This is a genomic window from Ochrobactrum sp. BTU1, assembly GCA_018798825.1.
In the GTDB taxonomy this organism is placed as follows: domain Bacteria; phylum Pseudomonadota; class Alphaproteobacteria; order Rhizobiales; family Rhizobiaceae; genus Brucella.
The window spans coordinates 1,203,201-1,260,871 of sequence record CP076355.1; the positions used below are offsets into that span (position 1 = coordinate 1,203,201).

Here is a 57,671-nt window from a genome sequence, read left to right on the forward strand (position 1 = left end):
TTGATGCCACCATTACCGCCGCCGCCGCCAATCGACTGCACCAATACCCCGGTTGCGTCATTGCCCTGCGTGGAGACATTGCCAGTCAGATCGTTGTTCGCAGTAGAGGCGCTGCCTCCTGAACCGCCAAAGCCACCGATACCGACGCCAACAGCACCACTGTTTTGTGCAGCAAGGCTGACGGCGCCTGAAACATTTATGCCACCATTGCCACCGCCGCCGCCGAGCGACTGCACCACAACGCCGCCTGAACGATCGCCCTGAGTAAATACATTACCGTTCATTATGTTTGAAGCACCAGCACCTGTACCACCGGACCCTCCGGAACCACCGATACCGACGCTTGCTGAACCAGAACCGTTTCCAGATATGCTGATGGCTCCTGAAACATTGATCGCTCCATTGCCACCACCGCCACCAGCAGATTGAACAACGACGCCAGCCGCGTCGTTGCCCGCAGTCTGAATGTCTCCATCGATCGTGCTATCGGCAACTCCAGCATTGCCACCATCGCCGCCACTACCACCAATACCGACCGATACGCCTCCCGATCCTGATCCGGCGACTGTCACGGTGCCCGATACATTGAGGCCACCATTACCACCACCTCCACCCAGAGACTGGACCACAACCGCAGAGGAACTATCTCCTTTAGTGGTCACATCACCGGTCAATATCGAGGTTACAGCACCAGAAGCGCCACCCGATCCGCCTGAACCACCGAGACCTACGGCCGCACCACCTGATCCCGTACCCGCAACCGCAACGGTCGCAGAGATATTCATGCCTCCATTGCCGCCGCCGCCGCCAAGCGACTGCACAAGCAGGCCTGTAGATTGATCACTATTGGTGCCAAGGTTACCAGTAACTTGGCTATTGACCACACCACCCGAACCACCTGCGCCACTGCTCCCGCCAAGTCCGACGCTGACCGCGCCGGAACCAGTGCCAGCACCGCTTCCAGCAGCCGACACATTGAATCCGCCGTTGCCACCGCCGCCGCCAATGGACTGGGCAACGATTGCGGAGGACTGTGAGCCTTGCGTCAGGACGTCATTTTTAACCGTTAAGTCGACTTGACCGCCATTACCACCACCAGAGCCGCTACCGCCAAGGCCAACTGATATCGCACCTGATCCAGTTCCAGCCCCCGATAGCGATGGCGCGATATTGAAGCCACCATTGCCACCGCCGCCGCCGATCGACTGCGCAACTATACCGCTTGAAGCATCGCCGCGCGTCTCGATATTGGCGTTGGTCTGCGCAATAACCGCCGCACCATCGCCACCGCCTGCGCCGCTGCCTCCTAGCCCGACAGTTACTGAGCCCGCCCCGACACCCGCCGCCGACACGCCCGCACTGACATTAAAGCCGCCATTACCACCGCCGCCGCCAATCGATTGGGCGACAAAACCTGTTGAAGCAAAGCCTTTCGTCAAAATTGTTCCGTTCGAGGTTGCATTCACCGAGCCGGCATTGCCACCCCCAGCACCTGATCCGCCAAGTCCAACACTAACGGTTCCTGCGCCGGTACCGGACCCTGCGATCGAACCGGACACGTTGAAGCCGCCATTGCCACCGCCACCGCCAATCGATTGAGCAACGAAGCCCGAAGAACGATCGCTTTGGGTCTGGATATATCCATTGGTGGTGAGAGTTACCGCACCACCCGTTGCTCCAGCACCGCCTCCGCCACCAAGGCCGACACTCACAGCACCACTGCCGACACCAGATCCGCTAATCGCACCTGAAACATTGAAGCCGCCATTGCCGCCACCGCCGCCAATCGACTGAGCAAGGACAGCCGTAGAGTCCGTGCCTTCTGTCGTGACGTTACCAGTGACAGTTGCAGTAACCGTAGAACCGTTACCACCACTGCCCCCGGACCCGCCAAGTCCAACTGAAACCGACCCGCTTCCTACACCCGCACCCGAAACAGTGCCTGAAACAGAAAAGCCGCCATTCCCGCCGCCGCCGCCTATCGATTGAGCGACAACACCTGCCGCGCGATCGCCCTGCGTTCCGACGTTATTATTCACTTTCGCAACGACAGAGCCACCGGCACCACCTTCGCCTGCGGATCCACCCAGCCCGACCGAAACAGCACCAGCGCCGGCGCCCCCACCCGCAGCGCCAGCTGCGATCGCGAAGCCACCGTTACCACCACCACCGCCAATTGACTGAATGAGGATAGCACCCGCATCGTCATTTTCCGTGACAACGACAGCATCGACCTGAGCGCTGACTGAACCGCCAGATCCACCCTTTGAAGCAGAACCACCCACGCCCACATTAATAGAACCCGCGCCGGCACCGGCGCCAGCAGCACCCGCAGCAACAGTATAACCGCCGTTGCCACCGCCACCGCCAACGGATTGGGCGACAATTGCCGTCGAAAACTGACCCGTTGTCCGAATGACATCACCGCCAGCGATAAGATTAACATCGCCACCGGCACCGCCGCCCGAGCCACTGCCACCAACGCCCGCACTGATCGTCCCGGAGCCTCCACCGCTTGCGGCTACGCCAGCAGCAATACTGCCGCCACCATTGCCGCCGCCACCGCCGACAGATTGTGCCAACAAGGCGGATGAGCTGTTGCCACGCGTGGTAATGTCCGCATTCGTATAAACGCGAACCAGACCGCCCTGGCCGCCATCCCCACCCGAACCGCCGACACCAACAGATACACTACCCGAGAATATCAGTGAGCCACTTCCAGCTGCAGCGACGGCGAGACCCCCGTTACCGCCGCCGCCGCCAATTGACTGAAAAATCATACCGGCAGAACGCTCACCCGTGGTGACAACGCTACCCGAAAAACCAGGCGCTGTAAGGTTACCGCTCCCATCAACAACGCCGACACGCACTTCTCCGCCTGCGCCGCCCGATCCGGCCGACCCGCCAACTCCAACAGCCAATGAGCCAGAAACCGGACCCGCAGAGGCTGCTGCCGAAATCGCATAACCGCCGTTGCCGCCACCGCCGCCAACCGACTGGAGCAACACACCGGTTGCGTCCGCGCCTTCAGTTTGGACGCTTGCCTCACCACTGCCGGTCAAAATTGCCGTGCCACCTGCACCGCCGCTACCGCCAGAACCGCCGACAGACACGGAGGCTGCGCCGAACGCACCGACTGCAACGCTGACCGCACCGCCGCCGTTACCGCCACCGCCGCCAATCGACTGGACGAAAACACCAGTCGAACGATTGCCTGTAGTGAATATCTGTGAAGGCTGGTTCGAGTCCGTGTTGGACAGGGTCACATCGACATCACCGCCCGCACCGCCCGCACCACCTTTACCACCGATCCCGACGCCAGCAAAAAGCCCAACAGCGCCCGAAGATCCACCGTTACCGCCGCCGCCGCCAATCGATTGGGCAAGAATGCCCATGGCGTCATTACCCTTGGTAGTAATCACACCATCATTTGTCACACTGACCGTGGCGCCAGCGCCACCACCGGAACCGCTGCCACCGACCGCGACCATGCCACCGCTAGAGCCCCCATCACCACCACCGCCTCCAATCGACTGCGCAATAATCCCGCGCGCGCCTTCACCTTCAGTCGCTATACGGCCGTAATTGGTAACTGTAACTGCTGAACCATGACCACCTTTGGAACCATTGCCACCGATGCTTACCAGGCCAAAGGCATCCGCCCCTTGGCCGCCAGAACCACCAATGGATTGCGCCATAATACCATCTGAAAGATCACCCTTCGTCAGGATTGACCCACTTTCACCGTTCATCACAGTAACTGCGCTTCCATCGCCGCCGTTCGATCCGACGCCGCCCAAAGCCAGCGCGACTAGACCTGCAGCTGTCCCACCTGCTCCACCGCCGCCGCCGATTGATTGGGCCATGATGCCGCGTGATGCGAAGCCATTAGTCTGTATCTGACCGCGATTATCAACATGGACCTCACCGCCATCACCACCATTATCAGCGCTACCAATAAGTGAGACCAGCAAATTGCCGCTCGTCCCCGCAGATCCGCCAGATCCGCCGATCGACTGTGCAAATATGCCGTGAGAATAATTTTGCTCGGTCAGAATTTGCGCGCCGGCAAATGTATTAACGTCGACGCGTCCACCGCTGCCACCGTAACCACCGCTACCCGCTTCGCCCACAAGGCCCCATTGATCGCCGCCATTCCCCCCATTATTGCTGACACTCAAAGCATAGATGCCGTGCGCACCTTCCCCATTCGTTGCAATCACGCCATATTGATTGACTGTGACGTAACCGCCATTTGATGAATGCCCGCCTGTACCGCCGCCAGGCGCAGCAAAACCGCCACCCCCATCACCGGCCTCACCGCTACGGCTGTAAGCAAAAATTCCGTGGTTGCCCGAACCAGTTGTCTTGATTGTACTGGAGGAGGCCTGTGTTGCGTTAACTTGCCCGCCAGCACCACCGTCACCACCGTCACGTCCGCTCCAGAAGCTGGCGTAAGAGTTACCCCCTTTTCCACCATTTCCGCCGACACTGCCAATCTCCCAACCAATATTAGAGGTTGCATTAACATTGCCACTGAGCGTCTGGACGTTCGTCGGGCCAGCCGCTCCGTTTCCGCCAGAAGATGGCGGCACAAACAACGCGCCAGCGCGACCGTTGCTCCCGTTCTTGCCGTAGAAAACCTGTTTAACACCGTTGGGCCCGCTCACATCGACGGGTGGGGTCAACGTTCCTTCAGAACCAGAGCTATTAAAATTCGTATTGAAGGATGTGGTCGTTTGGCCAATATCAAATGAGGCACTGCCACTCGCCTCAGCACTGGTCACCACAGCGGAGTTTCCACTCAACGACGTAATAGCGAAAGCAGTCGGGGGCGTATCTGCGTTATAAAACTGTTCTCCCACCGTCTTTACGAGAAATGTGTAACCATCCGCCGTTTGAACAAATGCTGTCGTGCCAGCAGTTGCAGTACCTGCCGGATCAACCCGCAGCGCACTGACCGTTGTAGTGGCGCCCGTTATGGGATTTGTAACGGTTTTCCCCAGTGAGGACGTCTTCGAGGGTTGAGGCGGTGGCGGATCTTCGGCAAAGGCGGTCGGAATACCAATTGCAACCTGAATGCTTAATAATGCAGCCAGTCGCGCCGATTTGCGCACAGGTTTTCTCGATGCTTGCTCGCGCTTGCGATCCGTCATGACGCCGCCCCGTCCTGTTTCCTAATATCCATGCAAGTGCAGACACAAAGGTCTGGTGCACAGGATGCATCTAAACTCTATAGACTTGAATCATTTGTATGGAATTCCCCCCGAGCGCGCCCCGCATTTTCAATTGAAGAGGAAAATGCAGAAACGCCCGTTATTTTTAATGTAACAAGATCATAAGTTGTTAGCAAGTAATAGAGAGTTAATTATCAAATTCAATTATATCAAATAAATAATAATAATAGATTTCTATTTAAAATAAGCTTGATCATCGTATGAATATACATTATCTAATGAATAATATTTCGTGTGAGCTTAGAAATAAATCATGCCTATCGCGATGTATTTCCTCTAATATATCATTCAGCTAAAATAGATGTATTAAGACGCAACGCGCGCAAATTGTGGCGGAAACTCAGTACTGCAACTCTATACTGTATATGGAGCTCGAGGAATTCCATTATACGAAACTGATTTTTCTTATATGTGGAATGAGATCTCAGGCGGAATTCCGAATGCACTGCCATACGTCGCCATGCGTCCGCGGCGCCCGATATCCGGAGCAGTCAGCATGACAACGCCTTCCCATTCACTTTTTTTCATCTAGCAATTGAACCAATGATAGCTACGGGACGTCGTTCTAGGTGCATTCTCAGTGAAGGAAGGGCACACTTGTCAAGAATGACTCTTTTGCTGCGCGAAGGTGAGCGAATGATATGCTTCAAATTCAAGTAAATATGGTCCCTTAAAGAAACGGTCTTCTTTCCCAGCCGCCCACTTAAAGCGAACGCTTACACTCCAAGGCATGGCGCAGAGAAGCGGGCACCCGTTTTCCGACAAGGACATGCGCGAAGCCAATGAGAGAGCGCACCTGTTGAGCTGACAGGCGCATTGAGCGATGCAATTTCGGCTTCGCCTTCAGTTCCTAAAGTAATGGAGGCAGCAAAGGCCCATCCGTGTTGAAGGCCATTACGGATGGGCTGTCGTCAAAGCGCTCCAAGGCGTCGACCCGATTGCCGGTTCTTACGTAATCAGGGGGCCGGGTTCAGTTCTGCGATTCTCTCTTAATAATACGCATACCGTTCGAATATTCAGTATAGCCTCCCTGGTTTCCTCGGGGAGCAACAATACGAGGCTGCTCTGGCCTGCTGGCCTGCTCGGGTCGCTGCACTGGTCTTTGAACGGGAGGCCTTGCATAAGCATCATTTCGCTCGCGCCGTGGGCGGCGTGAATCATTCCGCCATCTGTCCGAACGATACTCACGACGATCGCGATAATAGCGGGAATCATATCTCGGGCCGTTGCGATAACTAATACCAGACCCCGAATAGTATCCGCCATATGAAGGGCCGTAATCCCTATAGCCATCGTAAGAGTACGATTCACTGACGCAACCAGACAACGTGAATGATAGAACTATGACCGTGCCGATCGACGTCAATGCTTTGAAAATGGTCATAATTTGCTACCTCGCTTGGTGAACATTTCGATTGGGATAATCGACCCTCGGGCGTTAAAGCGCAAGTCACGAAGTTCATGGTTCTTGTTATTGTCCGAGATCGCAAAACTCGGCGTAGCAATTGATCGCCAAGCCGCTGCCCTGTTATGGCTCGCTTCTAAGAGTTTTGGCGCATTCGAATTGCAAGAAGCCTGACACCGTCGGCAATGCGATTTATGGGAATGGATGAATAAGCAATGCGAAAGTAACGACACGGCCTGTCGTCGCTCCAGAAGAATGGCGCACCAGATTCGATAAGCACACCGTCCTCACGCAGATCCCGCGCAAGTTCGTCCGCATCCATACCTTCAGGACCTTCTATCCAGAAGGAAGTACCGCCAAAACCTGACTTGCCGGCGATCTTCAATCCTTCCTGTTGCAGCGCGTTGATCATAACAATATGGCGCTTGTGGTATTCGATACGCATTCTATGAATAACCGCGTCGTAGTGGCCAAGCGCAAGAAAATACGCAGCAGTTCGCTGCAGATGACCAGGGGGATGGCGTAACATCAGTGCGCGTAGCGCTCGCGCTTCTCGAATGACCGTTGCTGGCGCGACGAGATAGCCAAGCCTCAAGCCTGGAAAAAGCGACTTCGAAAAGCTACCCACATAAAGAACACGACCATATTGGTCGAGGGATTTCAGGGCCGGGGTTGGCGGCTGGAGAAAACTCATCTCAAACTCATAGTCATCCTCAACAATGACGAAATCGCGCTCAGCTGCTGCTTCAAGAAGTGCAATGCGTCTTGCACGTGACATCGTTGCAGCTGTGGGCGACTGATGGCTTGGCGTAACGAACACCGCATCGATCCCGCGGGGAAGCAGTTCAGGTGGCAAGCCACCCTCATCAACATCAAGTGCCGACACACGAGCACCAGTAAGATGAAGCGTGGCGCTGATATCGGGATGCCCGGGGTTTTCGCAGACGACATGCGAATGATTTGACAAAAGCAAGTGGCTGATAATCCAAAGCGCATTTTGCGCACCAACCGTTACCAATATTTCATCGGGTTCTGCGCGAATACCTCGGCTCGGCAGCGTTCGTGACCGTATGTAGTTCACAAGTTCAACATCGTCCGCAGCAGCGAAGTCGCCAGCCATGAGAACGAAATCTTCTCGCGCCAAAGCACGTCTGGCGCAATCGCGCCATGCAGAAAGATCAAATAAGCTTTGATCCATTTGCCCGTAAAGAAATGGGTAACGATACCGGCGCCAATCGAGTGGCTTACGAATGGTCTTGGCGATATTGAAACCCGGCCGCAGCTTGGAAGACCAGTCCACCGCTATGTCGGGCACCTGTAGGAAATTCTCGTCCGGTCGACTGATCGGAGGCGCTACAGAGACATGATAAGCACTTCGCGAATGCACTTCGAGATAGCCCTGCGAGACAAGTTCCTGATATGCCAATGTCACGGTCAGTCGCGATATTTTCAAATAATCCGCCAGCCCTCGTGTCGACGGCATGCGCGCACCCGGCAAAATAGCACCGGACAGAATGGCAGATACGGTTGTCTCACGAATTTGCGCCTGCAATCCTGTATTTCGATTGCAGTCTATGAAGAAAATAGTTGGTGAGACTGCCCTCAAATCTTGCTCCTAGAGTCAGCAACGATGCAGAACCTCCTGTTCCATTGCAGTTGCTTACAATTGATGGTCGCGTTTTTCTTTCAGATTCTCCAACTCCAAAATTTTGCCGCTAAGGGAATTTTTTAGACTGGCCCTCCCGGCAAAACCACCTTCTCCGAAGAACTGGACTTATTGTCTGTTCTAACTGGCTATAAGCCAAATCTATGGAGATGGCTATCGTTCGTGATCGGAACTGAAGATTGGCGGAAAACGTCAACGGGCATGCCGAAGTCAGCCATGGTTCATAAATGGAAGGGGAACTCCATGAACTATTTTACAAGCACGAAACGGGTGATTTTATTTTCAGCGCTCGCAGCTGTTTCAACATCAGCGGCTAACGCGGAGACGACCGTCGTCGTCGGTTACCAGCAAATCGTTGGTCCATTTCTCACGGCTATCGCGGACGGAAGATTCGATGCGGCAGCCAAAGAAGCCGGATATAAGATTGACTGGCGACAATTTGCATCGGGCGGCGATATTTCGACCGCACTCGCATCCGGCAATGTGCCAATCGGCGTGATCGGATCGACAGGTATCGCGGCAGCATCCACACGTGGTGTCGAACTCGAGCTGTTCTGGATACTGGACAATATCGGCAAATCAGAAGCACTCATCGCACGCGAAGGCTCCGGCATCGAAAAACCTGAGGATTTGAAGGGTAAGAAGATCGGTGTACCATTCGTCTCCACAGCGCACTTTCATCTTCTTGTAGGGATGAGTGACATCTGGAAGATCAATCCACGCGACGCAGAAATTCTGAACATGACCCCGCCGCAGATCGTTGCTGCGTGGCAGCGCGGTGATATCGATGCCGCCTATGTCTGGCCACCGGCGCTCTCTGAAATTCTTAAAACCGGCACGGAAATCGCTAATTCCGAAGAGATCGGCAAAAAAAGCGTACCAACGTTTGACGGACTTGTTGTGGACAAGAGCTTTGCGGCTGACAACCCGAAATTCATGGCCGCTTTCACGACAGTGCTTAAGAATGCCTATGCCGACTACAAGGCAAACGGCGTCCAATGGACAGCAGATTCCGACCAAGTTAAAGCAATGGTGAAACTAATCGGTGGCAATGCGACTGATATACCGGACGCGCTAAAACTGCTGTCTTTCCCATCCGCCGAGGAGCAAGCGTCTCCAACATGGCTCGGTGGAGGCAAAGAAAGCGGCGCGCTAAAGTCCATCACTCAGAGCGCAAAATTTCTCGTCGACCAAAAACAGCTCGACAAGGCTCTGGATGATTACAGCGGCTATGTAAATGGCAGCTTTGCCGAAGCCGCAGCAAAGTAATTACGCGAAATAAATCAAGCGACTCTGCCAACGTAGGCTCGTTGAGCCCAGTTGTACTGAGATGGTTCCGCGCATTCCTTGTGAATGCAACTTTGCAAGCGAGCGAAATGGCCGGAACCACTCCTTCGTTCCCGAAAGGCGACGCTATGGAAACCTTGAACATATCAAATGTCAGTCTGACCTATCCAGGCCTCTATGTCGAAGAAGCCGTCATCGCACTCAAAGGTGTCAATCTGCGGATCGACAGCGGCGACTTCGTCGTAGCACTTGGCGCATCTGGTTGCGGAAAAACAACCCTCCTCAATCTGATGGCAGGCTTCATGATCCCCTCAGCCGGTGAGATAACCCTGGGCGGACGGCTTGTGCGAGGGCCAGGCGCAGACAGAGGCGTCGTTTTTCAAAAACATGCGCTGCTTCCATGGCTGAATGTGGTCGAAAACACGGAGTTTGGACTTAAACTTCAGGGCATACCCAAAGCCCAACGCCGCGAACGTGCCACTCAAAATCTGGCATTGGTCGGCTTGCAAGACTTTCACAATCATAAGGTTTATCAGCTTTCAGGAGGCATGCAGCAACGTGTTGGCATTGCCCGCGCTCTCACCTGCGATCCTGCAATGCTGCTTATGGATGAACCTATGGCAGCACTCGATGCCCTAACCCGTGAGACCATTCAGGAATTGCTTCTGCGTGTGTGGCAACTCACCAACAAAATGTTCTTCTTTATCACTCACAGCGTCGAAGAAGCTCTGTTTCTTGGTTCACGGCTCATTGTGATGTCGCCGCGTCCAGGACGGATCACTCACACCTACGATCTGGACTTCAATCGGCGTTTTCTGGAAAGCGGTGACGCGCGCGCCGTCAAATCCAGTCCCGACTTCATCAAGATGCGTGAGACAATTCTGGGGATTATCTATGGCGATGAACGTGCATCAGGAAACCCGGAACTGGCCCATGCTTGAGTTCATTACTCGGGCACGGCCAGTCAAACCCGGGAAGATCTATGGCGCTCCCGGCGACGGAAATAGCGGCTTTATCAGTCTGGTCACAGCACTGCTATTGCTTGGAATTTGGTTCCTTGTGACAGGCTTGGGCTGGGTGAGGCCACTGTTTCTGCCTTCTCCCTACGCGGTCTATGATAAATTCATACTCGCCATGACCGATGGCGTCGCCAATTCGACATTGATTGAGCACACGCTCGCCAGTCTTGGCCGCGTTCTTGGTGCCTTCGCGATTGCCTGCGTTACAGCAGTCCCCATCGGTATCATGATGGGTATGAGCAGATTCTGCCGTGGCGTTCTCGACCCAATTATCGAATTCTATCGCCCGCTGCCGCCGCTTGCTTACCTGCCACTGATCATCATCTGGCTCGGTATCGGCGAATTCCCGAAAGTGTTCCTCATTTTCCTGGCGATCTTCGCTCCATTAGCGATAGCAGCCAGAGCAGGCGTCCGCTCGGTTTCCACTGAACAGGTCCATGCTGCATACGCAATGGGTGCTTCACGAACCCAGGTTATAACCCAGGTCATAATGAAAGCGGCCCTTCCGGAAATTTTCACAGGCATGCGGATCGGTATTGGTGTCGGCTGGACGACACTGGTTGCTGCAGAGATGGTGGCGGCACATCGCGGGCTGGGCTTCATGGTGCTGAACGCCGCGCAGTTCTTGGCCAGTGACACGGTCATCATGGGCATTATCGTCATCGGAGTATTTGCTTTCGCCTTTGACCTTTTAATTCGTCATCTGGAAAAAGTGCTGATCCCCTGGAAGGGTAAAATCTGAGGGCAGCGAATATCGGGTAGCCCCACCAACAAGGTCCAAGTTTTTGAAGGAACGACGCGGCAGAATTACCGCGTCACAGGAAAGCTTTGCCCTGTTTCTGGGCAGGTTGGAATTTATCAAGGAGCACTGAAATGTCTGCCGGAAACCTTACGGAGAAGCAATTTTCCAACCTGTTTGATGCTTTCAATCGCCATGACATTGAAGCGATCATGGAATTTTTTGACGAGGATTGCGTGTTCTACACCGTGGCCGGCGAGGAGGTTTACGGCACACGCCTCCAAGGCAAAAAAGCAATCGCCAGTGCATTCTCAGCAGTATGGGGCGCCATGCCCGATGCCCGCTGGGACGGACACAGGCATTTTGTGTGTGGAAATCGCGCAGTATCGGAGTGGACGTTTTTCGGAACGGATGCAACCGGCGCACGTGTCGAAGCAGAAGGTTGCGATCTCTTTACTCAGAGAGGCGGCAAGATCACCCGTAAACAGGCATTTCGCAAGAACCGGCCTTTGCTGACGGCATAAGCCTCGCTTGCGCCCGTCGGTGATTTGGAGGACCGACCGATGAACACTCACACGACTAACACATATTCCGCCAGACAACCCTTCGATCCTGCTTATGATCCAGTGGTTGCGAAGACGCCCGGACAAGGACGTGATTACGCGCCAACATACTGGATCGGGACAGCTGGCACGGCACCCGAAGATGATGGTCCTGTTACTTCAGACATCGATGCCGATGTTGTGATTGTCGGTTCCGGATATACAGGACTGTCAGCCGCTATCCACCTTGCTCGTGATCATGGCATTAAAGCAATGATACTTGAGGCCAATGCAGTTGCATGGGGATGCAGCACACGCAATGGCGGTCAAGCCCAGATTTCTGCCGGCCGGCTTAAACGGTCGCAATGGATTGAGCGTTGGGGCGTGGATGTCGCAAAGAAACTGCATAGGGAAATTTCAGAAGGGTTCGATCTATTTCGTGCGCTTATAGCCGAACCAGAAATTGAATGTGAACCGCAGGATGGCGGTCATCTTTATATTGCTCACCGCGAGAAGGTGGTCCCTTCGCTGGTCAAGGAATCCCGCTTACTCAATGAAGTGTTCGGCTATCGAACTCAGATGATGAGCCGTGATGAAATCCACGACCGCTTTATCCGGGATCAGGAAGCCTGTGGGGCGATGTACGAACCCGATGGCATCGGAGTTCATGCCGCCAAGCTTGCCTTCGGCTATCTCCGACTGGCCCGTAAGCTCGGCGCAAAGGTCCATACTGCAAGCCCTGTTCTCAGCTGCCGAAAGGATGGAGATTTCTATCACCTCCTAACGCCAAACGGCACAGTAAAAGCCCGGCAGGTTTGCTTCGCGACAGCGGGCTATACTTCACCTGCTCTTCACTCGCTCACACGCCATCGATTGATGCCGATACTGTCTAATTCCGTAGTAACCCGACCACTGACCGCAGATGAGAGAGAAGCATGTGGTTTAAGGACTGGAATCCCACTAACCGACACCCGAACGCTTCGCCACTACTATCGTTTTCTGCCAGATGGACGAATGCAGATCGGCAGTCGCAGTGCCATAACCGGGGCGGACGCACCCAACTCCAAACACTACGACTTGTTGCTTGCAGGTCTTTACCGAAAATTCCCGGCTTTGACCGATATTAAGATCGACTATTCCTGGTGGGGCTGGGTGGACGTCAGTCATGACATGATGCCCCGCATCGTTCGCCCAGATCCGAAGCAGGAAATCTACTATGCCATGGGCTATGGCGGGAATGGCGTTATGTATTCCGCACAGGCGGGACGCCGGGTTGCCCAATTGATGGTCGGTCGCGGGCAAGAACTGGACCTGCCAATATTCACATCAGAACTGCCAAGCTACGGCATGTTGACGCCATTTCGGCGCATAGGTCAGCGTGCCATGTACCGCTGGTATGCGCTGAAAGACGAGATCCTTTGAATTATAACGAAAGGTATGCGCCATGAAAATGACGACGGAAGAAGCGTTCGTAAAAGTCTTGCAGATGCATGGGATTGAACATGCATTCGGGATCATCGGCTCTGCAATGATGCCTGTTTCTGACCTATTTCCCAAGGCCGGCATTGCATTCTGGGATTGTGCACATGAGACCAATGCCGCACTGATCTGCGACGGCTATACAAGGGTGACCGGTAAAATGGGCATGGCGATCGCCCAGAACGGCCCGGGCGTGACCGGCTTCGTCACAGCCATCAAGACTGCCTACTGGAACCACACTCCAATGCTGCTCGTGACACCACAGGCAGCCAACAAGACCATAGGTCAGGGGGGCTTTCAAGAAGTTGAACAGATGGCGCTGTTTGAAGATATGGTTTGCTATCAGGAGGAGGTCCGCGATCCATCACGCATCCCGGAAGTTCTTAATCGTGTTATCGAGAAGGCATGGCGCGGCTGTGCGCCCGCACAAATCAACGTTCCACGTGATTTCTGGACCCAGGTCATTGACGTTGATTTGCCCCAGATCGTGCGGCTTGAGCGGCCAAGTGGTGGACGCGACGCCATCGCTGAAGCCGCAAACCTTCTCACAGGCGCAAAATTCCCAGTTATTCTCAACGGTGCTGGTGTCGTTATCGGCAACGCGATCGCTGAATCCATAGCACTGGCCGAAAAGCTCGATGCGCCGGTTTGTTGTGGTTACCAGCATAACGATGCTTTTCCCGGTAGCCATCCGCTTTCGGTTGGACCACTTGGCTATAATGGTTCCAAAGCGGCTATGGAACTGATTGCCAAGGCTGATGTGGTTCTGGCACTTGGGACCCGGCTCAATCCATTTTCAACGCTACCTGGATACGGAATTGATTATTGGCCCAAGGACGCCAAGATCATTCAGGTCGATATTAATCCAGACCGTATTGGCCTCACCAAAAAAATCACGATCGGCATTTGCGGCGATGCAAAGCAGGTCGCCCAACAGATCTTTGAACAGCTTGGAGCGAATGCTGGAAATGCCGGCCGCGACGAACGCAGGCAAATGATTCACCAGCGCAAATCGGCGTGGCTGCAACAGCTATCGTCGATGGATCATGAAGATGATGATCCAGGCACGCAATGGAATTCGGATGCCCGTGAGCGCGAGAAACAACGAATGTCGCCGCGACAGGCATGGCGCGCAATTCAGGCCGGAATGCCTAAGAATGCAATTATGTCTACAGATATCGGGAACAACTGCGCAATTGGCAATGCCTACCCAACTTTTGAAGAAGGACGCAGATATCTGGCACCGGGAATGTTCGGGCCATGTGGATATGGCTTTCCATCAATCGTTGGTGCCAAAATAGGACAGCCCGATACGCCTGTTGTGGGTTTCGCGGGCGATGGTGCTTTCGGAATCTCTATGAACGAAATGACGTCCATCGGCCGCATTGGGTGGCCGGCAATTACAATGGTTATCTTCCGCAACTATCAATGGGGTGCGGAAAAGCGCAATACAACGCTTTGGTACGACAATAACTTCGTGGGGACTGAGCTCAATCCAAACCTAAGCTACGCGAAGGTTGCAGATGGTTGCGGTCTTAAAGGTGTCATGGTCGATACCCAACATTCATTGACCGAGGCATTGGAAAAAGCAATCGACGAACAGGCCAACGGCATAACGACCTTTATCGAGGTTATTCTAAATCAGGAATTGGGCGAGCCTTTCCGGCGTGACGCTATGAAAAAGCCCGTTATCGTCGCCGGGATTGATAAGTCTGATATGCGAGCACAAATGCCTGTTTAGCGATCTTGCCGGGAGGTCTTCCTCCCGGCTTTTCAATGAGATTTTGCCATGCTTCCTTTGGAAAATATTCTCGAAAAAGCCCGATTAAAGCCTGGTCACATTGTGCTGGCCGAAGGCGAAGACCCGCGTATCATCGAAGCCGCATTGCGTGCTGAACACGAGAGGATTGCGCGTATTACCCTGCTGGGTTCTAAAGATATTATCATCGAAAAGCTCGGTGGCGGACGCATAAATGTCCTTGACCCGGTCACGTCGAATAAAAATGCCTCCTATGCACAGCAACTCTATCAGTTGCGGCAACCCAGAGGGATGACAGAACATCAAGCAGAGGCGATCGTCAGGACGCCGCTGGGTTTCGCCGCTATGATGGTACGTACAGGTGATGCGGATGGAACACTTGCCGGTGCAGTCGCGACGACAGCCGAAGTCGTCCGCCATGCTTTGCAGATTATCGGCAAGGCAGAGGGAGCGAGCCTGGTATCGAGTTTTTTTCTAATGCTGCTCTGCCAATCACATCATCAGAAAAAAGGTGCCTTGATTTTTGCTGATTGTGGTCTTGTCATCGAACCCGATTGTACAGAATTGGCCGAAATCGCAATACAATCCGCAGACTCTTATAAGCAGTTGACTGGAAAGGACTCCGCAGTTGCAATGCTCTCCTTCTCAACAAGCGGGAGCGCTGCGCATGAACGGGTTTCAAAAGTTGTTCAGGCCACAGATCGGGTGCGTGCCAGCAGACCAGATCTTTGCATCGATGGGGAAATACAATTTGACACTGCATTTGTCGAAGCAATAAGCCACACCAAGTCACCGGCTTCGCCGCTAAAAGGCAATGCGAGTGTTTTCGTGTTTCCCAACTTAGAGTCTGCCAACATTGGATATAAGATTGCCCAGCGCATTGGCGGTGCACAAGCCATTGGTCCGGTGCTTCAAGGCCTTGCCAGACCCGCAAACGATCTCTCCCGGGGATGTAGCGCCGATGATATATTTCATATGATCGCAGTCACTGTAAATCAGGCGAGCAAAGTGGTATCCAATAAACCTCAATCATTGATCTGAAAACTAGCTAGTCAGCATTTAGAGCTCAACTATACAACCTTCCCTGTATTGGAGATGTATGAGATCGTCGGTCGGTCGGAGATTGAAATCGATGGTCATTTCGCCAAACATAGCAAGAAACTAAAATCGCACCCTCCCGCTCGACGCCCCCACACTCGGATGAAAGTGCTTTTTGAGCAAGAGCTGCTACTTAGCCCATCGACCTTCATAAATAAAAGCCGGTGCTTTTTCGATTTCCTCTTTGGTAGAATTCATTACCGCTGACCATTTTTTTTCGTCATCAAAATAGGTTATGTCTACTGCATCAGGACGGACGACGACAAATTTCTCACCAACTCCCAAAAACCCTCCTACCGACACTATATATCCTGAAAGTTGACCATCAGAGAGGATGAGATCCTTGATTTGGCCAATGTTCGTATTGTCTCCATTCAAGATGTTGAGACCAATCAGATTATAGCTCAAAACATCTGTTGGCTTTGCCGTGACAAACACTTCGGTATCAGTTTCCTCTGTCATTGTGGCAGTCTGCGCGTTTGCAAATGCAACCATTGCAAGAGCGGCAGTAGCAGACAGGATAATACGACGCATCAACATTCTCCAGAACAGTATTATGGTGTTGTTGTTACTGTCAGAATGCAATCGAAGGGACATTTGTTCCATGAGATGAAGGACGCTCTCGCCATAAACTTATCTGCGCCGCGCCCCCCTCAAGAGCCAGCAGTTCAGGATCGGATGACACCTCCCGTAAAGACACAGGCGGTAACTTTACGTTACTGGAAATAACGATAATTCCCTTCAACGACCCACCAGCACTCCGCTAGATGTTCCTCCCCCCTCCAATAACCAATGATGTTAATTCTATGAATGATAAATACACATTGCCGGATCTGAGCGGCGTTCTCCCTATCCGACCGGTTCAGGTGAAAAGGCATGGCTTTGCGGATAGATGGAAGTTGTTATTCCTTGCCATTACCTTCGCAATCATCTCCCTTGTCGTAACAGTCCTCTGGGGACCAGGACTTTACTCGGATTACCTGATCAAAAAAGACCCGCTTATAATTGAAGATTCCACCATTTTTGATGGAAGCTGCCGTTCCAGGAAAATGATCACTGACTGCAAGGCAACGCTTTCCTATCGCTACGAGGGCGAAACCAAGCTTAAATCCGTCGACTTTTCCTTCGTGAGCCTATCTAGCGGTGATTATGAGACCGAGGTGGTTGTTGAGAAATCGAACCCCAACAATGCCACACTCACATTGGCACTCGACGAATTCTGGAACCGCCTCGGCGTCGGCATCGCCCTTGTCGGCATCATGTTGGGCTGTTCGATACTGTTCATAAATCGTTTTCTGCAGATTTCGAGGGCCATATCTGCAAGTAAGAAGGCCTCAGAGCTAACGCTTGACTGGGCGAAGATCGTGTCGCGCAAAGACAGCATGGGTCGCACTAAAGTTGGCTACATCCCGCAACTCGCAGCCCACAAAAAGCGGACGATACTCTCAAGCTTTGGCAAAGCCGAGACACCTTATCTCTACTATGACGCGAAAAACGACGAAACATATGGTCTTGTGGCGGCTCACCCCTATGACACTTTGCCCATCCTCTTGGACGATCAATTTGCGCGTCTTGAGCTTACTTCAGTTGAGATCGAACAGCTGCAGCAGGCGCTCAACAGTCGTCTGAACAAGCCTGATTAATAATTTTAACGCCAATTCGGAAAACGGGGTTGGCGTTTCAAACACCCCTTGTCGAAACAAGGGTCTGATACATATCAGTCATCATCGTATCAGACACGGAGTACAGACATGGGTGACGCAGGGGTAGGCTGGATTGCTGCAATTATTATTGGCGGCCTTGCCGGGTGGATCGCATCTAGTTTCATGAACAGCGATACCGGAATCTTGATGAATATCATTCTTGGTATTGTCGGCGCCGCTATTGCGAGCTTCATTTTCGGCTTTCTTGGTGTTTCTTTTGGCGGTTGGCTCGGTTATCTCGTTGCAGGATTTGTCGGGGCCTGTATCCTTATATGGGTGGGACGGGCGATCAGTTGACGATTTGAAGGCAATTCGGAAGCCCCACCGCATGGGGCTTTTTCTTATTTAACTTGGCATCCTTCGCAATCCGCCTTTCCGCTTTGATGAATAAGTACAGATCAGACGCCTTTTACGTTGAAACGCGTTAGTCATTCCGTCTATTAAAGATGGCTTAGACCGTTTGCGGAGTGCTGGGGTGATACGGATACTGTTTCTTCTGCTTGGTCGGGAGATCATACAACGGCATTGGAGAACATTGCTTGCGATCTCGATCCTTTGGATCATCGGCGGAGCACTGATCATCATCGATGCACTCGACGGCGAAACAGTTATTTCTGCACGGCTTTTTGGCTATTTTCTGTTGCCCGAAGCCGCACTGTGCCTGTTTGCAGCCTTCGCCAGTTACGGCACTGCGCGCCGAATGCGTATTGTGCAGGGCGTAGCCCTGCTCGGTGTTAGCGTATTGATCATCAGCTCCACTCCTGCGAGCAATTTCGCACTCGCCGTGTTGTTCGGGCTTTGCTTTCTCATAGACGGAATTGTGCGAATTGGCAGTGCTTGGGTCGTTCGTTATCCACGCTGGAAAGTTGGCCTTATCGGCGGTATCGTCGAAGTATTACTGGCAATCGCCACGCTTCAACCCTGGCCGACATGGTATGAAGGCACGGTTGGCACCAATGTCGGAGCAGTGCTGGTCTTAACCGGAATTGGGCTGTTGAACATTGCATTCCGGATCAAGCGTCTAGAGGATGGCGCGTCTCTTACCAGCATATTGAGCAGAAATCCGTTTAATCAGCGTGCAGCTCAGCTCTATCGCAAGCGCAATGCGCGAAATCGTAAGCAACTTACCGTTCATGTCTGGACGCCAACCGGCACCGCAATGACGTCTTTACGACAGCGAGCAATCAACCGATATATCGCCGCTGTCGATAGCAGCGGTGTAATTTCTACCGGCCATGCTGCATTGGAAATGTCGCCTGATCTATATATCAGCCACTATCCAGCCGCCGAGATTGACCGCAACCCCGACGAATTCACCCGTACTTTACGAGCCACTGCAGACAATAACGTACCCGGTCGCTTTCTCCCCAGCTATGCGGTTGAGTCGGGCGAATGGTGCCCCTCGACGGTCCAGGTTGAAATTAAAAACATCGATGCAGCTCGACTTCGCACTTTTTGGAAACACTATCGCGCCAACGACACATATAACCTCACGAACAGAAATTGCTCCAGCGCAGTTGCAGACGCACTTGATGCAGCTCTTGAGGGTGTTTATCGCGAATATAGATGGCCCGTTTTCAGAGCTTTGCAGGCAATTGTATTCCCTGAATTGTGGGCGGCAGGGTTGATGCGCAAACGTGCGGAATCGATGGCCTGGACGCCCGGTCTCGTGCTTGATTACGCGCGAGCGTTATCGGCCTTGGTCGACTCTTCTGGAAGAAGATCGCATAAGCAAAGCTTCCGTCTGGTGAAAAAGTATTCTCGGCGCAAATCCAAAGCATCGATTGGGTGAAACGTAAAGCACTCTAGCAGCGCGTCATGCCACCTCATTTAACTTGAATATTTTACTCATCTTAAATAGGTTTGATTGAACAAAATCGTTGTATCAATCGGGTGAAATCATCGTGTGTTTTTCCATTCGTGTGCCCTCCGGCACCATAAAATTTCTACTCACCTTAATAGCCTTTAGCGCTTTTCAACAACCAACTGCTGTTGCACAAGTCAAAGAAGCCACACGGATCGTTTCACTCGGCCCCGACGTAACCGAAATCATTTATGCGCTGGGTGCAGGAGACAAAATTATAGCCGTTGATCGGAGCAGCAAATATCCGAGCGAAGCAACTGATAAAACAAATGTTGGCTATCGTCGCAGCTTGTCGCCAGAAGGCATCTTGACCCTCAACACCGATCTCATCATTGCATCCGAAGACATTGGTCCGCCGGAAGCGACAGATGTGCTTAACCAATCAGCTGTCGAGATCCTCTATATTCCAGTCGATAACAGTCGTTCAGGCCTGATTAAGAAGATCGGGCTTATTGCGAAACGCCTCAACCTTGTGAAGCAGGGTGAGACTCTGACCCAGAAAGTCATCGACGACTTCGACGCCGCCACAGCTTACGCAAGCGAGCTATCGCAGGAGAAACAAAAGAAAGTCGTCTTCTTTCATGGCCTGGCCCGACTGAGCGGTGCGGGTAGCGACACGGCCGCCGACGCTTTCATTCGATATGCAGGCGGGATCAATCCGCTGTCGGTCTATTCCGGTTATAAACCAGTCTCGGAAGAATGGCTCGTCAAGGCCGAGCCGGACGTCGTTTTGATGCTTTCCGACGGAAACGGCGGTCCATCCCGCCAAGACGTTTTCTCCCATAAAGCGTTGCAGCAAACCCCGGCTGCGAAAAACCAGTCTCTTGTGGTGTTGGAAGGGCCATATATGCTCGGATTTGGACCGCGCACTGCAGAGGCAATCCGAAAACTGGCCGCCGCACTCTACGACTAGGCATCGCTAAAAAATGGTTTATCGTGCGCTCTCCAGAAATCGGAAGCACGTTCGGAAGCAAAAAAGGCCCCTCCTTTGGAGGGGCCCTCTTTATTGATGAAAGTGACTACTCAAAATCGTCTGGCAGTAGTTCCTTCGGAAAATTCTGATAGGAAACTGGACGCAGGAAGCGACGGATCGACATTGTACCAACGCTAGTTGCGCCAAAGTTGGTTGAGGCCGGGTATGGTCCACCGTGTACCATGGAATCGACCACTTCAACACCGGTCGGAAAGCCGTTCACGAGAACCCGGCCTGCCTTGCGCTCCAGAACTGGCAGGAGCCGCTGGGCAGATGAAATATCGCCATCATCCATGTGAATGGTCGTCGTCAATTGACCTTCGAAGCCGCGTGCGAGCTTTTCCATTTCAGCAACCGAACCGACCCGGATGACCAGCCCCAGAGGGCCAAATACTTCTTCGCCCAGAGAATGATCCGACAAGAAGCGTTCACCCGTCGTTTCAAACAGGTTCGGCGAAACCTGACGGCCGGACGACTCAGTTTCATAAAGCGGCTTGACCGCGTTGCGCGTATCAAAGCGCTCTTTACCCTCATGATATGCCTGCGCAATACCATCAGTTAGCATAGTCTGAGGAGCGACCTTCTTGAGACCTTCAACGGCTGCTGATGTAAAGCGATCAGCGTCAGCACCATCCAGAACCACGGCGATGCCGGGATTGGTGCAGAACTGGCCTGCGCCCATGGTCAGCGAACCGGCCCAGCCCTGTCCAAGCGTTTCTGCACGCGCTTTCATGGCTTCTGGCAGCAGGAACATCGGGTTGACCGAACCAAGCTCACCGAAGAATGGAATTGGCTCAGGGCGCGCTGCGCAAAGGTCGAACAGTGCGCGTCCGCCGGCCAGCGAGCCGGTAAAGCCAACAGCCTTGATGTTTGGATTTTGAACCAACGCATGACCTACATCGCGGCGACCGCCTTGAATGAGCGAGAAGACACCGGGGTGAATGCCCGTCTTGTCAATAGCGGCTGCAACAGCCTCAGCCACAATTTCACCCGTTCCAGGATGTGCAGAATGGCCCTTAACAACTACAGGACAACCGGCTGCGAGGGCTGCTGCGGTGTCGCCACCGGCAGTCGAAAACGCCATCGGGAAGTTCGATGCACCAAAAACCGCAACAGGTCCAATCGGACGCTGAACCAGGCGGATCTCTGGGCGCGGTGCAGGCTGGCGATCAGGCAGCGCTGCATCAAAACGGCGATCAAGATAGTCGCCCTTTTCGATGTGGTCAGCAAACAGACGCAGTTGGCCTGTGGTGCGGCCGGTTTCACCCTGTAGACGCGCTTCCGGCAAGCCGGTCTCCTGCGAGCCGATAATGACGATATCAGCAATGCGTGCTTCAATTTCATCGGCAATTGCACGCAGGAACGCGGCGCGCTCAGCGCGAGTCGAATAGCCATAGGACCAGAAAGCGTCTTCGGCTGCTTCGCACGCCCGATTCACCAGATCGACTGTACCGACTGCAAACGAATGCGCAGGCCCACTTGCTGGTGAAGATTGAAAAGTGCCGGCTCCATCGAGCCATTCGCCAGCAACAAGGTGTTTTCCTTTGGGCGTAAATGCCATTCGTTCATCCTCCTGTAGAAATCGACGTACAATTAAGCCAGTATCCGGCTCCATCTAAATTGCACTTGCCTAACGATTGTATACCCCGAATGTTTGTATACAGTGTGTGCGCAAATATCAATTGCCTGTAGGGGCCTCCCGCCAGGCGCAGCCATGAAAGACGCATGATGAGCGAGACCACCATCCTGAGCATTCCCACACTTCACGAACGCGTAGAAGCGATTTTTCGTAAAGCTGGGTTGAACGCTATACAGGCTCAGGCCGTCGCTCGTGTGATTGTTGCGGGTGAACGCGATCACTGCAAATCTCACGGCATATACCGTATCGAGGGTGCGCTGCGCACAGTCAAGGCCGGGAAGGTAAAACCAGACGCAATTCCTGAAATAGTGAAGGACGAAGCATCGAGCATCGTGCGCGTCAATGCGAACTACGGCTTTGCAAATCCTGCTTTCGAATTGGGCCTGCCACTGCTTGCAGAGCGCGCACGCAAAAACGGTATTGCAGCACTTGTCATCAACGATTGCACGCATTTTTCCGCACTCTGGCCGGAAGTCGAAGCGCTGACAAACGAAGGTCTTGCTGCACTTGTCATGTGCCCCAGTTATGCAACCGTTGCCCCTACCGGCGGTAACAAGCCGTTGCTCGGCACCAATCCTTTCGCATTCGGCTGGCCACGGAAGGAAAAATCGCCTTATGTCTTTGATTTTGCGACATCTGTTGCGGCGCGTGGCGAAATCGAACTCCACCGTCGCGCCGGCAAACAATTGCCCGAAGGTTGGGCGCTGGATGCAGAGGGTAACCCAACCACCGATCCTGAAACTGCACTTGCCGGTGCCATGCTACCGTTTGGCGGCCATAAGGGCTCCGCGATCAGCACGATGGTTGAACTGCTTGCGGCCATCATGATCGGCGATCTGACCAGCCCCGAAGTTCTCGATTTCCTTGGCACCACCACATTGTCGCCGGTGCATGGCGAACTCATCATTGCATTCTCACCGGAAGCCTTTGCCAAGGGTCGTCCCGGAGATCCATTTATCCGTGCGGAGGCGTTCTTCGAAGCCATTGTAGGACAAGGCGCACGCCTGCCTTCGCAACGCCGCTTTAAGGCACGCGCGGAATCAGACGCCGAAGGCGTAAAGCTCACCAAATCAGAGATCGATCAGCTCGATCTGTTGTTGGAGAAGGGGTTGGAAGCTATTTCTTAATCCTGAAGGTCGACTTCTAACAGAAATCAGTTGATCAAACTGATTTCTGTTCCCGGAGCAGCAGGAACAGCAACCAAGCTAGTTAAAAACTAAACAAAAGGCCCTCCAGACGGAGGGCCTTTTTTTGTCTACAGCAAGATTCAAGCCGCGTATTTCTGAACCGCTCCAGGAAGCTTACTCCACTCCGCATACCAGCTGTTGAACAGCTTGAACTGTGCTTCCACATAACCGCGCTGGCTATCGGAAAGAGCATCTGTTTCGTTGAAGTGCAGCGTGTATTCCTTGTCGCCCTTCAACACCATCATATGCTTGAAATAAAGCACCAGATCCGGGCCTTCATCGAAGGATGAAAGCACAGCAAGCGCCTGTTCAAGTTCAAGCGCACGCTGGCGTGCATCCGCATCACCCAAAGCTGCAGCCTGCGACAGCTTGCAAAGCTGGATCACTTCCTTCGGCAGAACATTGCCGATGCCGGTGATTGCGCCGGTTGCCCCGCAATTGACGAAACCGTGGAACACGGCCGTATCAACACCGATCATGAGCGTGACGTCATCATCGCGGCTGGTGATGTTTTCGGCTGCATAACGCATGTCGGCAAGGCCACCGAATTCCTTGAAGCCAACGAGATTTGGATGCTCTGCACGCAGTGCGAAGAACAGATCCGCACGAGTGGCAAACCCGTAATAAGGGCTGTTATAGATAACTGCTGGCAGATCAGGTGCAGCCGACAAAATGGCTTTGAAATGTGCCTTCTGCGCTGCAATCACCGAGCCACGCGACAGAACGCGCGGGATGACCATAAGACCCTTGGCGCCAACCTTCTGTGCATGCGCAGCATGAGCTGCAGCAACTGACGTGTTCACAGCCCCCGTTCCAACAATAACAGGAATACCAGCAGCAGTCAGGCGAGCGACGCCTTCCATGCGCTGTTCGTCGGTAAGGAGGGGCCAGTCGCCCATTGAACCACAATAAACAACAGCCGACATACCAGCTGCAATCAGTTCCTTACCCTTGCGCACCAGCGCATCATAATCTGGTGAGCGATCATCCTTGCAAGGCGTCATCAGAGCCGGAATCACGCCGGAAAAGATATTGGCAGCCATCTAAAACTCCTCTCAGAGCATTTCCGTCCTTCGCGAAGCGACATGGAGCAGGAAATGCAGCAAACAAAACCAGGCCGATCGAAGCGCGGCGACGCAATGCCGTCTACCGGCTTCCGCAACTGATATATCAGTCTGTATTTTATTTGTCGACATAAATTATGTTGCGTTACAGATTTATTTCCAGCCGGTCATCGCGCATCACCAGTTTTTGCACCTGTCGCACGATCTGCTCGGCATGTTCATGGGCCAGCTGTTCGGCCAACTTCATGTCCCGTGCAGCAATTGCCGCAATCATTTCTTCATGCTCCTCCACAAAACGGCGAGGCAATTGATCATCATAGGATTGATAGTAGAGCCTCAGAATGCGTCGCCCTTCATCCAGCAAGCGCTTAAAGAGGCTTGTAAAATATGGATTACGCCCCGCTTCTGAGATGGCAAGATGAAGCGCTGCGTTAGTTGCAATCATCAATAGCGCATCCTGAGCATTCACGGCCTTGGTGAACTCGGCCTGATGCAATGCGATGATGTCCATGTCTTCCTGCCGGTGGTTCTTGGCCGCAAGCTGGGTCGTGACACGATACATCAAAGTCAGAGCGTCGAAATAGGTATGCATGTTAAGAAAATCGATATTCGACACCATAGTCGAGCGATTTGGCAGCGTGTCGATGAGCCCCTCGCCTGCCAGTCTCAGCAAAGCCTCACGAATTGGCGTACGTGACATTTTGAACCGCTCTGCAAGCTGGACCTCATCGATCGGGCTGCCGGGAGGCAGCACCAAGTCGAGGATTTCATCTCGCAGCAAGTCATAGACCATTTTCCCGCCTGAACCACGCTTGCGTTCAGGAATGGCGTTATCATCGCTTTCCTTCATCAAAAACTCCTAGTGTATATATCAGGCAAATGGCTCGGTCGGTCCCTTGGCGGGCTTTGTAAACCACTGCGCGCCGTCAGCACTCATGTAAATATGATCTTCCAAACGAACGCCAAACTGTCCCGGCACGACAATCATCGGCTCATTTGAGAAGCACATGCCCGGTTGAAGCAGCAACTGATTGTCGCGGACAATATATGGCGCTTCATGAATTTCCAGTCCCAGACCGTGCCCCGCGCGATGCGGAAGGCCAGGGAGCTGATAATCTGGACCTAACCCATGCTCTACCAGCACCGCGCGGGCAGCATCATCAAGGCTGGAACATACTGCACCAATCTTTGCAGCATCAAAAACGGCCTGCTGCGCCTGCCGTTCAATCGACCAGACACGCTCAAAATCAGCAGACGGCTCATCCAGCGCATAGGTGCGGGTCAGATCGGAATGATAGCCGTCGATGCGACAACCCGTATCCACGAGAATGACATCACCATTCTCATAGAACTGCTCGCCATCCGCACCGTGTGGCAAAGAGGTTGCTACACCAAAAGAGACGATGCAGAAGGTTGAGCCTCCAGCACCGGTCAGTTCACGATGCTGCTCGTCGATAAAGCGTACCACATCGGAGGCCGCAATGCCCGGACGAATGAACTGATGCGCGCGGCGTTGTACTTCCAGCGTCAGCTCCATGGCATATTTGATGATGTCTATTTCGGTTTGAGATTTGACAATTCGCTGTTGGCGAATGATCGGGCCAGCGTCAACAAGACGATCTGCCCCAAGTTGTGCGCGCAATGCATTATAGACAAAAAGCGGGACAGCATCGTCAATGGCGAGCGTTTCCCCGGCTTTCAGCACAGAAGCGACAAGGGCCGCACTGTTTTGTTCTTCCTGCCAGATGCGCATTTCGCCCGCCAGATGCGGAAGGCTTTCCACACGACTCTGCTCAAAACCGGGCACAATATAGACAAGCTCGCTTTGCGTAATGATTGCGCCAAGCAGGCGCTCGCTCGAATGCCAGGCAAGGCCGGTATAGTAAAGCAGGCTTTCCGTCGACCCAAGCAGCAAGGCTGCAATGTTGTTTTCGCTGAGACGGCGACGCAAAACATTAATTCGTTCCAGCCGCTCATCATTGGAAATGCGTGGATGTTGGGTGGTGGTGAGAGACATTGCTTATTCCTTTCAGCCCGCCATAGACTCTTTGACATGCTGAAAGGATAAATATCTGTACGCAATTTGTCGACAGTTGCAGCATTTTCGACAAAACGCCGAAGCGGTTTAAGGTTGGATAACGAGAATCCCGGATCCAATGCAGTCCTGACAATTCCATTTAAACGAGAACCGAGTCAGAGCTTTACCAATCCAGTTCGTTTCAATAGGCCCATAAGCAAGAGCGGCAGTAGTGTCGTCAACACAATCGCAATAAACGCCATTGCCATGCCCAGTCCAATGGATCCCTGTTCAAACTGGCGCCAGATAAAGATGGAGATTGTCTGCATACCGACAGGTGCTACCAGAATGGAGGCGACCAGTTCGCGCGTTGCCACCGCAAAGACCAGCAGCATAGCAGTAATCAGGCTTGGTGCGACCAGCGGCAGCATAATGCGGCGGAAAGTTGTAAAACTGCCAGCTCCACAGACACGTGCAGCAGCTTCAAGATTGTCACCAATCTGATGAAACGCGGCTGTTGCATAGCGGATTGGCTGCGGCAACAGGATGCAGCAATAAGCAAGCAAAAGAATGAGCGGCGTGTTGTAAGGCGAGATGATAAGCGATGGCTGGTTCCAAGCAAGGATAAGGCCGACAGCCACCACGACACCAGGAAGCGAGTTCGGCAGCACCGTTAGGACATCAAGCCAGAAACGTCCACGGAACCGCATTTTCACTACAGCATAGGCTGCAATAGCACCGAGCAACCCCGTAACAAGCGCACTTGCCAAACCCAATGAAAGACTATTGAACAAAGCCCGCATCGCGCCCGCACTGTTATCTGCGATGTCTGCAAAGTTATCAAAGCCCAGATTGGACATCGTTAGCCCGCCAGAAATGGTCTTCGACATCGCGGTTGCAAGAATCGCAAGCAGCGGCACGCCGGTTGCCGCAAAAGCCACAACGCCAAACAAAATTATCACCGGAACCTTGAGCGCTCCGAGATCGCGCTTGTCCTTGTTCTGCGGTTTACCACTGGTTGTCACATACGAACGACGCGTTAAAATCCAACGCTGGAGCATGAAAGCTGCAAGTGACAACATTACTAGAGCCAGCGAAAATACAGCCGCGCCCGAAAGATCAATCGGCCAGTCGGATATGCGCAGGTCAATCTCCGTCACCAGAACGTCGAAGCCCGAACGGCTACCAAGAGCAGCAGGCGTGCCATATTCCTCGATCGCCGAAGCGAACACGAGCAGCAAGCTCGCCGCAAGTCCGGGCGTCGCCAGCGGCAACGTAATTCGCAAAAACGAACGCCACGGCGAGGCACCAAACACCCGACCCACATCGGAGTAGCGCGCGCCGACAGCTTCAATTGTACGGGACACGGCAAAATAGACCAAAGGAAACGTGTTGAGCGCCATCACGAATGTCATGCCGGCAAGTGAAAACAGAAATGATGCAAGATTGAAGCCTGAGAGCTGCTCGAGATAGCCGCGCGGCTGCAAAGTCATGATCCAGCCAAGCGTCGCAATATAAGGCGGGATCATGAACGGCACGAGCATCAGCACATCCCATACCAGCGCGAACGGCACCCTATAGAGCGCCCGAAAAACAGCAAGCGGCACTGCAATAATAGCCGAAAGCACGACGACGCTGATCCCCAGTAAAATGGTATTGGCGGTCATACGCAGGAGCTTCGGATCTTCAAACAATGCCGGCAAATGCACAAAAGGCATGGTTAGCACACCCTGCCCGATCTGCGGAAAAATTGCCTGTAAAACGATGAAAATAAACGGAACAGCAACGACAATGGCAAGGCCAATGACGGCCACAAGCCCAAGCGGATTTGCAGCGGTAGCGGTCTTAGCACTCATAATTGCCTCGCGGTATTCCGGCTGTCTGGGAAAGGACAACATTCTTAAAAAGCAAAAGCGGCTCTCCTCCACATGGGACGAGAGCCGCCAATTCATTATTTCTTAGCGCCAAAGATTGCGTTGAATTCCTTCAACGTTTCATCGCGCTTGCCGTATACGGCTTCTGCATCAATCTTGAGAATTTTCAAATCGCTGATGAGAGGACGGTTTGCAGCAACGTCAGAACGTGCTGGCATCAAGTAGGTGTCAGCAACCAGCTTCTGGCCTTCATCAGAAAGCATGTAATCGATGAACCGCTTTGCTTCGTCCTGATTTTTCGACCAGTTAAGGATCATGGCCGGGCGTGGTGCAATCACAGTTCCCGATGTCGGGAAGACCACTTCAATCGCTTCGCCCTTGGCCTTTCCTGCAAGCGAAATGTAATCGACGGCGCCAAAAACTGCAGCTTTTGCGCCCTGAAGCACGGGGTTCAGCGCTTCAGCGTTGGCACCCCCAGCAATTGCACCGTTTTTATGCAGATGTTTGAATAGATCCCAGCCCTGTTCCGCTTGCAGCGCAGCTATGAGCTCAAAAGTAGCACCCGACTGCGACGGATCTGGCAAGTTCACAAGGTCCTTGTATTCTGGTTTGGCAAGATCAGCCCATTCGGTCGGTTTAGGTGTCTTGCTGTTCGGATTCCATGCGATTCCGAGCGCGGAAACACCCTGTGCAACAGCGGTTTCATTCTTCAGAAAATCAGGAACTTTTTCAGCATTGGGGCTGGTGTAAGCCACAAGCCAATCGCGCTTGGCAAAATCGGTCGCTGTATCCCAAGATGCCGAAATCAGCACGTCGACAACTGGATTGGCAGCCTCAGCCTCAATACGAGCCATGACCTTCCCGGTCGTTGCCTGAAAGACATTGACCTTTGTGCCCGTCTTTGCAGTGAAACCAGCCGCCAAGCCTTCAATCAGCTTGCCGGGGCCTGCCGAATAAACAGTGATATCAGCAAAAGCTGCCGTACTTGTGATTAAAGCAGCGGCAAATGCCATGCCCGCACTGAAAAAGGACTTCTTCATTGATCTCTCCTGAGATGTGTCTGAGATGAAAGAGTTATTAGGAAAACCAGCGGAGCTGTTCCGCATCGATTGCAATGCCCAACGGAACACCTGGCGAATGACGCGCGCTATCGAGATAGGTCAGCTCATGTCCCTCGTGCTGCGAACCGATGCGAACTGTTGTGAGGTGTCCATCACCGCGGAATTGCGTGCGCAGAACGGTGGCAGGAATGGATCCGTTACTCATTTCAACGCTGCGAACTGAGCGTGACGGCAACAACACATGCGTCGCCATTATGGGAGCAGAATGGTGCGCCAGGTGGATTTGCGTCTGCGCTATGCGATAGCCCTCATCATCGCGTTCAACCGGCATCACACAGCCAAGCCGGAGGAAATCGGCAACCGCTGGAGTGGTCGGCTGCGCAACAAGCATTTCTGGTGCCGCCAGTTGTTCGATAATACCTGCCCTCATGATCGCAACCTGATGCGCCAACGAGAAAGCCTCGCTCTGATCATGCGTCACATAAATGGCGGTAAGACCGAGATTGGTAACTAGCTGGCCAATTTCACTGACCATGTTTTCACGTAATTCGCGATCAAGATTAGAAAGCGGCTCGTCGAAAAGCACGATGCTGGGCTCGGCAACAATTGCACGTGCAATCGCCACGCGCTGTTGCTGACCACCCGACATTTCGCTGATCGAGCGATCTCCAAAGCCAGCAAGACCAACGCGATCCAGTGCAGCTGTCACGCGAGTCTCGCGCTCGACACGTCCAACTCCACGCATTTCGAGCGGAAATGAGACATTTCCATAAACAGACATATGCGGCCAGAGTGCGTAATCCTGAAACACCATACCAAGGCGACGCTTTTCAGGCGGTGAAAACCGGCTGCTTTTGGCATCAGCCACGGTTTCACCATTGATCGTGACAGACCCTCTGGTCGGGTGAAGCAATCCAGCAATAAGGCGAAGAAGTGTGGTCTTTCCGCAGCCCGATGGGCCCAAAAGTGCAAGCGTCTGACCTTTCGCGAGCGACAGATCAATGTTCTTGAGGATTGTGTTGCTGCCATAAGCGAGACCTAGGCCCTCTGCCTCTACAGCAACATCCGTGTGGATTTCAGTTTCATGTGACATAAGCGTGCAATCTGAATGGTTTGCGCGCTTTTATTCCGCCTGCGTGACATACAGATGACACCAGCACTCCCGGCTGCGTTCAGCGACCAGAATCACACCGCCCTCGTTTTCAACACAGCGCATAGAGAACCGACCATCAAAGTTAAATCTGCTGCTAGTTTATAGTATAATACTAACTTTTATTGTCTTTTTTCGACATTATTGTCCTAGCAAAATATACAATGAGCCGCAAATTTAACGAAAACTGCACCATTATTCACCAGAATGTTCGGTATATAAATATTTCGAAGTTTTTTATCAAATGAACATTGATATGAATTTCGAATACCCATAGACTCCGAAATCATTGAATTGAAATATATACATATACTTGTAATGCGAACAACATCGAAGGATGGCTGATATCAGCTTGATTTCGGCATACAGGAGGGAATATGTGTTTCAAGTTTAGTCCGCTCTTTGCTTCTCTGGCGGTTGTTGCTTTTTCTCCGCCAGCCGTTTTTGCTCAGACCCCTTCTGCGCAATTCACGGTTCAGATAACAATTGCTGGCGCCTGCCAGATCAACTCAGCAACCAATATGGATTTTGGCTCTCACGGGGTGCTCACAACCAACACCGACGCGACCAGCCTTCTCACGGTTCAATGCACCAATACCACCCCTTTTAACCTTGCGCTGAGTGCTGGTAGTGGAGGCTCTGGCGCGACAGTTATTAATCGCCTCATGACAGGCACAGGTGGCGCAACAGTCACTTACTCTCTTTATCAGACAGCTGCGAGAGACACAGTGTGGGGGACAACAGTGGGGACCAATACCCTTGCGGGAACGGGTACCGGCGCGCCGCAACAATTTACTGTCTATGGCCGCGTCCCTCCTCAGAACACCCCTGCACCGGGTGCCTATACCGATACGGTGACGGCAACCATCTCGTACTGAGCATAAAGGAAGAATATCATGCGTAGTCTAGTGTTAGCGGCGGCATTATTTGCCGGTCTGCACGTAACTCCTGCACTTTCGCAAAGTGTCTCGTTGCGGGTCTCTCCAGTGCTTGTCGATCTTAGCGCGCCAACCGCAGCCTCAAGCGTTCGTATATCAAATGATGCGAAACGCCCAATCAGCGTGCAGGTCAGGATTTTTAAATGGAGCCAGAACAACGGCGTTGACACCTACACCCCAGCCACCGATGTCGCAGTAAGCCCACCAATTTCGCAGCTAAAGCCTGGCGCAGAGAATATGGTCCGGGTGGTGCGTACGTCCAAACGCCCGGTAAAAGCTGAAGAGAGCTACCGACTGATTGTTGACGAACTACCAAGTTCTGCCAGAAAGAAATCTGGTACCGTCACCTTTGTAGTCCGGCATTCCATTCCAGTCTTCTTCTCTCCGGCGGAAAATGCAGGTGCTGAAGTTGCATGGAGCGCGCAGCCAAAATCTGGCGGCTATCAGGTCACTGCACGCAATACCGGCGACAAAAGGATGCGCATTTCTGATCTCGCAGTAAAAAGCAAAGGTGGCGCCTCGGTCGCACAGCAAAAAGGGCTCGTCGGATATGTCCTTGGGAATTCTAGCGCTTCCTGGTTTATTCGCGGAACCGGAGGTAGTCGAGGTGGTGGCTCGCTGATGATCTCAGCACAAAGCGAAGCTGGCCCCATAAATGTCCAAGCGAACAACAGGGGCGGTTGACCTCGCTGTCTTGACGATTGCTTGTCTGTCAATTTTCTCGGACTTTCCGAAGGCTGCGGCTCAAGATTTGCCACCCCCGTTGGCGGAACTCAAACACTCCGACATCGAATTTTTCGAGCTGCAACTTGAAGTCTTCGTGAATGGCTCCTCTACTGAGTTGATTGCGTCCTTTCGTCAAACACCCGACGGGCTCCTCTTGATCGAGCCAGAGCAACTGAAAAATGTTGGCATAAAACCTGCAAAGGAAGCAACCACGGAAGATGGCTGGGTCGATATAGGTCGGCTACCGGGCGTAGTGGCAATTTACGACGAAGAAAAACAAACCGTAAATTTTAATGCTACGGAAGCAAGCCGCGCGGCGCGCGTCATCGATGCACAGCCCGACGACATACCGCTCACGCAGGAGGAGGAAAAGCCCGTCATCACCAGCAACATGGGAGGTTTGGTCAACTACACCGTTTATGGCTCGACCGGTGGCCCGAAATGGGACGACCTCACGTCATTCCAAGGCGTTTCGAGCCTGCTCGAAGGTCGAATATTTGGACGGTATGGCGTTGTCACTTCCTCGCAAATTCTAAGTTCGTCCGACGCCGACAAATTCGGGACCACGCGGCTCGATACGCGCTGGTCCTATTCCGATCCAGATCACCTGATGACATATAATGCGGGCGACATCATCTCTGGCGGCCTTTCTTGGACCCGTCCCACACGTCTGGGCGGCATACAAATCCGCCGCAACTTCAACCTCCGCCCAGATCTGGTAACAATGCCCCTGCCTGAGCTTTCAGGATCCGCCGCCGTTCCCTCCACCGTCGATATCTACGTCGACAATGCCCAACGCGCCTCGCGCTCGGTGCCCTCGGGTCCATTCTCAATCACCAATTTACCGATTGTAACAGGATCAGGGACAGCGCGGTTGGTTGTTCGTGACGCGTTGGGTCGCGAAACAGTCTCCGAAACGCCATTCTACGCATCATCCGATCTTCTATCAAAAGGACTGGCAGATTTCTCAGCCGAGATAGGATTTGCGCGGCGCTATTATGGAGTGGAGTCAAATAATTATGATGAAAGGCCTATTGGTTCGGCGACACTGCGCTATGGACTAACCAATCAACTCACCCTTGAAGCCCATGTCGAAGGGGCCGAAAATTTTTATAACGGCGGCGCTGGTAGCGTCTTCAATATCGGCACTTTCGGCATTGGCTCCATTGCAGCGTCGGCAAGCCAGTTCGGTGGAGAGCGAGGATATCAGGTCGCGGCCAGCCTTGAGGCTGAACTTTGGGGCATCAAGTTTTTCGGCAGAACACAGCGGACCTTTGGCGATTACAACGATATTGCGTCCGTTACTGCCGATGTCGCAAAATACGGACTTCCTTCAACCATCTATAGTGCAAGACCTCCACGCTCACTTGACCAAGCGTCAATATCTCTGCCGCCCCAGTTTGAAAACCTGAACCTCAATTTTTCCTATGCACAGCTTGAAACAGCAGACTTCGACAGATCACGTATCCTCAGCATGACTGCTACAAAGGGGATCGGACAGAATGGGAACGCGTTCCTCTCAGCCTTCACCGATCTTGAACGCAAAGGTTCCTTTGGCGTTTTTGCCGGTCTTTCGTGGATGCTGGATGGTAACATCACCGCGTCGAGCGGTATATCCTCTGACGATAAGGGCACCAGCTTCACAGCCGAACTGATGAAGTCTGAGCAGCCAGTTGTCGGAAGCAGCGGTTGGCGCGTACGCGGTTCTTACGGTCAGAACGACATTGTTGCAGCCAGTGGAAGCTATCGGAGTTCCATAGGGCGCGCTGAAGCAGGCGTTGAAAAGTTCAATGACAACATCCGTGGCAATGCACAGTTTGAAGGCTCGATTATAGCAGCCGGTGGCGGTGTTTTCTTGTCTAATCGCGTAGATGATGCCTTCAGCGTTGTTGATGTTGGCGCGCCAGATGTCGAGGTCTTTTACGAAAATCGTCCCATTGGAAAGACCGACAAGCGCGGAAAGTTCCTTGTTACCGACCTTCGCTCCTATGAAGCCAACGCCATCTCTATCGATCCTTCGAACCTGCCACTCGATGCCAGCGTGGAAACAACCCGCCAGATCGTCCGGCCGAGCGACCGTAGCGGGGCTGTCGTTGATTTCAACGTTTCCGCCCAGAACAATCCGGTCCTTGTGACCATTCGTGACGAAGCAGGCGAATATGTTGAAACAGGCGCTTCGGTGAAGCTCAACGGCGTTGGCGACGCAATCGTCGGTTACGAGGGACAAGTTTACATCGAAAATGCCGCCAGCTCCAATACACTCACCATACAACAATCAAACGGTGAAAATTGCACCGTTACTTTCAATGCTCCCGCCAGTGCGAATAGTCGCACAACAATTCCTGATGCCGTCTGCCGGAAAGACCAATGAAAAAACTTTTTCTGACGATCGTTGTCGTGATATTCCTGAGCCTCACAGGCATCAGCGTTGTGCTCGCGCAAACCTGCACAGCCAGCATCACCAACATGAATTTTGGCACCGTCAATCTTCAGGCAGGGGGTGCCGTGGATACCACTGCTACACTGAGTGTCACCTGCTCGAGTTCACTCAATCTCGCACTTCTGATGCGCCTATGCCCCAATCTTGAAGCCGGCAGCGGTGGAAGCTCTGGGAGCACTAGGCTGATGGTAAGCGGTGCCAACACGTTGTCTTATCAGTTTTACCACGATGCAAATCGCACGCAGCCCTGGGGCTCTTCCACAAATACAACTTTGGGAACTGTGGAGCCAATTGACGTGATTGCCCCTATTTTAGGCTCAGGCACAGCGACCAGAACGATCTATGGTCGTGTTTTGGGAGCGCAGGCATCGAAGCTTGCCGGAACTTACCTATCAACTTTTGGCGCTGGTCAAGCGCGAGTTAACTATGTTCGCTATCTGCTTGGAGCACCCGACTGCGCTGCAGTCGTAGAAAACACCATCCAACCGACCTTCAGCGTGCAAGCCGTCATTAATCGTTCCTGTACAGTCGCAGCGACTGCGATCAATTTTGGTTCCCGAAGCAATTTGACTACCAATGTGGATGCCACTGGCACGCTAACCATTAACTGTACATCGGGACTGCCATACAGTGTCGCTTTGAGCGGCGGACTAAGCAACGCCCCACCAACCCAACGGCGCATGACTCTCGGTTCAAACGCAGTGATTTACGGCCTATATTCCAACAGCGCTCGCACAGTACCTTGGGGTAGTGCGGCAAACCAGATTGTTGCCCGTACAGGAACAGGCGCTACAGAAAGTGTGACCGTCTATGGTCGCGTCGCTCCTCAAACCACACCGACTTCCGGCACTTACACAGACACCGTGATCGTTACGATCAACTATTAAAAGCCCGGCCATCACAGGCCGGGCCAAGTTCACGACAGATGGAGACAATTAATATTATCAGTCGTCTTTATGTTCTGTGTGTTTGTGACCATCATGCTTGTGGCCTTCGTCGCCGTCATGGATCTTCCCGGATCCCCCAACCGCAACAATGTTGAATGGCTTGCCATCAACCTTGATGTCTGCCGCCTTTTCGAGTGAAACAGCATTCACAAATGCGGTTTGCTCCGAAGGGGATAGCTCACAACAACATTTTCTCCCGCAAAAGCAATGGTATGTTATATTATTACGCTTATATTTACAATCGCAAGGGGCAATGTGCAAGAATTCACAGTTGCGTCGAGGTTCAGGAGAAGCGTTAAGCATATACAGAGCGTCGAAATATAAAGGCACACGCAAATCCGTTGGATCATTCAATAAATTGTAGTGCATCCGGATCAGTGCCGGTTAAAATGCCCAGACTTTTAGGGCGGACTCGTTTCGCTTAAGTGCTCTGCTTCTGGCCCAACCTAGGGCCAATTCAGAAAAGCGTCGGAGACGAGGTTGGACCGCATCGTTGAAGCCTATCAAGTATTTTCTGAACGCGATTGTGCGGATGAACCATCCTTGGATTGGTCATATTTCTGCGCTATGAGTCTGCTCAGACATCCCGTTAATGCAGCAATTTCAGAATACTTGGAATTTGTCGGCAATGCCTCCAATGCGGACCGGGCTTGGATGATAGAATATGGGCAGGACCTGCTTCGATTCCGCAATACACATGAATGGTGTCGAGGGAACACGACATCATTTCTTGAGGAATTGCAGGAGGCCCCCACAACTCTTATTGGATGGCTGCATCGGCATCTGGTCGCTGGAAAGGCGGTAGCCGTCAACAACGTCCAGGGTCTGCCGCGTGTGGCTCGCGCGATTCAGGTTGAGTTCACGCGTCAGGGTAACAAGAGCATATTGAGCATTCCGATTTTCTATCAGAGTCGATTGCGGGGCATCATCGGATTTGACACGACACGCGCATGTCATCAATGGTCCGGCGGCGAAATCAAAGCAATGTTTCAATGCGCCAACCTGATTGCTCAGGCAAAATATGGCACAATGGATAACCAGTTTGAAAAGCTTCCCGCAGAAGAATCAGAGCCGTTGGTCTATTTGCGAAAACGCGGCGTTGTACGCGGAGTAGAGCCTGAAACTATCGTCGGCGTCCGTTCTGCTGGCAATTATAGCGAGATTTGGCTCAATGATGGTTCAATGCTGCTCGATGCACGCCCGCTCGGCATTTGGTTGAGCATTTTACCGGAAAGCCATTTCTTTCGTGTTCATCGGACAGCTTTCGTCAACGCACTTCACGTTTCCCACGTCGATCGGAGCAGGCCGGACAAATGGTTGATCAAAATGCGCTCCATCCAGCAATCATGGCCGGTGTCTCGCATTTATCGCAAACCCTTGCGCGAAAGACTTGGTATCTGAAATGCTGATCTTGCGTGGGCAGCATCGATTTCGTTGAGAGCGATGATCTCTTTGCGCATGGCTCAAAGCGCAATCCTCAAGCGTTTCCCGACCAGAACCGAGTAAAACCCCTCTGGAAGCAATGACGTCGACATCCAAGTCGACGCCCTGATATATTTTATGCCGATATTACGCAAAAACAGTTGTGATCGCCTTTATGGTCGCATCGACTATTTTGTCAGCCTCTTCCCGCGTGAGACATAATGGTGGTGCAAAGCCCAGAATGTCACCTTCAGGCATTGCACGGGCGATCACGCCATTGGCGAGGAGTGCGGCTGAAACCTGTGCACCAATTTTTAAAGACGGATCGAAGAATTTCCGATCGTCTCGATCATCGACAAACTCAATTGCCGCCATCAAACCTTCACCACGAACATCCCCTACATGCCGGTGTCCGCCAATTGCGTCTTCCAGCGCTTCACGGAGATATCTGCCCGTCGAGCCCGCATTTTCAACAAGATCGAGCTCATCAATCAATTTTAGATTGGCAACGCCTGCGGCAGAACAAATTGGATGCGCAGAGTAGGTCCAACCATGACCAATTGGCCCCATCTGGTCCGATCCTTGAACGAGCACTTGCCACATACGCTCGGAAACAATCGAGCCCGATAGAGGGGCATAAGCGGAGGTGAGACCTTTGGCGATTGTGATCAGGTCCGGTTTCATACCATAGTGTTCAGATCCGAACATGCTGCCAAGACGGCCAAAACCTGTGACCACTTCATCAGCAACGAGCATGATATCATAACGGTCCAAAACCGCTTGTATCTTCTGCCAGTATCCGGTTGGCGGCGGCACGATACCGCCGGTTCCCAACACTGGCTCACCGATGAAAGCTGCAATGGTATCAGCACCTTCAGAAAGGATCATCTCTTCAAGCTTGTCGGCACAATATTGCGAGAATTGTTCTTCACTCATTGAGCGGTCTGCGCGGCGAAAATAATATGGCGACTCGGTGTGCAGAACCGGGGCACGCGGCAGATCAAATGCATTATGAAAAGTAGCAAGACCGGTCATGCTTCCTGTCATCACGCCCGAACCGTGATAGCCGCGCCAACGCGAAATGATCTTCTTCTTTTCCGGACGACCAAGGATATTGTTGTAATACCAGATGAGCTTCATGTTTGTCTCATTGGCGTCTGAGCCTGAGAGACCGAAGTAAACGCGGCTCATATGTTGAGGAGCTCGGTCGATGATCATCTTAGCCAGCGCGATCGAAACCTCAGTGCCATGTCCGACATATGCATGATAATAGGCAAGATTTCGCGCCTGTTCTGCAATCGCATCCGCGATTTCCGTACGACCATAACCAACATTGACGCAGTAAAGACCAGCAAAGGCATCCAGACTCTTGCGGCCGCTGATATCCTCAATGTAAACGCCCTCGCCACCCTTCAATACGCGCGTCGGCGTTTCCCCACGTGCATGCATCCCCATATGCGTAGAGGGATGAAAAAAGTGATCGCGATCCCAAGCGGTGAGTTCATTGCTGGTATTCAACATGGGTGTATTTCCTTCCTTGTCGCAACGCTTTCACGCAGCGGTATCGATGCAAAGATATTTGAGCTCGGTGAATGCTTCTATGCCCTGATGAGAACCTTCACGGCCCAACCCGGATTGCTTCCAACCACCAAACGGTATCGGCGCTCCGGTAATTTTTGCGCGGTTGATCGCGACCATTCCAAATTCCAACGCGCGTCCCATCCGCAGCTGTCGCGCACCATTGGCTGTCACTACATAGGCGACCAAACCGTACTGTGTCGCATTTGCGCGTAAGATCACCTCGTCTTCGTCATCAAATGCAGAAATCGCTGCGACTGGGCCAAATGTTTCTTCACCCATGATCGCAGCTTCATCGGGTACATTGCTGAGCAGTGTCGGTTCAAAGAAAAGAGTGTGCTCACCAATGCGTTTACCTCCCACTTCAATCCTTGCGCCACGCTTCACAGCGTCGCGAACATGCTCTTCAATCTTATCGATTGCGCGGCTATGCATCATCGGTCCGATTTCGATATCCGCATCAAGACCGTTTCCAATTTTAAGTTTGCTTATCCGCTCTGCGAACGCTTGACTGAAAGCCGGAAGAATAGCGCGCTGAACGAAAATACGGTTTGCCGCCAAACAATCTTGTCCTGAGGTCGCAAACTTTGCAGCCATAGCCACATCGACCGCGCGGCTAACATCAGCATCATCGAAAATGATCAAGGGTGCGTGGCCTCCGAGCTCCATAACCAAGCGCTTGACGCTCGAGGCGCACTTCGCGGCAATCAATTTGCCTATTTCCGTAGATCCGGTGAAGCTTATAGCCTTCACACGTTGATCGCGGCACATTGCATCCACAATTGGCGCTGCCTTGCCAGTCACCACATTAAAAACTCCGGCAGGCATCCCTGCTCGTTCTGCAAGCTCGGCTAATGCCAGCGCCGATAATGGTGTTTCGGACGAGGGATGCACGATAACAGCACAACCAGCCGCAATGGCTGCTGCAGCTTTGCGGGCAATCATCGCGTTAGGAAAATTCCAAGGTGTTATCAGTCCCACGACACCCAATGCTTCACGGCGCACCAGCATTTCCGCATGCGATAAATGGCTCGCGATGGTCTCACCATTCAACCGTTTGCCTTCTTCAGCAAACCATTCAATAAACGCAGCTCCATAGTCGATCTCACCACGCGATTCATCCAAAGGCTTTCCTTGTTCTAGCGTCATAAGCAAAGCAAGGTCTTCGCGGTGTGCCAAAACGAGCTCATACCACTGACGCAAGATCGCCGCCCGTTCCTGTGGCAGCTTGTTGCGCCAGTTTGGAAAGGCTTTTTGAGCTGCCTCTACTGCAACAAATACTTGAGCTTCACTTAAACTCGCCACCCGTGCAAGCTGCTTTCCTGTGGCAGGATCAGACACTGCGAAGCTTTCCGCCTTGTCGCCAGCAACCCAACGTCCGTTGACATAACCAAGCTCGCGAAAGAGATGTTTGTCCCCAAGCCTGCTGAGACTGTCATGTTTTATCGGGTCATCCAGAACGACATTCATTTCGCTTCTCCCACTTCTGGAAGAAACATCGCATAGGTTGACGCGCCATTTGGACCAAAGGCGCAGCGCGCACCAGCAGTGTTGGTCTAAACTTCAGGGGCATACAGAACCTTTGGTCTATTCCGCCTCGCTTGAAACGATAGATAAAGGCGTTCCCATTCGGTCGTCTTTCACCAATTTCGTAACAATGTAAGTGTAATAGCGCTCAATACCAATATTCTGATCAAGAAGCCGATCGATCAAGCGCTGATAAGCGTCAATGTCGTGAACCATAATCATCAGGAAGTAATCAACGCCACCACCCACAGACCAGCACGAGACAATCTCAGGAACTGCTGTTATCGCGCGCTCAAAACGATCAAAATCGGCCTGGCGATGATTACCAAGCGTAATTTGCACCATGACCTGTGCGACGGGAGCAATTTTCCGAAAAGCAATGCGGGCGTGATAGCCTGTTACAATACCGGCTTCTTCTAACTTGCGCAGCCGCAGCCAGCACGGTGTGGGCGAAAGTCCAACTTTTTCTGCAAGCGCCATCTTGGTGATACGCGCATTCGCCTGCACCGCTTCAAGAATACGAAGATCAACAGCATCGAGCTTGAGGGCGGATTTCATTTGACCGATCCAATTTGAGTGCGCGTCTGTCCCTGTTCATTGGCACGGTAGTCCACACCATTCAAGAATAAGTTGTCAAAAGCCATCACACGCCAATATTGTAATGATCCAATATAAGTATTGACATGATCTATTTGGTCTTCCAATCTTAACTCAATAATAAAATCACACATATGGGGAACGGCAATGCGGCCTTAAGGTTTCGCAAAGCGCGCGCAATTGCGCCGCGTTGCAGTTCGTTTAACGCAAGCCAGATGAACGATGCATCGTTTCTCCATTTGTCCAACGCAGTGAGGCAGATAACGTGCCCGATATTATTGGTCTTGGGGAAATTGAAGAAGCGCGCGATCGGCTAAAAAGCCATATCGAACGTACGCCACTCGCTTTTTCCGAGAGCCTCAGTAAGCAATCACGTGTGCCCGTCTATCTAAAACTTGAAAACAGGCAACTGACTGGCAGTTTCAAATTGCGTGGTGCAACCAATGCCGTTCGCAGTATGTCCCCTTCTGAGCGACAGAAAGGCCTTGTTACAGCATCGACCGGCAATCACGGGCGCGCGCTGGCATATGCCGCATCGACTCTCGGTCTGACGGCCACAATATGCCTCTCCGCCCTTGTTCCACGCAACAAGGTTGAAGCGATCCGTGAGCTGGGAGGAGAGATCCGCATTGTTGGCAAATCGCAGGATGACGCCATGGAAGAGGTCACGCGCCTTGTGTCGGAGAAGGGCATGAATGCAGTGCCACCCTTTGATGATCCACGCGTGATCGCAGGTCAAGGCACAATCGGGCTTGAGATTATAGAAGACCTTCCAGATGTAGGAACTGTTCTTGTTCCGCTGTCTGGCGGCGGGCTGGCGGCGGGCGTAGCCGCTGCAGTCAAGGCTAAGCGCCCTCAGACCCGCATCATCGGCATATCAATGCAAAGAGGAGCTGCGATGGCTGCAAGCCTTAAAGCCGGCAAACCGGTAAGTGTCGAAGAACAAGATACTCTCGCAGATTCACTTGGTGGGGGCATAGGCCTCGATAACCGCTGGACTTTTTCCATGTGCAAAGCGTTGCTGGACGAAATTATCCTTCTTGATGAAGCAGAGATTGCTGCAGGCGTGAGACATGCTGCACAGCAGGAGGATCAAATCATCGAGGGAGCGGCAGCGGTCGGTCTCGGGTTCTTACTTGGTCGAAAAGCCACCCCCCCTGGTCCAACTGCCATTATCCTATCTGGAGGTAATATCGATCCCGAACAACACCGCAAGATTATGACTGACAACTATCGGAGGGTCGGCTGATGGTCGAAATGAGAATCCTGACTGAAGCCGACCTGCGTGAGATCATCTCGCTTGATCTCGAAACCATTGCTTGTGTGGAAAATGCGTTTCGCGCACTAGCAGGCGGCGAAGTTCGTATGCCGCCAATCCTACGGCTCGATATTCCTGCTCACAGGGGCGAAGTGGATGTCAAAACAGCCTACATTCCCAATCTCGATAGCTTCGCCATCAAGATTAGCCCCGGCTTTTTCAATAACCCGTCAATTGGTCTCCCTTCCACAAATGGCCTAATGATCCAGTTTTCCGCCAAGACCGGACTGATCGAAGCGCTTTTGCTGGACAACGGGTATTTGACCGATGTGAGAACGGCCGCAGCAGGGGCAGTAGCCGCAAAGTACCTTGCACGCGACGATGCTCATATCGCAACTATCTTTGGTGCAGGAATGCAGGCGAAACTTCAGTTGCAGGCGCTTGCGCTGGTGCGCCCCATAACTCGAGCCCGCATTTGGGCGCGCGAATATGACAAAGCTGAAAATGCTGCTCGTCAGCTTCGGGATATGCTTGGCATACCGGTCCAAGCCATACGAGAGGCAAAGGATGCATGCCGCGGCGCAGATATCATCGTCACAGCGACGCCTTCGGATACACCAATCATCAAGGCAGACTGGTTGGAGGCAGGACAGCATATCACGGCAATGGGCTCGGATGCTGAGCACAAGAACGAACTTGACCCTGCCATTTTCGATCGTCCAGTTACCTACGTCGCAGATAGCATCAAACAGACGAGCAGGCTCGGGGAACTCCATCACGCAATAAAAGCCGGTATCGTCAATGCCGAGGGTAATTTTTCAGAACTCGGTCAGGTGATCATTGCTTCAAGTGCAGCCAAACGTGAGCCCCATGCGATCACTGTTTGTGATCTGACTGGAACCGGCGTGCAGGACACCGCGATAGCCCACCTCGCCACAAAGCGCGCCAGCCTTTTCGATAACGGTGCGAAGATTGATTCAAGCAAAACCGCAGGAGCCAGCCGATGAGTGTGGAACTCAATTTCAGCCGCACGGAATATGATCAGCGAATTGCCAAGACCCGGCGCGCCATGGAAAAAGCGGGCTTTGATGTCATCATTGTCAGCGATCCATCCAACATGCATTGGCTGACAGGATATGATGGCTGGTCCTTCTATGTCCATCAATGTGTTGTTTTGGCGATGGAGGGGGAACCGATCTGGTATGGCCGGGGGCAGGATGGCAATGGCGCAAAGCGTACCGCTTGGATCGATCATGACAATATTATCGGCTATCCCGATCACTATGTGCAGTCGCTGGAACGACATCCAATGGATTTGCTTGCGTCCATTCTTGATGACAAAGGTTGGGGTAATAAAACTTTTGCTGTCGAATTCGATAACTACTGGTATACCGCAGCTGCCCACCATGCGCTGCAAAAGCATTTGCCGAACGCGCAGTTCAAAGATGCCCAAGGGCTCGTGAACTGGCAGCGTGCAATCAAAAGCCCAACCGAACTCGACTACATGCGAAAGGCGGGCCGCATCGTCGAAGTGATGCATAAACGTATCGCTGAAAGCGTCGAGCCAGGAATGCGCAAATGCGACCTGGTCGCTGAAATATATGATGCCGGAACACGCGGCGTCGACGGCTTTGGCGGCGATTATCCCGCAATCGTGCCTCTATTGCCGTCTGGTACCGACGCCTCTGCCCCTCACCTCACCTGGAACGATCTGCCTATGAAAACAGGCGAAGGGACTTTTTTCGAGATCGCGGGCTGCTACAAACGGTATCATTGTCCGCTCTCGCGCACCGTCTTTCTTGGCAAACCAACCCAAGCCTTTCTCGATGCGGAAAAAGCAACGCTGGAGGGGATGGAAGCAGGCCTTGCAGCGGCACGTCCGGGCAACACATGCGAAGATATCGCGAATGGCTTTTTTTCCGTACTGAAAAAACATGGGATCATTAAGGACAATCGTACCGGCTACTCAATCGGGCTCTCGTACCCGCCCGATTGGGGTGAGCGCACGATGAGCTTGCGTCCCGGAGACCGCACGGAACTCAAACCCGGAATGACATTTCACTTCATGACAGGTCTTTGGCTTGAGACGATGGGACTCGAAATAACAGAGAGCATCGTGATCACCGAAACCGGCGTCGAATGTCTTTCCAACGTACCACGCAAGCTTATCGTGAAAGACTAGGACCGGATAATGATGCACGCCTCCTCGCTTTCCCGCCCGTCTCCGATTACACCGACTGTTGATCTCAACCGCGAAGGTGTCCAGCACGGTCATCTGCGTCTGCCGTGGTCACGCGATGACTCCGCATGGGGCTCGTTGATGCTCCCCATTTGTGTGATCAGCAACGGTGACGGCCCTACGGCGCTGTTGACTGGAGGAAACCACGGTGACGAATATGAAGGTCCGGTCGCGCTCTATGATCTTGCAGCCAATCTTAAGCCCGAGCAGATTAATGGGCGTATAATTATTGTGCCGGCAATGAACTATCCTGCCTTCCTGGCGGGCTCGCGGACATCCCCCATAGATAAGGGAAATCTCAATCGCAGTTTTCCGGGACGTCCCGACGGCTCAGTTACCGAAAAGATTGCCGACTATTTTACCCGTTATCTACTGCCCAGCGCGGATATAGTCATGGATTTTCATTCTGGTGGGCGGACGCTGGATTTTCTGCCCTACGCGGCAGCACATTCTTTGCCGGATGCCGCACAGGAAGCCCGCTGCTTCGCCGCCGTCAAAGCCTTCGGTGCACCGTTCTCCATGCGAATGATCGAGATCGACGCCGTCGGTATGTATGACACTACTGCTGAGGAAGCAGGAAAAGTTTTTGTCACCACCGAACTCTGTGGCGGCGGCACGATTTCGGCTTACACGGCAGGAATTGCGAAGCGTGGTCTTCGCAATCTTCTGCGCCACGCAGGGATTCTTGAAGGTGAAGTCGAACTATCACCGACGACATGGCTGGAGATGCCGTCGCAAGATTGTTTTGGCTTTGCAGAAACGGATGGACTGTTGGAGCCTCTGGTCGATTTGGGTGCCGAGCTCCGTAAAGGCGATGTTGTCGCCCGCGTTCATCCGGTGACACGCACGGGTGCTGCGCCACAAGAATATCGCGCGGCACTCGACGGTCTACTCGCCGCCCGCCACTTTCCTGGACTTGTGAAGATGGGGGACTGTCTATCAGTCATTGCGACCACCAGTGGAGAACCCACTTCAGGATAAGTCAGCCATTTCCACCCAATTGCAAGCCGGACCAAAAACCAACCGGCATCTATACAGAGGAGTGAACACTATGCACATGAAATTAGCTTTTTCCGTTTTGCTTTCCGTAGTTACCACGGTTGCATTGACTGTCCCCTCACGGGCAGTCACCATTGATGAACTCAAAAGCGCGGGCTTCGTCCGTGGCGCAACGGCAAACGAAGTCCCCTATGGTTATATGGACGCAAGCGGAGCCGCTAAAGGCATTGGCCCCGATGTTGCTGCTGCGGTTTTCAAGAAACTTGGCATTAATGAAATCGATTGGACGGTAACACCATTTGGATCACTCATTCCTGGCCTAAAAGCCAAGCGCTTTGAATTTGTCGGAGCAGAACAGAACGTACTGCCCGACCGTTGCAAACAGGTTCAGTTTACTGTCGCCAATTCAAGCTATGGCGAAGGCCTGTTGGTCCCCAAGGGTAACCCGAAGAAAATCCATTCCTATGATGACATCAAGAAGGATCCCTCGCTGAAAGTCGCGATTGTTTCGGGTGCAGATCAAATCGACTTTCTACATGGCATGGGTATTGATGAATCTCAGATCGTCATGATCCAGGGTAATGCTGATGCGCCATCGACAGTGCAGACCGGCAGGGCTGACGCCTATGCTGCGACGGAATTGACCGTTGCAAAGCTGGTTGAAAACTCACCTGAACTTGAGCAGGCGCATCCTTTTACTGATCCCGTTGTAGACGGCAAATCCGCACGCAGTTTCGGCGCATTTAGCTTCCGCCCAGAAGACAAGGAATTCTACGAGGCATTCAACAAAGAGCTGATCGAATTCAAGAAGACTGATGATTACAAGAAAATTCTGATGACATATGGCTTGAGCGAAGAAAGCGTCGAAGCAGCGCGGACGGTCGACACGACGGCTCTTTGCAACGCAAAGTAAAACCTTTGGCCGTCTGCCAAGACTGGAAACGGCTTGGCAGACATTGGCCCATCTCAGACGGGAGCGGACCATATGCATTGGACCGAATATCTTCCTGCTCTCTTAAAAGGAGCACAAATAACCGTCTTACTTGCTTTGAGTTCGATGGTTCTCGGTACAGTGCTTGCCTTCGCTGCGGGCATTGCCCGATTTGCAGGCGGGCCAATCCTTTCCATGGTTGCAGTCATCTATATCGAGATTTTTCGTGGAACGTCGCTGCTTGTGCAGTTGTTCTGGCTTTACTACGCGTTACCTTTGGTGGGCATCTCCTTCGATCCTATTACCACTGGTATCGTGGGGCTTGGCCTTAATATTGGCGCTTATGGCGCCGAAGTTGTTCGAGGTGCACTGCAGGCTGTGCCCGAAGCACAACACGAAGCTGCGCGTGCACTCAATTTCGGCAAGTCCCACACGCTATTTCACATCGTTTTGCCACAGGCCATTGTTGAAATGATGCCCGCCTTTGGCAATCTCGCCATACACAATCTCAAAGATACCGCCCTTGCCTCGCTGATCGCGATTAGCGACCTCACCTTCCAGGCCCAGCGGTTGCGCAATCTTACGCTCGACAATGTCACAATCTATTCGCTCACACTTTTGGGTTATTTCGCAATGGCGCTGGTCCTTGCCACCGGTATTCGCTGGCTCGAAAGGCGACTTCGTCGTCGAACAATGGCGGGAGGTTTCGCATGATTTACGGTTACGCCTGGGACACGTCATCCACCCTCTCTTTTGCCATTTCAATCATACCAATTCTCGCGATTGGCCTCACGGTTACGCTCAAGGCAGCCGCCACAGGCTTTGCGATCGCTCTGGTACTGGGACTCGTCTTCGCACTGCTACGCCGAAGCCCATACAAGATCATCTCGTGGCCGACTGCAGTCGTGGTGGAATTTTTACGCGATACACCACTGCTCGTTCAGCTGTTCTTTCTCTATTACGTACTGCCTGTTTACGGGATCGTGTTACCGGCATTCCTCACCGGCGCTCTGGCCCTCGGCTTGCAATACTCAGCATATACATCCGAGGTATATCGCGGCGGCATCGAAGCAATCCCACGCGGTCAATGGGAAGCGGCGCGCGCGCTTAATCTAACATCCTGGCGTACCTATCGGGATATAGTTATTCCACAGGCTATTCCTCGCATCATTCCCGCGATGGGCAACTACCTTGTTTCCATGCTCAAGGAAACACCTGTGCTGTCAGTTGTCAGCATTGTGGACATGCTCAATCTCGCCAATCTGATTGGCGATCGCACCTTTGAATATTTGGTACCATTATCGATGGTTGGTTTGATCTTCCTTGTCCTGACACTCATCTGTTCGACGCTTATACGCCTTCTCGAACGCACACTTCCAAAGAACGGGATTGCTCTTAAATGACCCAGGAAATAATCCGCTTTCAGGACGTAACCAAACGCTTTGGCGCTCTGACCGTACTCGATCGCTTCAATTTCACGGTTAAAACGGGTGAGAAAGTCACGCTGATCGGTCCATCGGGCTCAGGAAAATCGACTGTTCTACGCATTTTGATGACGCTTGAACCATTCCAGGAAGGCGAACTGGAGCTGGCAGGAATCCCCTATCATGAGCCGAATGGAAAAGGGCATTTCCTAGCCAGTGAAAAGCATCTACGCAAAATCCGATCACATGTCGGAATGGTGTTTCAGAGCTTCAATCTCTTCCCTCATATGTCCGTTCTAAGAAATATCATTGAGGCCCCGGTTCATGTACTGGGTATGGAAAGGGCTGAAGCTGAAGTCCGTGCACTCGAACTTCTGTCACTGGTAGGTTTGACCGATAAGAAGGATCATTATCCAGCACAGCTTTCAGGGGGACAGCAACAACGTGTGGCTATCGCGCGTTCACTTGCAATGCGTCCGCGCGTTCTCCTGTTTGACGAACCAACATCAGCACTCGACCCGCAGTTGGTAGGCGAAGTCCTAGCAGTCATTCGCAGTCTGGCGCAGGAGCACGACCTCACCATGCTCCTTGTCACACACGAAATGCGATTTGCTCGCGAAGTTTCCGACAGGGTGTGTTTCTTTGATAAAGGACGAATTTGCGAAGAAGGAACACCGGATCAAATCTTCCAATCGCCACAACAAGCTCGGACCAAGGAGTTTCTGCAATCAGTCCTCTGATCTCAGGCAATTGAACTCACATCATACACCGGAGGCAATTGTGCGAATGTCTCGCGAATGGTCTCCAAAGCAGTCTGTAAGGCGGAACGTGAAAGCCTTCCGCCAAGGCAGATACGAATACCGCCATTGCTACGATCTCCTCCGGCTACAAACGGATCGGATGGTGTGACCGCAACACCTTGGCTGGCCAGCGCTCTGACTAAGCCGTCTTCAGACCAGTTGCGTGGAACTTTCAACCAGGCACAAAGCGATAGCGGGTTACTTCCTGCTACATGTGCGCCAAGAATATCAGTTACCAAGGATTGTCTCAGTCGCAGTTCGTTTCGCTGAATCTCTAGCAACTGCGTCGCAGTGCCATCCTCTATCCAACGGCTAGCCATTTCGGCGACCATATTGACACCGCTCCAGCTGGTCACCCGCAAAATTGACGTCACTCTAATCGAATAGTTGGCTGGAACGACCAGATAGCCGGTGCGTAATCCTGTCATCACTGTCTTAGTGAAACTGGTGACGAAAAAGCCAAGCTCCGGTAACAATTCTGGCATTGAAGGCAATTTCTGTTCAAGGATCGGCTTGTAAACTTCATCCTCGATAACGAAAATGCCATATCGGCGGGCGACTTCAGCGACCGCACAGCGCCGTTCCGCACTCATCAAATGACTGGTTGGATTTCCAAGTGTTGGAATGATTACCAACGCTTTCACATCGCCCGCTTTGCACGCAGCCTCAAGAGCGTCTAGTAATATGCCCTCACTGTCAGTTGGAAGGCCACGCAGCGTAAAGCCAAGGACGTTCGCCAAGCCGATGATACCGTGATCGGTGAGGTTTTCAGTCAACACCACTTCCCCGGGCTGCACCACAGCAGCCACGGCGAGGAACAGCCCATGGGCGGCGCCGTTTGTGATGATCACTCGGCTGGGATCGACGTCAACCGATAAACGACGCAACCAGTCACACGCCACATTACGATGACGATCCAAACCTGCAATGGGTCTACAAGGTCTCATGAAGCTCGCATTGTCTACCTGGCTCATCTCCTCAAACAGCTTTCTTGAAGCATGTTCGTGAGCACCCATGTAGACTGCTCGAATGATGGAAAGATCAGCAATACCGCTCGGATCACGATCAAGCATAAATCGGTCTGCTCGATCCGTCACGCGATTGCAAACATAAGTGCCGCGCCCAACTTCGCCACGCAAATAGCCGCGCCGTTCGGCCTCTTTATAACTGATACTTACTGTCTGAACAGAAAGGCCAAGCTTATGTGCAAGATCGCGATGCGTGGGCATCTGGGTTTCGGGCTTAAGCACACCCTTCTCAATATCTTCTATGATCTTGTCGGTCAGGAGACGATGCTTTGTCGAACCCTTGCGCAACTCAAGAGCAGGCTGCCACACATCGAAAGTCTTTTGATCATTACAAGACATGAATTGTCCTATTAATAGGAATTCTACCCATGACAATTTACCCCTCAATCACTGTGATTTGAAGTCGATAATGTCTACGGATAGAGATTAATCGATATTCTCTCACACCATCCAAACCTACCCGGCTGGGCCTCGGTCTCAACCAAACTCTTTTTTGTCTTTTTATCTGTGGAAATGGCATGCGGAACCGTTCAATCACCCTGGTGGGAGCTGAAAGCCGTAGCCGCACCAACCAAAAGCCATGAATCCGACCTCGCGTTGAAACATTTGGTCCGATAATGGGGATAATGTCGGGCAAACGGCCTTCCAGACCCAGCGCCTTTTTCGGTTCGAACTGCGTATTATGCTGCATCGACTTGATCGCAGCAATCTGCGTTACCATTCTCAACGGCACGTGCGACGCATTCATTTAGCCAAACCTGTTCGCTGGCGCGAAAGCAATTCTCGATCACACCTGTGTCCAGTAATCGATCGATATCAGCACCTCACAGCATCGAATTGATAGACGTCAGCAAGAGTTGCAGCACGGCCTTTCGTATTTTTTTGAATGGCATAGAAGTCTACGATCTCTTCACGGAGTTTGAAGACGTAAACCTCCTCCGAACCTGTCATTGAAATGTAGTGTGAAAGCGTTGATGCCCTCATCGCAGCCTATGCGTCCAACAATAAGCGGACAGGTCATGTTCTAAGTACCAACGATCTATAAGGCAGTTACCCAGTAAAACTCCGAAACAGAGTTATCTTAAAAGTCGCCCGATAATTTTAAGCTGCAGGAGGTTACCTTTACACGCCCCTCATGAAGAAGAGAAATAGCTCCGCCTCCAGGAGACTAGAAAATGACACGCAACTTACAATCCGCACTTAAGCGCCACAAGCTCCGCCATTCAGACGACGTTGATGTAGCCTATATGGACGATTTCCTGTTGCTGACATTGCGTGGCACACTCAGTCAGCAAGGACGCTTGGCTTCCTATAAAATTGAGCATTTGGTGCCCTCGCGATCTGCTCCAAACGCCCATTATCTGACCAGCAGTCCACGCAGGATCGTTTCGGTTATTGTCTTTGCCGCTTTCGCATGATCAGCTTCTCCAAGTTGGCTGACATCGAGTGCATCGCATGCGAGAGCTTCAAATTCGACATAAAACTGGGTCGCCGACCAAAGCAGAATGAACAGATGTCGCGCATCGACAGGCACAATTTTCCCGGCAGCCGCCCATGTATCGATCACCGCAGCTTTTTCAGACGTAACCTTTCGCATATGCTCTCGGGCATCCATCGATAGATGTTCTGCCCCTTGTAAAATCTCATTGGCAAAAAGCCGTGTTTCGGCTGCATTCTCGCACGCATGATCAAGCTTGGCACGAACATAGGCTTCGATAGCTTCTGCAGGTTCGCGTTCAGCTGATATATGCCTGAACGCATCATCCCAGCTGTGGATGAGTCGATCTATAGCTGCGTTATAAATCTCTTCCTTCGACGAGAAATAATAGTAGACATTTCCCTTAGGCAGTCCAGAGGCCTTTGCAATTTCAACGATACGCGCGCCGTCGAGACCCTTGCGAGAAAATATCTCAACAGCAGCTGTGAGGATTTTAAGGACGTTTCGGGTTCTGATCGGCTCGTCGGATGCCGGCTGATTTCCTGGCTCAATTTCCACCGACTTGCTCTGCTCTACCATTGGTTATCCCGTTATTTTTAAACATCTTTTTCCAAGCCAATTGCTTGGAGCATTAATGCACATTCATTCAAATTCCGGCAGATGTCCGGCACAGATCTGCCAAAGCAACTCTACGAAACCTTTGGAATCGAAGCACCAATAAAAAAGAAGTTGACAAGATGGTCAACTTCTTTTCATAAAAAGCTGACAAAACGGTCAGGTTCTTGAATTTGCCTGGCAGAGAAACCTTGGGGAGGGTGCAGATGACCGTGCGGTTACAGGCTGCAATGGAAGAATTTTTGGCAGATTGGACTTCCGATCTGAACGCGCCCTGGCGTTCTTTTCTCGGGAACATCACGCTCGATTTTGATGGCATTTCTCCCGAACTAGAACTCGAAATCTGGGAGCCAATTTTTCCAGTTCGTCGCGGTAGGCATTTTCCAGGCATGCCTGAAGGCACACATTGCCTTCGCGCATTCGATGGCATCTCTCCAGAGGATGTTCGCTGCGTGGTGCTTGGACAGGACCCGTACCCCGAACCGGGCTTTGCCACGGGGCGGGCATTTGAAGCGGGCAATCTCGCGGGCTGGAATGAGCTCAATAAGATGTTCTCAAAGAGCATTCGTGCGTACACCCAACTGATCGTTGCAGCTAGAACCGGGGACTTATCCTACGCACATAGTTTTGCCGATTGGCCAAAAACGTTAGAGGCGATTGAACGTGGTGCCGTTAAGCTGGAACAGCCTTCCAAGATTGCTGATCGATGGGTGAATGAAGGCGCGCTGCTTCTGAACGCGTCGCTAACACTTACGCGCTTTAAGGTCGATATAGACGTTCATCAATCGCAGGGCCACCTCGTGCTCTGGCGACCGCTGATCGTTGAAGCGCTCAAGTTACTCGCCGCACGTGAAAAGCCGCTCGTATTTCTTGGTTTTGGTGACGCCGCAGCACAGGCACTCAAACTCGCCGGCATCGACGAGACCGTTGGCGGCAATTTGCGCTGCGTTCTGCGTGATCACCCGGCGCGAGCCGATGAAGTTCTGACGCGTCCCAATCCATTCATTCTTTGCAACAAATTTCTAGAGGAGATGGGTTCTCAACCCATCGCTTGGTAACATGGTCGCAACCAAGACATTCGATTACATCATCATCGGCGCCGGTTCGGCGGGATGCGTCCTTGCAAACCGTCTTTCGGCTGATCCTGAAAACAAAGTTCTGTTACTTGAGGCCGGCGGTCGCGACCTCAATCCGTTGTTTCGCCTTCCAATGTTGATGGGAAAGCTCTTTCATTCCGGCATCTATAATTGGCACTACCATACGGAGCCGGAACCTCATCTCAATGGGCGCTCTCTCTATTGGCCGAGAGGCAAAGTGCTTGGCGGAACCTCAACCATCAATGGCATGATATATGTGCGCGGGAATCGCCATGATTATGACCGCTGGGCACAGATGGGTGCGGCGGGTTGGTCATATGACGAAGTTTTGCCATCATTTCTTCGCTCCGAAACCCATGTGCAGCGCACGGATGCCTTTCATAACACCGAAGGCGAACTGACCGTTTGTCGGGCACGAGGCTGGAACGGCCTGCTCGATGTTTTCAACGAAGCAGGCGCCCAGGCTGGCTATCCACTCAATGATGACTTCAATGGCGAACAACAAGAGGGCTTTGGTCGATATGACTTCACCATTGCCAAGGGCAAGCGCTGTTCAGCAGCCTATGCCTTCCTGCGCCCCGCAAAATCACGCCCCAATCTAACGATCATCACACGCGCCCACACAAGTCGGGTGCTCGTTGAGAATGGGCGCGCTATCGGCGTCGAGTACAGCCGCAAAGGCACTGTATCAAAGGCGCATGCTAACCGTGAAGTGATCCTATCGGCAGGCGTTGTCAACTCACCGCAGATCCTTATGCTTTCCGGCATCGGAGCCGCCGACGAACTGGCAGAACACAATATCAATATTGTTCAGAATCTGCCGGGTGTCGGGAAAAACCTGCAAGACCACGTCGATTGCGTCATGGCCTATGAATGCCGCGAACCGGTCACCCTTTATTCGGATCTGCGGGCCGACAAACTCACATGGTCCGTCATTCAAGGCATGCTTTTTGGGGAAGGCATCACCACAACCTTTCCCTACGAGGCGGGCGCATTCGTCAAATCACGAACCGATCTGGCGGCACCTGATATACAGCTTCATTTCATGCCCGCATTGGAAAAGACCGCCAATTTGCACTTTCCCAACCCGTTTAAAAAAGAGCGTGTTGAAGCCAATCACGGTTTCTCATTACGTGTGGGCCCGGTTAATCCTGAAAGTCGCGGCGAAATCCGATTGCGTTCTGCTAATCCGGAAGATCGACCACGCATCAATGCCAACTACCTGAAAACCGAGTTCGACATTCGCACGATGATCAATGCCATCCGTATGACTCGTGAGATCATCCAGCAGAAAGCCTTCGACAAATATCGCGGAAAGGAATTAGCACCAGGACCTGCCGTCGAGAGCGATGCCGAACTCATTGAATGGTTGCGCGCCAATGCAATGACAACTTTCCACCCGGTTGGCACCTGCAAGATGGGTAATGACCCGATGTCAGTGGTCGATGCTCGCTTGAAAGTCCACGGCATTCATGGGCTGCGCGTCGCGGACGCGTCAATCATGCCAATTATATCCAGCGGCAACACCAATGCTCCGGCGATTATGATCGGTGAGCGCGCTGCAGAATTTATACTCAAGGAGGCTGCCCTGTGATCGTCGAACATCGCACATATACATTCAAGCCAGGCACTGTCGATGGCTGGCTCAAGAAATACGAAACCGAAGGCTTGCCGATCCAGAAGCGGCACCTGAACACATTTCTCGGCCTTTACGTCAGCGAAATCGGGCATCTGCATCGCACAGTTTTGATGTGGCGCTATGACAGCCTCGCAGATCGAGAAGCCCGACGTGCAGCCATGTATGCGGACCCGAATTGGCAAAGCTTCATCTCTGGTGTTTGGGCACTTGACGCAATTCAGACCCAGGATGTGATGATTATGAACCCGGCACCGTTTTCGCCCGGCGCATAATATAAGCGGCTTCGATTGGGCAACTGCCCAACCAAGGGCGGCATAAATGCCGCCCCAATAAAAATTCTACAGCAAACTTCCAGAGCAAGGAAATGGGAACATGACAAATCGAAATTCGATCGAACTTAATTTTCTGAGCCGAACAATCGGCCGGAGAAATCTTCTAAAGACCGCTGCGGGTTTGGCGGCTTGCAGCATGACCAGCGGTCTTTTGACCGCCGCAGCGCATGCTGAGGGCGGCCTCGTCGCACTTGTGCACACACAAGCCGCAGGTGACGCAAGCGCTGTGGACTCGATGATCGCCAAGCTCAAGCAGCTCGCAGATGAACAAGGCTTTCAGTCTCGCGCCGTTTATGCGCAGGACCCAGCGACTTACGAAACCATTTTCCGCACCCTTGGTGATGCGGGCGCTTCAGTCATCGTTTCAACATTCAATGAAGTCGCAGAACCGTTCAAAGCGCTGGCCCCATCCTATCCGAACACCAAATGGGTTCAGCTCTTTGCCGACCCGTTTGAACCCGCGATTCCGAATGTCGTAACTGTCTCATATGACTATTACCTTGGCTGTTACTTGTCTGGAATCTTTGCAGCACGCATGAGTAAATCCGGCAAGCTTGGTTTTATTGGCGGCGTGTCCATCCCGCCAATCAATGCTGACTATAACGCGTTCAAAGCAGGTGCACTGTCGGTGCGGCCTGATGCATCGGTCGCGATTGCCTTTGCAGGTTCTTTTCAGGACCCCGCGAAAGGTCAAGAAATCGCCACGCAGATGTATTCAAGTGGCATTGACTTCATACAGACCGACGCAGCAGCAACCGACTTTGGCATTATCGCTGCTGCCAAGGAAGGCGACGGTCGCCTCGTGAGTGTTCTCGACCCGGCACAGTTTCCGCAAGGCCCGAGAAACGTAGCTTCCATCGTCGGCCTGGACTTCGGTAATTCGCTTTACAACGAAGTAACAAAGGCACTTGGTGATACCTTCGCTGGGGGCACACATGAACATACCGGGCTTGGAACGGGCGTTATCGACTTTATTCCCTCGCCTTTGTTTGCAGCCCAAGGGCCAGCGGATCTCGTCGCCAAAATGAAAGAAGTCGAACCAGAAATAGCCGCAGCACGCGCAGCGATCCTGGATGGATCTCTCAAAGTCCCGTTTAACACAACGCTCTGATCCTTAACGGGAAAAATCAACGATGAACAAGGCCAGCCCTCCAATATTTGAATGCAACGATGTGACCGTGCGTTATGGATCGATTGTTGCGCTATCCGACGTCGGAGCCGTCTTCGAACGTGGGAAAATCCACGCCGTTGTCGGCCAGAATGGTGCGGGAAAAACCACTTTCGCCAGAGTTCTGGCTGGCCTCGTTCGACCCGCGTCAGGGACACTCAAAATCGATGGTCGTCCAATCATGGGCGGCAACGTCAAAGACGCGCGGCGTTCTGGTGTGGAACTGGTACATCAGAGTTTTGCGCTGCCTCCCTCATTCACTGTCGCAGAAGCCATGCAGTTTGGTGCAGAAGGCGGAAGCTTGTTTTTCAAAACCCAGCTCGAGAAGCGTTGGCAACCTCACCTCGACGCCCTCGATGTAAAGGTTAGAGCCAAACAGCGAATTCGCGATCTACCTGTCGAGACTCAGCAAGGCGTGGAAATTGCGCGCGCACTCGTCTCCGACGCAAAACTTCTCATACTCGATGAGCCCACAGCGGTCCTGTCACCAGAAGGCGCAGACAAACTCTTCGAACGTGTCCGACGCCTGAAAGCGCGTGGTGTGACCGTTGTCCTCATTTTGCACAAGATCAGGGAAGTTCTGGCGATTGCAGATACAGTCACGGTGTTACGCGGCGGAAAGCTCGTAGATGGGCCGATACTATGCGACGGTATCGATGCAGATAAGCTGGCGGAACTTATAATCGGATCGGCTGCCGCCAAAAAACTAAATGTTGACGATAAGGCTGCCCTCACCGGAACGAACATCATCCCACACATTCATGAAGCAGCCGCAGTTCAGGACAACGCGCCGGTTTTGTGTATGACCAAGGTTTCGACGCGTTCAGACCCTGAAGGCCCCGCTCTCGATCAGATCAACCTAAACATAGAATCGGGCGAAATCGTCGGTGTGGCAGGGGTAGAAGGCAACGGCCAGCGAACACTTGTTCGCGCAATTGCTGCGATGGCGGACGTCACTGAAGGCAATATAACAATCGACAACCAGAATTTGACCGGCGCGCCGCTCGCTGCCCGACGCGGTGCTGGCCTGCGCATTATTCCTTTCGAACGTAACGTTGAAGGATTGAGCCTGACCAGTTCGCTCTGGGAAAACTGGGCAGCGCGTAATCTCCTGCAAAAGTCACTGTTATCAACGATAAGCCCGTCTGCAATCCGAAAGCACTGCGACAGGGCGCTTAAAGAATGGGACGTGCGCTATTCCGATGTGAGCCAGCGTGCAGGTTCGCTCTCGGGTGGCAATGCGCAAAAAGTGATCCTTTCTCGGGAAATGGATAAGGACGCAAGGCTCATCCTCGCTGCACAGCCCACGCGCGGTCTCGATATCGGCGCGACCTCCTTCGTTTGGGAGTCAATGCGCAAAGCGCGGGCTCGCGGTTGCGGTCTTTTGTTCATCTCATCAGATCTCGACGAAATATTTGATATCTCAGACCGTGTTGTAGTCATGCTTTCAGGCCGCATCGTTGCCGAATTCCGTCCGCCGTATGATCTTGCCGCGGTGGGAGCCGCGATGACAGGAGTCCATCAATGATCGACCGCCTCGTCTCTGTTTTCCGCGCCGTGATCTTCATTCTGATCGGTCTAATCTTGTGCGGCATCATATTTCAAGCTGCAGGCTACTCGGCGAGCCTGATGTTTCAGTCGATTGCCGAAGGTGCTTTCCTGCGGCCAGGCGCATTGCAGCAGGCATTGCGATGGGGACTGCCACTTTTCATAACCGCGGTTGGTGTAGCTGTGTCGTTCCGGGCGGGTTACTTCAACATTGGTG

General features: G+C 52.6%; 48 protein-coding genes (2 of these 48 cut by a window edge). 32 read left to right on the forward strand and 16 right to left on the reverse strand.

From position 1 onward, the window contains the following. Positions 1 to 5,156, reverse strand: the 5' end (the start) of a protein-coding gene (locus tag KMS41_16985) for a hypothetical protein (protein ID QWK79190.1). The gene continues 7,864 nt to the left of window position 1, outside the view; only the first 5,156 of its 13,020 coding nucleotides appear in the window; the start codon lies at positions 5,154 to 5,156; its stop codon lies beyond the left edge, outside the window. Positions 5,157 to 6,778: 1,622 nt separating this feature from the next. Further along, positions 6,779 to 8,248: a PLP-dependent aminotransferase family protein gene (locus KMS41_16990; GenBank protein ID QWK79191.1), complete on the reverse strand. Its 1,470-nt coding sequence runs from the start codon at positions 8,246 to 8,248 to the stop codon at positions 6,779 to 6,781. Positions 8,249 to 8,551: 303 nt separating this feature from the next. Between KMS41_16990 and tauA the strand changes: the two genes are divergently transcribed. The 7 genes from tauA (at position 8,552) to pta (ending at position 16,174) form a co-directional block, all read left to right on the forward strand. Further along, positions 8,552 to 9,577, forward strand: a complete 1,026-nt coding sequence (gene tauA, locus KMS41_16995) for a taurine ABC transporter substrate-binding protein (protein QWK79192.1) — start codon at positions 8,552 to 8,554, stop codon at positions 9,575 to 9,577. Positions 9,578 to 9,723: 146 nt separating this feature from the next. Further along, positions 9,724 to 10,536, forward strand: a complete 813-nt coding sequence (locus KMS41_17000) for an ATP-binding cassette domain-containing protein (protein QWK80287.1) — start codon at positions 9,724 to 9,726, stop codon at positions 10,534 to 10,536. Beyond that, complete coding sequence (locus KMS41_17005; GenBank protein ID QWK79193.1) at positions 10,529 to 11,356, forward strand: ABC transporter permease subunit; 828 nt, start codon at positions 10,529 to 10,531, stop codon at positions 11,354 to 11,356. The genes KMS41_17000 and KMS41_17005 overlap by 8 nt, the downstream gene beginning before the upstream one ends. A gap of 131 nt (positions 11,357 to 11,487) precedes the next feature. Then, positions 11,488 to 11,877: a nuclear transport factor 2 family protein gene (locus tag KMS41_17010; protein QWK79194.1), complete on the forward strand. Its 390-nt coding sequence runs from the start codon at positions 11,488 to 11,490 to the stop codon at positions 11,875 to 11,877. Between the two features lie 39 nt (positions 11,878 to 11,916). Then, positions 11,917 to 13,317 carry an FAD-binding oxidoreductase gene (locus KMS41_17015; protein ID QWK79195.1) on the forward strand — a complete coding sequence of 467 codons (1,401 nt, stop codon included), beginning with the start codon at positions 11,917 to 11,919 and terminating at the stop codon, positions 13,315 to 13,317. A 22-nt stretch (positions 13,318 to 13,339) separates the two neighbouring features. Next, positions 13,340 to 15,115, forward strand: coding sequence for a sulfoacetaldehyde acetyltransferase (gene xsc, locus KMS41_17020; protein ID QWK79196.1), 1,776 nt, complete (start codon positions 13,340 to 13,342; stop codon positions 15,113 to 15,115). 48 nt (positions 15,116 to 15,163) lie between these two features. Further along, positions 15,164 to 16,174 (forward strand): phosphate acetyltransferase, encoded by a 1,011-nt coding sequence (gene pta, locus KMS41_17025; GenBank protein ID QWK79197.1) that lies wholly within the window; start codon positions 15,164 to 15,166, stop codon positions 16,172 to 16,174. Positions 16,175 to 16,360: 186 nt separating this feature from the next. Here pta and KMS41_17030 read toward each other — a convergent pair whose 3' ends face one another. Next, positions 16,361 to 16,765 carry a PRC-barrel domain-containing protein gene (locus tag KMS41_17030; protein QWK79198.1) on the reverse strand — a complete coding sequence of 135 codons (405 nt, stop codon included), beginning with the start codon at positions 16,763 to 16,765 and terminating at the stop codon, positions 16,361 to 16,363. A 272-nt stretch (positions 16,766 to 17,037) separates the two neighbouring features. Between KMS41_17030 and KMS41_17035 the strand changes: the two genes are divergently transcribed. From KMS41_17035 to KMS41_17050, 4 genes are all read left to right on the forward strand, one after another. Beyond that, complete coding sequence (locus KMS41_17035; protein ID QWK79199.1) at positions 17,038 to 17,874, forward strand: hypothetical protein; 837 nt, start codon at positions 17,038 to 17,040, stop codon at positions 17,872 to 17,874. A 108-nt stretch (positions 17,875 to 17,982) separates the two neighbouring features. Then, complete coding sequence (locus KMS41_17040; protein ID QWK79200.1) at positions 17,983 to 18,231, forward strand: GlsB/YeaQ/YmgE family stress response membrane protein; 249 nt, start codon at positions 17,983 to 17,985, stop codon at positions 18,229 to 18,231. A gap of 238 nt (positions 18,232 to 18,469) precedes the next feature. After that, entirely contained in the window at positions 18,470 to 19,726 is a 1,257-nt protein-coding gene (locus KMS41_17045; protein QWK80288.1) for a protease, read from the forward strand. A gap of 112 nt (positions 19,727 to 19,838) precedes the next feature. Next, a complete protein-coding gene (locus KMS41_17050) occupies positions 19,839 to 20,711 on the forward strand; it encodes an ABC transporter substrate-binding protein (GenBank protein ID QWK79201.1) in 873 nt (290 codons plus the stop codon). Between the two features lie 106 nt (positions 20,712 to 20,817). Here the strand turns inward: KMS41_17050 and KMS41_17055 are convergent, their stop codons facing one another. Continuing rightward, on the reverse strand, positions 20,818 to 22,332 hold the full coding sequence (locus KMS41_17055; protein ID QWK79202.1) for an aldehyde dehydrogenase (NADP(+)): 1,515 nt from the start codon (positions 22,330 to 22,332) through the stop codon (positions 20,818 to 20,820). A gap of 167 nt (positions 22,333 to 22,499) precedes the next feature. Here KMS41_17055 and KMS41_17060 point away from each other — a divergent pair, with 167 nt between their 5' ends. Next, positions 22,500 to 23,537, forward strand: a complete 1,038-nt coding sequence (locus KMS41_17060) for an Ldh family oxidoreductase (protein QWK80289.1) — start codon at positions 22,500 to 22,502, stop codon at positions 23,535 to 23,537. A 140-nt stretch (positions 23,538 to 23,677) separates the two neighbouring features. Here the strand turns inward: KMS41_17060 and KMS41_17065 are convergent, their stop codons facing one another. From KMS41_17065 to KMS41_17090, 6 genes are all read right to left on the reverse strand, one after another. Then, the gene (locus KMS41_17065) at positions 23,678 to 24,640 is read right to left on the reverse strand and encodes a dihydrodipicolinate synthase family protein (protein QWK79203.1); all 963 of its coding nucleotides are present in this window, start codon (positions 24,638 to 24,640) and stop codon (positions 23,678 to 23,680) included. 166 nt (positions 24,641 to 24,806) lie between these two features. After that, entirely contained in the window at positions 24,807 to 25,511 is a 705-nt protein-coding gene (locus tag KMS41_17070; protein QWK79204.1) for a GntR family transcriptional regulator, read from the reverse strand. 21 nt (positions 25,512 to 25,532) lie between these two features. Next, positions 25,533 to 26,678 (reverse strand): Xaa-Pro peptidase family protein, encoded by a 1,146-nt coding sequence (locus KMS41_17075; GenBank protein ID QWK79205.1) that lies wholly within the window; start codon positions 26,676 to 26,678, stop codon positions 25,533 to 25,535. 176 nt (positions 26,679 to 26,854) lie between these two features. Next, positions 26,855 to 28,534, reverse strand: a complete 1,680-nt coding sequence (locus KMS41_17080; GenBank protein QWK79206.1) for an iron ABC transporter permease — start codon at positions 28,532 to 28,534, stop codon at positions 26,855 to 26,857. A gap of 95 nt (positions 28,535 to 28,629) precedes the next feature. Beyond that, positions 28,630 to 29,592 carry an ABC transporter substrate-binding protein gene (locus KMS41_17085; GenBank protein ID QWK79207.1) on the reverse strand — a complete coding sequence of 321 codons (963 nt, stop codon included), beginning with the start codon at positions 29,590 to 29,592 and terminating at the stop codon, positions 28,630 to 28,632. 37 nt (positions 29,593 to 29,629) lie between these two features. Further along, positions 29,630 to 30,706 carry an ABC transporter ATP-binding protein gene (locus KMS41_17090; GenBank protein QWK79208.1) on the reverse strand — a complete coding sequence of 359 codons (1,077 nt, stop codon included), beginning with the start codon at positions 30,704 to 30,706 and terminating at the stop codon, positions 29,630 to 29,632. Positions 30,707 to 31,140: 434 nt separating this feature from the next. Between KMS41_17090 and KMS41_17095 the strand changes: the two genes are divergently transcribed. From KMS41_17095 to KMS41_17110, 4 genes are read left to right on the forward strand one after another with little or no spacing between them, the layout of a single operon-like run. Then, positions 31,141 to 31,641 (forward strand): spore coat U domain-containing protein, encoded by a 501-nt coding sequence (locus KMS41_17095; GenBank protein ID QWK79209.1) that lies wholly within the window; start codon positions 31,141 to 31,143, stop codon positions 31,639 to 31,641. Between the two features lie 18 nt (positions 31,642 to 31,659). After that, the gene (locus tag KMS41_17100; GenBank protein QWK79210.1) at positions 31,660 to 32,385 is read left to right on the forward strand and encodes a molecular chaperone; all 726 of its coding nucleotides are present in this window, start codon (positions 31,660 to 31,662) and stop codon (positions 32,383 to 32,385) included. Further along, positions 32,357 to 34,798 carry a fimbrial biogenesis outer membrane usher protein gene (locus KMS41_17105; GenBank protein QWK79211.1) on the forward strand — a complete coding sequence of 814 codons (2,442 nt, stop codon included), beginning with the start codon at positions 32,357 to 32,359 and terminating at the stop codon, positions 34,796 to 34,798. Before KMS41_17100 ends, KMS41_17105 begins: the two co-directional genes overlap by 29 nt. Beyond that, positions 34,795 to 35,754: a spore coat U domain-containing protein gene (locus KMS41_17110; protein ID QWK79212.1), complete on the forward strand. Its 960-nt coding sequence runs from the start codon at positions 34,795 to 34,797 to the stop codon at positions 35,752 to 35,754. The genes KMS41_17105 and KMS41_17110 overlap by 4 nt, the downstream gene beginning before the upstream one ends. A 57-nt stretch (positions 35,755 to 35,811) precedes the next feature. On the opposite strand, the gene KMS41_17115 is transcribed toward KMS41_17110, so the two are convergent. Further along, positions 35,812 to 35,964 (reverse strand): hypothetical protein, encoded by a 153-nt coding sequence (locus KMS41_17115; GenBank protein QWK79213.1) that lies wholly within the window; start codon positions 35,962 to 35,964, stop codon positions 35,812 to 35,814. 330 nt (positions 35,965 to 36,294) lie between these two features. On the opposite strand from KMS41_17115, the gene KMS41_17120 reads away from it, so the two are divergent. Next, the gene (locus KMS41_17120; protein ID QWK79214.1) at positions 36,295 to 37,215 is read left to right on the forward strand and encodes a GAF domain-containing DNA-binding protein; all 921 of its coding nucleotides are present in this window, start codon (positions 36,295 to 36,297) and stop codon (positions 37,213 to 37,215) included. A gap of 168 nt (positions 37,216 to 37,383) precedes the next feature. On the opposite strand, the gene KMS41_17125 is transcribed toward KMS41_17120, so the two are convergent. The 3 genes from KMS41_17125 to KMS41_17135 form a co-directional block, all read right to left on the reverse strand. Continuing rightward, entirely contained in the window at positions 37,384 to 38,757 is a 1,374-nt protein-coding gene (locus KMS41_17125) for an aspartate aminotransferase family protein (GenBank protein ID QWK79215.1), read from the reverse strand. 30 nt (positions 38,758 to 38,787) lie between these two features. After that, complete coding sequence (locus KMS41_17130) at positions 38,788 to 40,284, reverse strand: NAD-dependent succinate-semialdehyde dehydrogenase (protein ID QWK79216.1); 1,497 nt, start codon at positions 40,282 to 40,284, stop codon at positions 38,788 to 38,790. Between the two features lie 117 nt (positions 40,285 to 40,401). After that, positions 40,402 to 40,899, reverse strand: coding sequence for an Lrp/AsnC family transcriptional regulator (locus KMS41_17135; protein QWK79217.1), 498 nt, complete (start codon positions 40,897 to 40,899; stop codon positions 40,402 to 40,404). Between the two features lie 313 nt (positions 40,900 to 41,212). Here KMS41_17135 and eutB point away from each other — a divergent pair, with 313 nt between their 5' ends. The 8 genes from eutB to ehuA all read left to right on the forward strand — a co-directional run bounded on the left by eutB (position 41,213) and on the right by ehuA (position 48,529). Beyond that, positions 41,213 to 42,187 (forward strand): hydroxyectoine utilization dehydratase EutB, encoded by a 975-nt coding sequence (eutB, locus tag KMS41_17140; protein ID QWK80290.1) that lies wholly within the window; start codon positions 41,213 to 41,215, stop codon positions 42,185 to 42,187. Continuing rightward, positions 42,187 to 43,203: a cyclodeaminase gene (locus tag KMS41_17145; protein QWK79218.1), complete on the forward strand. Its 1,017-nt coding sequence runs from the start codon at positions 42,187 to 42,189 to the stop codon at positions 43,201 to 43,203. The genes eutB and KMS41_17145 overlap by 1 nt, the downstream gene beginning before the upstream one ends. Next, on the forward strand, positions 43,200 to 44,378 hold the full coding sequence (gene doeA, locus KMS41_17150; GenBank protein ID QWK79219.1) for an ectoine hydrolase DoeA: 1,179 nt from the start codon (positions 43,200 to 43,202) through the stop codon (positions 44,376 to 44,378). Before KMS41_17145 ends, doeA begins: the two co-directional genes overlap by 4 nt. A 9-nt stretch (positions 44,379 to 44,387) precedes the next feature. Further along, positions 44,388 to 45,416, forward strand: coding sequence for a N(2)-acetyl-L-2,4-diaminobutanoate deacetylase DoeB (doeB, locus tag KMS41_17155; GenBank protein QWK79220.1), 1,029 nt, complete (start codon positions 44,388 to 44,390; stop codon positions 45,414 to 45,416). Positions 45,417 to 45,492: 76 nt separating this feature from the next. Continuing rightward, complete coding sequence (gene ehuB, locus KMS41_17160; GenBank protein QWK80291.1) at positions 45,493 to 46,347, forward strand: ectoine/hydroxyectoine ABC transporter substrate-binding protein EhuB; 855 nt, start codon at positions 45,493 to 45,495, stop codon at positions 46,345 to 46,347. Between the two features lie 72 nt (positions 46,348 to 46,419). Continuing rightward, positions 46,420 to 47,079 carry an ectoine/hydroxyectoine ABC transporter permease subunit EhuC gene (gene ehuC / locus KMS41_17165; GenBank protein ID QWK79221.1) on the forward strand — a complete coding sequence of 220 codons (660 nt, stop codon included), beginning with the start codon at positions 46,420 to 46,422 and terminating at the stop codon, positions 47,077 to 47,079. Next, complete coding sequence (gene ehuD, locus KMS41_17170) at positions 47,076 to 47,768, forward strand: ectoine/hydroxyectoine ABC transporter permease subunit EhuD (GenBank protein ID QWK79222.1); 693 nt, start codon at positions 47,076 to 47,078, stop codon at positions 47,766 to 47,768. The genes ehuC and ehuD overlap by 4 nt, the downstream gene beginning before the upstream one ends. Further along, the gene (gene ehuA / locus KMS41_17175) at positions 47,765 to 48,529 is read left to right on the forward strand and encodes an ectoine/hydroxyectoine ABC transporter ATP-binding protein EhuA (GenBank protein ID QWK79223.1); all 765 of its coding nucleotides are present in this window, start codon (positions 47,765 to 47,767) and stop codon (positions 48,527 to 48,529) included. Before ehuD ends, ehuA begins: the two co-directional genes overlap by 4 nt. Before the next feature lie 2 nt (positions 48,530 to 48,531). Here ehuA and KMS41_17180 read toward each other — a convergent pair whose 3' ends face one another. Further along, entirely contained in the window at positions 48,532 to 49,956 is a 1,425-nt protein-coding gene (locus KMS41_17180) for a PLP-dependent aminotransferase family protein (GenBank protein ID QWK79224.1), read from the reverse strand. 836 nt (positions 49,957 to 50,792) lie between these two features. Between KMS41_17180 and KMS41_17185 the strand changes: the two genes are divergently transcribed. Then, positions 50,793 to 51,035 (forward strand): hypothetical protein, encoded by a 243-nt coding sequence (locus KMS41_17185; GenBank protein QWK79225.1) that lies wholly within the window; start codon positions 50,793 to 50,795, stop codon positions 51,033 to 51,035. On the opposite strand, the gene KMS41_17190 is transcribed toward KMS41_17185, so the two are convergent. Continuing rightward, positions 50,975 to 51,634 (reverse strand): TetR/AcrR family transcriptional regulator, encoded by a 660-nt coding sequence (locus KMS41_17190; protein QWK79226.1) that lies wholly within the window; start codon positions 51,632 to 51,634, stop codon positions 50,975 to 50,977. The two genes, KMS41_17185 and KMS41_17190, sit on opposite strands and share 61 nt — an antisense overlap. 266 nt (positions 51,635 to 51,900) lie before the next feature. Between KMS41_17190 and KMS41_17195 the strand changes: the two genes are divergently transcribed. From KMS41_17195 to KMS41_17220, 6 genes are all read left to right on the forward strand, one after another. After that, the gene (locus tag KMS41_17195; GenBank protein ID QWK80292.1) at positions 51,901 to 52,728 is read left to right on the forward strand and encodes a uracil-DNA glycosylase; all 828 of its coding nucleotides are present in this window, start codon (positions 51,901 to 51,903) and stop codon (positions 52,726 to 52,728) included. Position 52,729: 1 nt separating this feature from the next. Next, positions 52,730 to 54,361 (forward strand): choline dehydrogenase, encoded by a 1,632-nt coding sequence (locus tag KMS41_17200; protein ID QWK79227.1) that lies wholly within the window; start codon positions 52,730 to 52,732, stop codon positions 54,359 to 54,361. Continuing rightward, positions 54,358 to 54,678, forward strand: coding sequence for an NIPSNAP family protein (locus KMS41_17205; protein QWK79228.1), 321 nt, complete (start codon positions 54,358 to 54,360; stop codon positions 54,676 to 54,678). The genes KMS41_17200 and KMS41_17205 overlap by 4 nt, the downstream gene beginning before the upstream one ends. Positions 54,679 to 54,823: 145 nt before the next feature. Continuing rightward, positions 54,824 to 55,849 (forward strand): BMP family ABC transporter substrate-binding protein, encoded by a 1,026-nt coding sequence (locus KMS41_17210; GenBank protein ID QWK80293.1) that lies wholly within the window; start codon positions 54,824 to 54,826, stop codon positions 55,847 to 55,849. A gap of 22 nt (positions 55,850 to 55,871) precedes the next feature. Then, on the forward strand, positions 55,872 to 57,434 hold the full coding sequence (locus KMS41_17215) for an ATP-binding cassette domain-containing protein (protein QWK79229.1): 1,563 nt from the start codon (positions 55,872 to 55,874) through the stop codon (positions 57,432 to 57,434). Continuing rightward, positions 57,431 to 57,671: the start of an ABC transporter permease gene (locus KMS41_17220; protein ID QWK79230.1), read on the forward strand. It continues 806 nt past the right edge of the window; the window shows 241 of its 1,047 coding nt (coding positions 1–241); the start codon lies at positions 57,431 to 57,433; the stop codon falls past the right edge of the window. The genes KMS41_17215 and KMS41_17220 overlap by 4 nt, the downstream gene beginning before the upstream one ends.

Bases quoted from the DNA above. Each gene is read 5' to 3' on its own strand.
- KMS41_17195 (QWK80292.1), top strand. From the start codon at position 51,901: ATGGAAGAATTTTTGGCAGATTGGACTTCCGATCTGAACGCGCCCTGG.
- KMS41_17000 (QWK80287.1), top strand. From the start codon at position 9,724: ATGGAAACCTTGAACATATCAAATGTCAGTCTGACCTATCCAGGCCTC.
- KMS41_17055 (QWK79202.1), bottom strand. From the start codon at position 22,332: ATGGCATTTACGCCCAAAGGAAAACACCTTGTTGCTGGCGAATGGCTC.
- KMS41_17085 (QWK79207.1), bottom strand. From the start codon at position 29,592: ATGAAGAAGTCCTTTTTCAGTGCGGGCATGGCATTTGCCGCTGCTTTA.
- KMS41_17035 (QWK79199.1), top strand. From the start codon at position 17,038: ATGAATGATAAATACACATTGCCGGATCTGAGCGGCGTTCTCCCTATC.
- tauA (QWK79192.1), top strand. From the start codon at position 8,552: ATGAACTATTTTACAAGCACGAAACGGGTGATTTTATTTTCAGCGCTC.
- KMS41_17145 (QWK79218.1), top strand. From the start codon at position 42,187: ATGGTCGAAATGAGAATCCTGACTGAAGCCGACCTGCGTGAGATCATC.
- doeB (QWK79220.1), top strand. From the start codon at position 44,388: ATGATGCACGCCTCCTCGCTTTCCCGCCCGTCTCCGATTACACCGACT.
- KMS41_17215 (QWK79229.1), top strand. From the start codon at position 55,872: ATGAACAAGGCCAGCCCTCCAATATTTGAATGCAACGATGTGACCGTG.
- KMS41_17185 (QWK79225.1), top strand. From the start codon at position 50,793: ATGACACGCAACTTACAATCCGCACTTAAGCGCCACAAGCTCCGCCAT.
- KMS41_17005 (QWK79193.1), top strand. From the start codon at position 10,529: ATGCTTGAGTTCATTACTCGGGCACGGCCAGTCAAACCCGGGAAGATC.
- KMS41_17070 (QWK79204.1), bottom strand. From the start codon at position 25,511: ATGAAGGAAAGCGATGATAACGCCATTCCTGAACGCAAGCGTGGTTCA.
- KMS41_17105 (QWK79211.1), top strand. From the start codon at position 32,357: ATGTCCAAGCGAACAACAGGGGCGGTTGACCTCGCTGTCTTGACGATT.
- KMS41_17200 (QWK79227.1), top strand. From the start codon at position 52,730: ATGGTCGCAACCAAGACATTCGATTACATCATCATCGGCGCCGGTTCG.
- ehuD (QWK79222.1), top strand. From the start codon at position 47,076: ATGATTTACGGTTACGCCTGGGACACGTCATCCACCCTCTCTTTTGCC.
- KMS41_17090 (QWK79208.1), bottom strand. From the start codon at position 30,706: ATGTCACATGAAACTGAAATCCACACGGATGTTGCTGTAGAGGCAGAG.
- KMS41_17130 (QWK79216.1), bottom strand. From the start codon at position 40,284: ATGAATGTCGTTCTGGATGACCCGATAAAACATGACAGTCTCAGCAGG.
- KMS41_17180 (QWK79224.1), bottom strand. From the start codon at position 49,956: ATGTCTTGTAATGATCAAAAGACTTTCGATGTGTGGCAGCCTGCTCTT.
- KMS41_17095 (QWK79209.1), top strand. From the start codon at position 31,141: ATGTGTTTCAAGTTTAGTCCGCTCTTTGCTTCTCTGGCGGTTGTTGCT.
- ehuB (QWK80291.1), top strand. From the start codon at position 45,493: ATGAAATTAGCTTTTTCCGTTTTGCTTTCCGTAGTTACCACGGTTGCA.
- KMS41_17110 (QWK79212.1), top strand. From the start codon at position 34,795: ATGAAAAAACTTTTTCTGACGATCGTTGTCGTGATATTCCTGAGCCTC.
- xsc (QWK79196.1), top strand. From the start codon at position 13,340: ATGAAAATGACGACGGAAGAAGCGTTCGTAAAAGTCTTGCAGATGCAT.
- doeA (QWK79219.1), top strand. From the start codon at position 43,200: ATGAGTGTGGAACTCAATTTCAGCCGCACGGAATATGATCAGCGAATT.
- KMS41_17125 (QWK79215.1), bottom strand. From the start codon at position 38,757: ATGTTGAATACCAGCAATGAACTCACCGCTTGGGATCGCGATCACTTT.
- KMS41_17100 (QWK79210.1), top strand. From the start codon at position 31,660: ATGCGTAGTCTAGTGTTAGCGGCGGCATTATTTGCCGGTCTGCACGTA.
- KMS41_17065 (QWK79203.1), bottom strand. From the start codon at position 24,640: ATGGCTGCCAATATCTTTTCCGGCGTGATTCCGGCTCTGATGACGCCT.
- KMS41_17015 (QWK79195.1), top strand. From the start codon at position 11,917: ATGAACACTCACACGACTAACACATATTCCGCCAGACAACCCTTCGAT.
- KMS41_17080 (QWK79206.1), bottom strand. From the start codon at position 28,534: ATGAGTGCTAAGACCGCTACCGCTGCAAATCCGCTTGGGCTTGTGGCC.
- KMS41_17190 (QWK79226.1), bottom strand. From the start codon at position 51,634: ATGGTAGAGCAGAGCAAGTCGGTGGAAATTGAGCCAGGAAATCAGCCG.
- KMS41_17060 (QWK80289.1), top strand. From the start codon at position 22,500: ATGAGCGAGACCACCATCCTGAGCATTCCCACACTTCACGAACGCGTA.
- KMS41_17030 (QWK79198.1), bottom strand. From the start codon at position 16,765: ATGCGTCGTATTATCCTGTCTGCTACTGCCGCTCTTGCAATGGTTGCA.
- ehuA (QWK79223.1), top strand. From the start codon at position 47,765: ATGACCCAGGAAATAATCCGCTTTCAGGACGTAACCAAACGCTTTGGC.
- KMS41_17040 (QWK79200.1), top strand. From the start codon at position 17,983: ATGGGTGACGCAGGGGTAGGCTGGATTGCTGCAATTATTATTGGCGGC.
- KMS41_17135 (QWK79217.1), bottom strand. From the start codon at position 40,899: ATGAAATCCGCCCTCAAGCTCGATGCTGTTGATCTTCGTATTCTTGAA.
- KMS41_17010 (QWK79194.1), top strand. From the start codon at position 11,488: ATGTCTGCCGGAAACCTTACGGAGAAGCAATTTTCCAACCTGTTTGAT.
- ehuC (QWK79221.1), top strand. From the start codon at position 46,420: ATGCATTGGACCGAATATCTTCCTGCTCTCTTAAAAGGAGCACAAATA.
- KMS41_17075 (QWK79205.1), bottom strand. From the start codon at position 26,678: ATGTCTCTCACCACCACCCAACATCCACGCATTTCCAATGATGAGCGG.
- pta (QWK79197.1), top strand. From the start codon at position 15,164: ATGCTTCCTTTGGAAAATATTCTCGAAAAAGCCCGATTAAAGCCTGGT.